Source organism: Aequorivita sp. IT1282 (assembly GCF_058068205.1).
Genome location: NZ_JBYRHR010000004.1, coordinates 288,034 through 345,704, shown reverse-complemented (window position 1 = coordinate 345,704; position 57,671 = coordinate 288,034). Strand labels below are relative to the sequence as shown.

The 57,671-nt window shown below is 36.7% G+C and carries 55 protein-coding genes (2 of these 55 only partly in view); 13 read left to right on the top strand and 42 right to left on the bottom strand.

From position 1 onward, the window contains the following. From AC3RVG_RS10965 to AC3RVG_RS10935, 7 genes are all read right to left on the bottom strand, one after another. On the bottom strand, positions 1–825 hold the start of the coding sequence (locus AC3RVG_RS10965) for an HYR domain-containing protein (protein WP_489691503.1). 2,979 nt of this gene lie to the left of the window's left edge; 825 of the gene's 3,804 nt are visible here — the first part of the coding sequence; its start codon is at positions 823–825; the stop codon falls past the left edge of the window. A 509-nt stretch (positions 826–1,334) separates the two neighbouring features. Beyond that, positions 1,335–1,994 carry a uracil-DNA glycosylase family protein gene (locus AC3RVG_RS10960; RefSeq protein WP_489691502.1) on the bottom strand — a complete coding sequence of 220 codons (660 nt, stop codon included), beginning with the start codon at positions 1,992–1,994 and terminating at the stop codon, positions 1,335–1,337. A gap of 66 nt (positions 1,995–2,060) precedes the next feature. Next, positions 2,061–2,822 (bottom strand): peroxide stress protein YaaA, encoded by a 762-nt coding sequence (yaaA, locus tag AC3RVG_RS10955; RefSeq protein ID WP_489691501.1) that lies wholly within the window; start codon positions 2,820–2,822, stop codon positions 2,061–2,063. A 243-nt stretch (positions 2,823–3,065) separates the two neighbouring features. Beyond that, positions 3,066–3,605, bottom strand: coding sequence for a DUF3124 domain-containing protein (locus AC3RVG_RS10950; protein ID WP_489691500.1), 540 nt, complete (start codon positions 3,603–3,605; stop codon positions 3,066–3,068). 32 nt (positions 3,606–3,637) lie between these two features. After that, positions 3,638–4,879, bottom strand: coding sequence for an alpha/beta hydrolase-fold protein (locus tag AC3RVG_RS10945; protein ID WP_489691499.1), 1,242 nt, complete (start codon positions 4,877–4,879; stop codon positions 3,638–3,640). A gap of 221 nt (positions 4,880–5,100) precedes the next feature. After that, complete coding sequence (locus AC3RVG_RS10940) at positions 5,101–5,841, bottom strand: putative signal transducing protein (protein WP_489691498.1); 741 nt, start codon at positions 5,839–5,841, stop codon at positions 5,101–5,103. Between the two features lie 44 nt (positions 5,842–5,885). After that, positions 5,886–7,364, bottom strand: coding sequence for a potassium/proton antiporter (locus tag AC3RVG_RS10935; RefSeq protein ID WP_489691497.1), 1,479 nt, complete (start codon positions 7,362–7,364; stop codon positions 5,886–5,888). A 146-nt stretch (positions 7,365–7,510) separates the two neighbouring features. Here AC3RVG_RS10935 and AC3RVG_RS10930 point away from each other — a divergent pair, with 146 nt between their 5' ends. Beyond that, positions 7,511–8,305, top strand: a complete 795-nt coding sequence (locus AC3RVG_RS10930; protein ID WP_489691602.1) for a HipA family kinase — start codon at positions 7,511–7,513, stop codon at positions 8,303–8,305. Next, entirely contained in the window at positions 8,283–8,666 is a 384-nt protein-coding gene (locus AC3RVG_RS10925) for a DUF3037 domain-containing protein (RefSeq protein ID WP_489691496.1), read from the top strand. The genes AC3RVG_RS10930 and AC3RVG_RS10925 overlap by 23 nt, the downstream gene beginning before the upstream one ends. Before the next feature lie 48 nt (positions 8,667–8,714). On the opposite strand, the gene AC3RVG_RS10920 is transcribed toward AC3RVG_RS10925, so the two are convergent. From AC3RVG_RS10920 to AC3RVG_RS10880, 9 genes are all read right to left on the bottom strand, one after another. Beyond that, on the bottom strand, positions 8,715–9,092 hold the full coding sequence (locus AC3RVG_RS10920) for a PH domain-containing protein (RefSeq protein ID WP_489691495.1): 378 nt from the start codon (positions 9,090–9,092) through the stop codon (positions 8,715–8,717). 55 nt (positions 9,093–9,147) lie between these two features. After that, positions 9,148–9,639, bottom strand: coding sequence for a DUF4251 domain-containing protein (locus AC3RVG_RS10915; protein WP_489691494.1), 492 nt, complete (start codon positions 9,637–9,639; stop codon positions 9,148–9,150). A 62-nt stretch (positions 9,640–9,701) separates the two neighbouring features. Continuing rightward, the gene (locus tag AC3RVG_RS10910; RefSeq protein WP_489691493.1) at positions 9,702–10,412 is read right to left on the bottom strand and encodes a flavodoxin family protein; all 711 of its coding nucleotides are present in this window, start codon (positions 10,410–10,412) and stop codon (positions 9,702–9,704) included. Positions 10,413–10,516: 104 nt separating this feature from the next. After that, positions 10,517–10,921 carry a DUF6789 family protein gene (locus AC3RVG_RS10905; protein ID WP_489691492.1) on the bottom strand — a complete coding sequence of 135 codons (405 nt, stop codon included), beginning with the start codon at positions 10,919–10,921 and terminating at the stop codon, positions 10,517–10,519. Between the two features lie 6 nt (positions 10,922–10,927). Beyond that, entirely contained in the window at positions 10,928–11,518 is a 591-nt protein-coding gene (locus AC3RVG_RS10900; RefSeq protein ID WP_489691491.1) for a YceI family protein, read from the bottom strand. Positions 11,519–11,606: 88 nt separating this feature from the next. Continuing rightward, positions 11,607–12,146 (bottom strand): RNA polymerase sigma factor, encoded by a 540-nt coding sequence (locus AC3RVG_RS10895; RefSeq protein ID WP_489691490.1) that lies wholly within the window; start codon positions 12,144–12,146, stop codon positions 11,607–11,609. Between the two features lie 225 nt (positions 12,147–12,371). Continuing rightward, positions 12,372–12,773: a response regulator gene (locus AC3RVG_RS10890; RefSeq protein ID WP_489691489.1), complete on the bottom strand. Its 402-nt coding sequence runs from the start codon at positions 12,771–12,773 to the stop codon at positions 12,372–12,374. Positions 12,774–12,912: 139 nt separating this feature from the next. Then, positions 12,913–16,515, bottom strand: a complete 3,603-nt coding sequence (locus AC3RVG_RS10885; protein WP_489691488.1) for a PAS domain S-box protein — start codon at positions 16,513–16,515, stop codon at positions 12,913–12,915. 193 nt (positions 16,516–16,708) lie between these two features. Further along, positions 16,709–18,346 carry an ABC-F family ATP-binding cassette domain-containing protein gene (locus AC3RVG_RS10880; protein ID WP_489691487.1) on the bottom strand — a complete coding sequence of 546 codons (1,638 nt, stop codon included), beginning with the start codon at positions 18,344–18,346 and terminating at the stop codon, positions 16,709–16,711. Positions 18,347–18,736: 390 nt separating this feature from the next. Between AC3RVG_RS10880 and AC3RVG_RS10875 the strand changes: the two genes are divergently transcribed. Continuing rightward, a complete protein-coding gene (locus AC3RVG_RS10875) occupies positions 18,737–19,045 on the top strand; it encodes an STAS domain-containing protein (RefSeq protein WP_489691486.1) in 309 nt (102 codons plus the stop codon). A 790-nt stretch (positions 19,046–19,835) separates the two neighbouring features. Here AC3RVG_RS10875 and AC3RVG_RS10870 read toward each other — a convergent pair. From AC3RVG_RS10870 to AC3RVG_RS10860, 3 genes are all read right to left on the bottom strand, one after another. Beyond that, positions 19,836–22,241: a TonB-dependent receptor gene (locus tag AC3RVG_RS10870; protein WP_489691485.1), complete on the bottom strand. Its 2,406-nt coding sequence runs from the start codon at positions 22,239–22,241 to the stop codon at positions 19,836–19,838. A 177-nt stretch (positions 22,242–22,418) separates the two neighbouring features. Beyond that, entirely contained in the window at positions 22,419–22,958 is a 540-nt protein-coding gene (locus AC3RVG_RS10865; protein ID WP_489691484.1) for a hypothetical protein, read from the bottom strand. A gap of 137 nt (positions 22,959–23,095) precedes the next feature. Further along, positions 23,096–23,977 (bottom strand): DUF808 domain-containing protein, encoded by an 882-nt coding sequence (locus tag AC3RVG_RS10860; protein WP_489691483.1) that lies wholly within the window; start codon positions 23,975–23,977, stop codon positions 23,096–23,098. A 145-nt stretch (positions 23,978–24,122) separates the two neighbouring features. On the opposite strand from AC3RVG_RS10860, the gene AC3RVG_RS10855 reads away from it, so the two are divergent. Beyond that, positions 24,123–25,016: a phospholipase A gene (locus AC3RVG_RS10855; protein WP_489691482.1), complete on the top strand. Its 894-nt coding sequence runs from the start codon at positions 24,123–24,125 to the stop codon at positions 25,014–25,016. Between the two features lie 149 nt (positions 25,017–25,165). Here AC3RVG_RS10855 and AC3RVG_RS10850 read toward each other — a convergent pair whose 3' ends face one another. Continuing rightward, positions 25,166–27,307, bottom strand: a complete 2,142-nt coding sequence (locus tag AC3RVG_RS10850; RefSeq protein WP_489691481.1) for a S46 family peptidase — start codon at positions 27,305–27,307, stop codon at positions 25,166–25,168. Between the two features lie 227 nt (positions 27,308–27,534). Then, a complete protein-coding gene (locus AC3RVG_RS10845) occupies positions 27,535–29,955 on the bottom strand; it encodes a DUF7619 domain-containing protein (RefSeq protein ID WP_489691480.1) in 2,421 nt (806 codons plus the stop codon). Between the two features lie 383 nt (positions 29,956–30,338). Between AC3RVG_RS10845 and AC3RVG_RS10840 the strand changes: the two genes are divergently transcribed. The 3 genes from AC3RVG_RS10840 to AC3RVG_RS10830 all read left to right on the top strand — a co-directional run bounded on the left by AC3RVG_RS10840 (position 30,339) and on the right by AC3RVG_RS10830 (position 32,741). Beyond that, positions 30,339–32,096 (top strand): T9SS type A sorting domain-containing protein, encoded by a 1,758-nt coding sequence (locus tag AC3RVG_RS10840; RefSeq protein ID WP_489691479.1) that lies wholly within the window; start codon positions 30,339–30,341, stop codon positions 32,094–32,096. 117 nt (positions 32,097–32,213) lie between these two features. Continuing rightward, a complete protein-coding gene (locus AC3RVG_RS10835) occupies positions 32,214–32,441 on the top strand; it encodes a hypothetical protein (RefSeq protein WP_489691478.1) in 228 nt (75 codons plus the stop codon). Next, positions 32,442–32,741: a type II toxin-antitoxin system RelE/ParE family toxin gene (locus AC3RVG_RS10830; RefSeq protein WP_489691477.1), complete on the top strand. Its 300-nt coding sequence runs from the start codon at positions 32,442–32,444 to the stop codon at positions 32,739–32,741. A gap of 2 nt (positions 32,742–32,743) precedes the next feature. On the opposite strand, the gene AC3RVG_RS10825 is transcribed toward AC3RVG_RS10830, so the two are convergent. Together AC3RVG_RS10825 and AC3RVG_RS10820 are read right to left on the bottom strand one after the other, a co-directional pair. After that, positions 32,744–33,790, bottom strand: coding sequence for an RluA family pseudouridine synthase (locus AC3RVG_RS10825; RefSeq protein WP_489691601.1), 1,047 nt, complete (start codon positions 33,788–33,790; stop codon positions 32,744–32,746). Next, positions 33,777–34,409 (bottom strand): PASTA domain-containing protein, encoded by a 633-nt coding sequence (locus tag AC3RVG_RS10820; RefSeq protein ID WP_489691476.1) that lies wholly within the window; start codon positions 34,407–34,409, stop codon positions 33,777–33,779. The genes AC3RVG_RS10825 and AC3RVG_RS10820 overlap by 14 nt, the downstream gene beginning before the upstream one ends. Before the next feature lie 236 nt (positions 34,410–34,645). Here AC3RVG_RS10820 and AC3RVG_RS10815 point away from each other — a divergent pair, with 236 nt between their 5' ends. The 6 genes from AC3RVG_RS10815 to AC3RVG_RS10790 are packed head-to-tail and all read left to right on the top strand — an operon-like array spanning position 34,646 to position 40,027. Beyond that, the gene (locus AC3RVG_RS10815) at positions 34,646–35,629 is read left to right on the top strand and encodes a D-alanine--D-alanine ligase (RefSeq protein ID WP_489691475.1); all 984 of its coding nucleotides are present in this window, start codon (positions 34,646–34,648) and stop codon (positions 35,627–35,629) included. A 20-nt stretch (positions 35,630–35,649) separates the two neighbouring features. Further along, positions 35,650–36,765: a lipid-A-disaccharide synthase gene (lpxB, locus tag AC3RVG_RS10810; protein ID WP_489691474.1), complete on the top strand. Its 1,116-nt coding sequence runs from the start codon at positions 35,650–35,652 to the stop codon at positions 36,763–36,765. Between the two features lie 45 nt (positions 36,766–36,810). Further along, on the top strand, positions 36,811–37,404 hold the full coding sequence (locus AC3RVG_RS10805; RefSeq protein ID WP_489691473.1) for a C40 family peptidase: 594 nt from the start codon (positions 36,811–36,813) through the stop codon (positions 37,402–37,404). Positions 37,405–37,440: 36 nt separating this feature from the next. Beyond that, a complete protein-coding gene (locus tag AC3RVG_RS10800; RefSeq protein ID WP_489691472.1) occupies positions 37,441–37,674 on the top strand; it encodes a hypothetical protein in 234 nt (77 codons plus the stop codon). After that, complete coding sequence (locus tag AC3RVG_RS10795; RefSeq protein ID WP_489691471.1) at positions 37,659–37,952, top strand: type II toxin-antitoxin system RelE/ParE family toxin; 294 nt, start codon at positions 37,659–37,661, stop codon at positions 37,950–37,952. Before AC3RVG_RS10800 ends, AC3RVG_RS10795 begins: the two co-directional genes overlap by 16 nt. A gap of 50 nt (positions 37,953–38,002) precedes the next feature. Further along, positions 38,003–40,027, top strand: a complete 2,025-nt coding sequence (locus AC3RVG_RS10790; RefSeq protein ID WP_489691470.1) for a ComEC/Rec2 family competence protein — start codon at positions 38,003–38,005, stop codon at positions 40,025–40,027. A 26-nt stretch (positions 40,028–40,053) separates the two neighbouring features. Here the strand turns inward: AC3RVG_RS10790 and AC3RVG_RS10785 are convergent, their stop codons facing one another. From AC3RVG_RS10785 to rpsE, 19 genes are all read right to left on the bottom strand, one after another. After that, the gene (locus AC3RVG_RS10785) at positions 40,054–40,587 is read right to left on the bottom strand and encodes a thioredoxin family protein (RefSeq protein WP_489691469.1); all 534 of its coding nucleotides are present in this window, start codon (positions 40,585–40,587) and stop codon (positions 40,054–40,056) included. An 84-nt stretch (positions 40,588–40,671) separates the two neighbouring features. Then, positions 40,672–42,462, bottom strand: coding sequence for a peptide MFS transporter (locus tag AC3RVG_RS10780; RefSeq protein ID WP_489691468.1), 1,791 nt, complete (start codon positions 42,460–42,462; stop codon positions 40,672–40,674). Positions 42,463–42,494: 32 nt separating this feature from the next. After that, positions 42,495–43,901, bottom strand: coding sequence for a peptide MFS transporter (locus AC3RVG_RS10775; RefSeq protein WP_489691467.1), 1,407 nt, complete (start codon positions 43,899–43,901; stop codon positions 42,495–42,497). A gap of 29 nt (positions 43,902–43,930) precedes the next feature. After that, positions 43,931–46,111, bottom strand: coding sequence for a S9 family peptidase (locus AC3RVG_RS10770; RefSeq protein WP_489691466.1), 2,181 nt, complete (start codon positions 46,109–46,111; stop codon positions 43,931–43,933). 294 nt (positions 46,112–46,405) lie between these two features. Next, complete coding sequence (locus AC3RVG_RS10765; protein WP_489691465.1) at positions 46,406–47,320, bottom strand: dimethylarginine dimethylaminohydrolase family protein; 915 nt, start codon at positions 47,318–47,320, stop codon at positions 46,406–46,408. A gap of 61 nt (positions 47,321–47,381) precedes the next feature. After that, positions 47,382–48,668, bottom strand: coding sequence for a citrate synthase (locus AC3RVG_RS10760; protein ID WP_489691464.1), 1,287 nt, complete (start codon positions 48,666–48,668; stop codon positions 47,382–47,384). A gap of 179 nt (positions 48,669–48,847) precedes the next feature. Next, positions 48,848–50,134 (bottom strand): phosphopyruvate hydratase, encoded by a 1,287-nt coding sequence (eno, locus tag AC3RVG_RS10755; RefSeq protein WP_489691463.1) that lies wholly within the window; start codon positions 50,132–50,134, stop codon positions 48,848–48,850. Between the two features lie 79 nt (positions 50,135–50,213). Beyond that, complete coding sequence (carA, locus tag AC3RVG_RS10750) at positions 50,214–51,335, bottom strand: glutamine-hydrolyzing carbamoyl-phosphate synthase small subunit (RefSeq protein ID WP_489691462.1); 1,122 nt, start codon at positions 51,333–51,335, stop codon at positions 50,214–50,216. A gap of 163 nt (positions 51,336–51,498) precedes the next feature. Next, positions 51,499–52,005: a 50S ribosomal protein L17 gene (gene rplQ, locus AC3RVG_RS10745; RefSeq protein WP_489691461.1), complete on the bottom strand. Its 507-nt coding sequence runs from the start codon at positions 52,003–52,005 to the stop codon at positions 51,499–51,501. A 155-nt stretch (positions 52,006–52,160) separates the two neighbouring features. After that, entirely contained in the window at positions 52,161–53,153 is a 993-nt protein-coding gene (locus AC3RVG_RS10740; protein WP_489691460.1) for a DNA-directed RNA polymerase subunit alpha, read from the bottom strand. Positions 53,154–53,174: 21 nt separating this feature from the next. Then, complete coding sequence (gene rpsD, locus AC3RVG_RS10735) at positions 53,175–53,780, bottom strand: 30S ribosomal protein S4 (RefSeq protein WP_489691459.1); 606 nt, start codon at positions 53,778–53,780, stop codon at positions 53,175–53,177. 145 nt (positions 53,781–53,925) lie between these two features. Then, entirely contained in the window at positions 53,926–54,327 is a 402-nt protein-coding gene (gene rpsK, locus AC3RVG_RS10730) for a 30S ribosomal protein S11 (protein WP_489691458.1), read from the bottom strand. 11 nt (positions 54,328–54,338) lie between these two features. Next, the gene (gene rpsM / locus AC3RVG_RS10725; protein ID WP_489691457.1) at positions 54,339–54,713 is read right to left on the bottom strand and encodes a 30S ribosomal protein S13; all 375 of its coding nucleotides are present in this window, start codon (positions 54,711–54,713) and stop codon (positions 54,339–54,341) included. Positions 54,714–54,716: 3 nt separating this feature from the next. Next, a complete protein-coding gene (ykgO, locus tag AC3RVG_RS10720; protein WP_009779203.1) occupies positions 54,717–54,833 on the bottom strand; it encodes a type B 50S ribosomal protein L36 in 117 nt (38 codons plus the stop codon). Positions 54,834–54,928: 95 nt separating this feature from the next. Beyond that, on the bottom strand, positions 54,929–55,144 hold the full coding sequence (infA, locus tag AC3RVG_RS10715) for a translation initiation factor IF-1 (protein WP_026452613.1): 216 nt from the start codon (positions 55,142–55,144) through the stop codon (positions 54,929–54,931). Between the two features lie 2 nt (positions 55,145–55,146). Further along, positions 55,147–56,490, bottom strand: a complete 1,344-nt coding sequence (secY, locus tag AC3RVG_RS10710) for a preprotein translocase subunit SecY (RefSeq protein WP_489691456.1) — start codon at positions 56,488–56,490, stop codon at positions 55,147–55,149. A gap of 12 nt (positions 56,491–56,502) precedes the next feature. Further along, entirely contained in the window at positions 56,503–56,955 is a 453-nt protein-coding gene (gene rplO / locus AC3RVG_RS10705) for a 50S ribosomal protein L15 (RefSeq protein ID WP_489691455.1), read from the bottom strand. Positions 56,956–56,969: 14 nt separating this feature from the next. Continuing rightward, positions 56,970–57,149, bottom strand: coding sequence for a 50S ribosomal protein L30 (gene rpmD / locus AC3RVG_RS10700; RefSeq protein ID WP_111880345.1), 180 nt, complete (start codon positions 57,147–57,149; stop codon positions 56,970–56,972). An 11-nt stretch (positions 57,150–57,160) separates the two neighbouring features. Next, positions 57,161–57,671, bottom strand: partial view of a 30S ribosomal protein S5 gene (gene rpsE / locus AC3RVG_RS10695; RefSeq protein ID WP_489691454.1) — the 3' portion only. 14 nt of this gene lie beyond the right edge of the window; 511 of the gene's 525 nt are visible here — the last part of the coding sequence; the start codon falls outside the window, past its right edge; its stop codon occupies positions 57,161–57,163.

The window sequence follows — 57,671 nt, the reverse complement described above, 5'->3', positions numbered from 1 at the left end:
TATAGTTGGAGGGTTACCAGTAGAAAGTACTGGGAAACCAGTAATATTAAGTTCAAAATTACCAGCATTAGAACCAAAACCGTGTACTAAAACGTAATATCTAGAAGAACCATCTGAAGTAAATGTTACTTCACTTCTAACGCCACTAGCAGCACAAAGGGCACCAGCATCATCATTTGCTCCTACGCAAGTAAGTGCTCCACAAGCACCAGTGTACACAGAAAGTTTAGTGTCATAACCAACGGCTGCACATGTATTAACAGTTACAGAAGAACCTGTACCGCTAACATCGTCAAAATAGTACCATACTCCGGCTGCAGTAATACTAACTCCCCCACAAGCCCCTGGTGTATCAACAGTAGCATTGGTAGTTGTACCAGGCACTGTACCATCAGCTGTTAACTCAATTGCACCTGCACAAAGATCATTTGCCGGTGGTGGTGGTGGTGTAAGATTTTGTAAAGTATTAGTGTAACAAGTAGCAGCAGTTCCACAACCTGGAGGAGGTGAAGAATGCGTATGAAACCTAATAGATGTAGAAGCAATGTTGTTCACAACTATGGGTGAAGTTCCAGATGCTATTACAACGTTGCTTGTATTTGTAATAGTTACATATGGAGCAGTAGAGGTGAATCGGTAATTACTACCTGCTATTAAACCATTAATGGTATTATAATCACCACCCCAACTACAGGTGGTTATGGTTTGCACTGCACCACTATTATTAGCAGTTACCGTCAGATACGGCGAAGTTCCAATGCATTGACTAAAAACGCTTCCGACCGTAAAAAATAACAGTAGAAGCGTGAGTGTAATTTTCTTCATAGATTGTAATTTAAATTAATAATTAATAATATTCTTAGTTAAAAGGTCGTTAAAAATAGCATAAAATATGACATAAGCCAAACAATTCCCAAAACAAAAATCGACTTCATCCCCAGAATATTTATGATTGCAAAGAAATAATTTTTTATGCATTTTTTAAAATATTGTCTATAAGAGAGTTAACGCCTTTGATTTTAAAACACCAGTCACAATACTTTTAAACTCAAAAATTTAACATTCAATTTACATTCAAAAAAAAAGGAATATCTGTAGACTATTTACCGCTAAAATCATAAAATATTGAATTTTGTATGAAACCTATGAATTATAAAATCACGCAACTCTATGCGCAGAAGAAGGTAAGAATGAGTAGAAAGACAGTAAAGATTTGGCTTAAAACACCACCGAATATTAGACTCTTTTTAGTACCGTGTAATAATCATTTATAGCGTGAAGGAATATTTAAAATAGAAGTATTAAAGCTCCCAAATCCAATGTGTTAAATGATATTAAAAAAAGAGTTTGTATTGAGCTACCCGAAAATCGATAGTAGTTTTTTCGGGAAATTCGGCCTTCATTTTTTTATACGCGGCAAGGCTGCCTACTGCCCTATTTGCTGCACCAGAAGGTGCAATTAGTGAGACGGTTTTAACTATCCGTTCGTTTTCGGGCATTTTAAATTGATGAATGCGCGGCACTTTGTTTGAAACTAATTCTAAGGAAATATTGTACGCCTTTAAATTTCTTCGGAAGAAATATTCAGGGCCATTCTTACTATTGCCTCCCGTGAAAAGCAAGGTGTCTATTTTAGGATTTTGCTGAAGTACAGAAATCAAATCGCGAAGCTCAACTTCCAACATTCCAATATCTGAAGCATCCACTTTTTCGCGCCTAGCGGAAGAAACCATATCGCAAATGCCAATACCTTTTTTTTTAAGAAAATACTCGCGCTGCTCGATGGCTTCTGCGGTGGTTTCAAACTTCAAATTTAGACCGAAAATCTTATCCAAAATCACCCACAACTGCCCGTCGCGACTTCCGTAACAAAAATCTACATCGCCATCTTTCAATTCGCCTGTGGTAAAACGCGGTGGCGGCAGGGTGCCAACAATCAACTTAGTTGCAGTTTCCGGAATGAATGGCGGATATGGATGAATGTGATGAAACAAATAAATTTACGATTGTAGATTGACGATTTAGTTTTCAGTTTTCGTTTTCGATTTCGATATCATAAACTACCTTATAAAAACAGGCTCATTTTCCTTCTCGGTATATTCTTCGCTATAGTTGTAACCGTCATAGTCGAAAGCTTTCAATTCATCTAAAGATTTCACATTGTTATCAATAGCAAAACGCGCCATGCTGCCGCGTGCTTTTTTGGCGAAAAAGGAAATTATTTTTAACTCCCCATTTTTGAAATCTTTGAAAACTGGTGAAATTACTAGCACCTTCAATTTCTTTTCGTCAATGGCGCTAAAGTATTCTACACTGGCGAGATTTAAGAAAAGTTCGTCATCTTCCAATTCGTCATTCAATGTTTCTGTAAGTGTTTTTTTCCAAAAAGCATATAAATCTTTTTTGCGGTTTATAGAAATCTTAGTGCCCATTTCCAAACGGTAGGCTTGCATCAAATCTAACGGTCGCAATATTCCGTACATTCCAGAGAGAATACGGAGCATATCCTGCAAAAGATCAATCTTTTCCGACGGAATTGTATAGGCATCTAAACCTGTATAAACATCGCCAGCAAAGGCGTAAACCGCTGGGCGAGCGTTTTCTTTTGTGAAAGGTGTATTAAATTTTTTATATCGCTGATAATTAAGCTGTGCCAGTTTATCGCTAATGTCCATCAATTGCGCGACTGCCTTTTTGCTTTTACGTTCTAGCTTGTTGTTTATCATTTCGGCTTCTTCCAAAAATTTGGGTTGAGTGCCGCGACTAGTGGGAAGTTTGGATTCAAAATCCAGCGTTTTTGCTGGGGAAACTACTATTTTCATTTCAATTCTTTTTCTTCAAAAATAACGAAAACAAATTGATTGAAGATTTAAAATTTAAGATTCAAAATTGGTGCTTCAGCTTCACAAAGCAACCCAGTTAAGTTTTTCTATTTGAACTGTGAAATTGGGTGATTGTGAAGAAATCCTTTTGTTTTCTGTGGCTCTGTGGCAATTTCATCAAAAAGAGCGCAAAAAAAAAATGTAATCTGGCAAGATTTATAACATGAAAATTTTTAATTGAATTCACTCAATTCTTCTTCCCTGTGTAGTAAAACTCAATCCTTGCGAGCCGCGAAGCGAAGTCATAATTGCTTCAAAAAACGGTTCGGGAGTTGAGGCTTTTGTGGTCCATTCAAAAATAAAATTGGCGCCGCTACCACCGTGATTGTCTACTTCATCAATCACAATTTCCACAGTTTCTAATGGTTTTAAGTAGATTGGTTTTTTGAAATAATGACGAATCAACTCGCCGTTAGTATTGTAGTAATCTGCTTTGGCAATGTAAATTGTATCTGTAATGCTAACATTTCTAAGGCTCACCATCGCAGTTAAACTGTGCGATTTTTCCATCGAAAAACTGTAGATATTTGAGTAAATACTCAAATAAGTTGTTCCCTTTTGCAGCGAATCATTTATTGGCTGTATAGCTTTAGCATCTACATAATGGTCTTCCCAATGATTTGGATGGTACGAGCCTATTTCTTTGGGTTCTTGGCAGCCTCCAACTATTCCCAAGAGAAATAGAAAAATCGTTATTTGCGATATTTTGAACAGTTTCTTCACAGATTTTTTACTGAATTATTTTCACAATAAAACTACAGCTTTTTATTGATTTCTGCCTTTGTTTCCAGCAGTTCATTGATTTGCCACTGTCTTGCTTGCTGTTTATTTGCTAAGTTTAATGCTTTGTCTATGCTTTCATTTGATTCGGCTGAATTACCATTTGCCGCTTTTATTTTCGCCAAAACATTGTAACTATCAAAATTGTTTGGGTTAATCGCCAAAGCATCATTTAAAAGTTTTTCTGCTTCCTCGTATTTTTTATCGGCAACGAGCTTTCCTGCGCGATAAGTATTAAAAAGCACAAATGCATTTGGGTTTAATTCTTTTAAAGCCTCCTGCACTTTAGCCAATTCCTTTTCATTCTTTTGAAGCGTATAATGTGTGTAACCGATAACACTGAAAGGAATATTGAAAATACTGCCGTACCCTTTTTGCACTTCGGAATAATGATTTTCTAAGGCTTCGGCAGTTGTGAAGTATTCTTCCTTCACAAACCAATTTTTAAAAATATCAGTCAATGCCCATTTGTAGGTTGGAAGCCCTACGGAGTTGTGGTTTTCATTGGGAAATTCCTGATACGTTATGTTTTTCTCCTTTATATTTTTAGGCACTTTTTTCAGAAATTTATCCACACCCATTCCTTCTTCATTTGCCAAAGAAATAAAGAGATTTGCCGTAGTGTTTTCTGTTTTCCCCCAAGTGTTTTCCATTATACCTTCCATCGCGTTTTTTCCCCACCAAAGTGCAGGGCTAATGGCGATGTAATCGTTAAAAAGTTCGGGATGATTTATGGCAGTATTAATTACGAAAACCCCACCAATAGAATGGCCAGCTAAAATTTTATAATCGGCTGCTTTGTAGTGTTGGTTTACGTAGGGAATTAATTCCAATTTAATAAAATTTGCCATTTCTTCAGCGTTGCCGCTATCTTCTACGCCATCAACTTTGGGCTTACAATTTTTACGATATTCGTTGGTTCCTTTTCCTGAGATTGCGACCAAGATCATTTCGGGAATAAGTTCACTAATTGCACCTTGGAGTTCCAAAAAGCCAGCTACGTACTGGAAATTATAATCGCCGTCCAAAATATACAACACGGGATATTTTTGGTTAACAGCAGTATTATATGAAGGCGGAAAATATACTGAGAACTCACGGTCTTGCTCAAATATTTCTGAATGAAGTTTATCTCCTTTCCCTATAGAAATATCTTGAGCGAAAATTAGCATCGAGCAAAACAATGCCAGAAATAATAGAACTGTTTTAGTATTCATAATGTTTTAAAGATATGATTATTACAAACAAAATTTACTGGTTAATGTCAGACTTTTTGAATTCGTTTCGGCAATCAAAACAAAAATACGTTTTACTCAGAAATGGTAAAGGAAAACCTAATAGTAATATTGAAATCGCAAGCTTCCGTGCGGAATACTTGGGTTTAGAAACCTCTGTTGATTTACAAAAAGGACAACTAATCTGTCGCTTTTCAACTGAATTAATAGGCGCCATAACAATATATTTTTGTTTTTTCTGACAGCAGATGAAGTTCAGAATTCCCTATATCAATACTATAAATTCCTTCAAAAGTATGTTGTAAAGTATCCATTTGATAGATTACTAATTTGTTATTGTCCAGCATCCATTTTCCGTAAAACCTATCTGTATTGAATCCAGGAAAGCTAATAGTATTATCTCGTCTAAAACTTATTTTTTCTGCGCATCCGTAGTTAATTCTAACCATAGCGGCATCTATCGTTTTGGGTGCGTAGTCATTTTCTAAATAATTAATATGGCCTAAACACCAAGAAGCATCAGTCAAAAAATTATATTGAGTTTGTTCAGACGTTTCCTTATTAATAAAACCAATAGCGACAACACTAATTAGTAAAACCGCTGCAATAATACCCGAGGCTGCGATAAGCCGTGGTTCTAATTGCATCTTATTTAGCAGCGGAATATTTTTAGTGCGCTCTTCAACAGATTCCCAAAATTTTGACGTTTGAGGCACTTCTTCTTCTAAAAATCCGATTTCGATTAATATTCGTTTCGCTCTTTCGAAATCACTTTCTTTTACCTCCATTCGTATTCCACCTATTGCGTTGGAATAGAAATTATATACTTGCACCGTAAGCTCATCTTTTACGAAACATTCAATGTCTTCAGATTCCAGTTTCGCTCGTGCCACAGCCATTTCGGAAGGGTACGTAAAAGTAGCTATGGTTACAAAATTATCCATTTTATAAAATTGTTTAAAGACATTTTACGAGGAATTAGTAAGCGTTAAGTTGCCGAAAACTCCTTAATCTTTAAAGTTTTGAAGACCTTCTTAATTCCCTTTTTTGTTTCAGAAAGCACGATAAGTACATCGTCTGCATGAATAATTGTGCTACCGTTTGGCGTAATATATTTATCGTCTCTTTTTATCATTGCAATAATTGCAGTGCTCGGAAATTCGATATCCACAATTTTCATTCCTACCACTATGTTTCCATTATCTATGCCTATCTCCCGCATTTCTGTTTTGGGGTGCTCCTCAAGAAATTTTTCCGAAGGAGTCAATTTTTTCTCTTCGCTCGGAATACTCACTTTTAACCATTTGGCGACTACAGAAAGTGTAGTTCCCTGAATTAAAATAGAGGTAAGTGATATAAAAAATACAATATTGAAAATCATATTAGCCTTTTCAATTCCAGCCAATAATGGATAGGTTGCAAATACAATGGGCACAGCCCCACGTAAACCCACCCACGAAATATAAAACCGCCTGCGCAATTTCATTTTAAAGGGAATAAGGCTTATAAAAACCGCCGCCGGACGCGCAACAAAAATTAGAAACAACGAGATTACAAGTCCGATGCCAATAACAGGGACAATCTGTGAAGGAAAAACTAAAAGTCCTAAGGTTAAGAAGAGCACGATTTGCATTAACCACGCCAAACCATCATACATTTTGAGAATGGTTTTTTTATGAATTAGATATTGATTTCCTAAATATACGGCGCAGATGTATATGGCTAAAAAGCCATTTCCACCAAAGAAATCTGTTACTGAAAAGGTGATGAACATTAAGGCGATAACCAGCACTGGGTATAAACCTTCAAAATCTAACTTAATTTTGTTAATTATAATCTTGCTCAGCTTCCCAAAGCCAAAACCAGCGATGGTTCCAATTATCATCTGCTGAAAAAACAACGGAATCATAGTTACTAAACCTTTATCCTGATTAATTACCAACCCCAAAAAGGCAATAGTTAACACATAAGCCATTGGGTCGTTACTACCGCTTTCCATTTCTAAAGTAGGACGTAAATTAGAGCGAAGTGCAAGATTTTTGGAACGTAAAATAGAAAACACGGCGGCTGCGTCTGTTGATGAAACTATGCTTCCTAAGAGCAAACTTTCATAAATGGTAAAATCGGTAACATAAAACACAAAAGTTCCTAAACCAACAGCAGTAAGTAAAACCCCCAATGTTGAAAGCATAAAACCTTCTTTCATAATAGGCTTTACTGTTTTCCAGTTAGTATCAAGCCCGCCAGAAAAAAGAATAAAGTTTAATGAAATTATGCCAATTAATTGCGCGAGTTGTGGATCGTTAAAACTGATGCCGCCAATTCCATCTTCGCCGGCAAGCATTCCTATTCCCAAGAAAAGAACTAAGGTGGGAACGCCAAATTTATAGGAAGTTTTACCCGCAATTATGCTTATAAAAAGCAATAACGAACCAACAAGTAAAATGTTTTCAATGGTTAAATTCAATAATTTTCAGTTTAATGTTTCACAATTGAGCAAAATACGAATTTATATTATTAAAAATAGCGGCAATTCATTTTTTGGAAGCAAAAAAACATCTTTAAATATTTCGGGTATCATATTCACAAATAAACCTAATTTTGCAATCAATGATAACCAACAAAATAGAACTCCGTACTGTAAACGTTACGCGTTACATTACCCCACTGCGGGAAGGAGGTTCCTTACCTGCTTTGGCCGAAGCGGATGACGATTTTAAATATGTTTTAAAATTTCGCGGTGCAGGTCATGGCGTAAAAGCATTGATTGCAGAATTGCTGGGTGGCGAGATTGCACGAACTTTAGGACTGAGAGTGCCCGAACTTGTTTTCGCAAACTTGGACGAAGCTTTCGGACGTAGTGAAGGTGATGAAGAAATACAGGATCTTTTAAAAGGTAGCCAAGGTCTTAACCTCGCTCTCCATTTTCTTTCGGGAGCGCTAACTTTTGATCCGATAGTTACTCAAGTTGAAGAAAAACTGGCCTCCAAAATTGTCTGGCTCGATGCGTTTACTACCAACATTGATCGTACGGTGAAAAACACAAATATGCTTATTTGGCATAAAGAACTTTGGCTTATTGATCACGGCGCCACTTTCTATTTTCATCACGCATGGGACAATTGGGAAAAAACAGCTATTAGTCCATTTATTTATATAAAAGATCACGTGCTGCTGCCACAAGCATCTTTAGTTGAAGAAATAAATGATGAAATGATTGCTTTGCTTCCAGATGAAAAGCTTCGGGAAATTACAAACCTCATCCCCGCAGATTGGTTAAACTGGGAAGGTTCAGAAATGAAAGCCGAAGAAATAAGCGAAGTGTATTTTCAGTTTTTAGTAAAGCGTAGAAATAATGCAAACAACTTTGTAAAACAGATTCAGGATGCCCGGGAAACACTTGTATGAATATGCGGTAATACGTTTGGTGCCACGTGTAGAACGCGAGGAATTCCTGAATGTGGGTATCATTCTTTTTAGCAAAGGAGCTAAATATTTGAACTGTAAATACCAAATAGACACAGAAAAACTAAAGTTATTTTCTTGCGAATTGGAAGAAACAGATTTTAATCAAAACCTAAACGCTTTCCAGAAAATTTGCTCTGGGTCAAAAGAAGGTGGTCTTGTGGCACAATGGGAAATCCCTGATCGCTTCAGATGGCTTACGGCACAACGCAGTTCGTCACTTCAAACGTCGCGCCCTCACAATGGATTTAGCGACGATTTAGACAAAACTTTAGAGCGACTCTTTACGGAATTGGTGCTTTAAAAAGTTTAGGAGTTTAAAGGCTTAGAGATTGAGATTTACCGGGAAATGCTACAATACCTTTCCTGCCAAATATTTCTGCACTTCATAGATATCTATGCTTTTATTGAATTTTTTACTTACCGTTGGCAAGTCTTCACTTGAAATCCAAATTTTTAGTTCGGCATCCAAGTCGAAAGTACCAGCGGTTTCCAACGAAAATCTTGAAATGTGCTTATAAGGCAAACATTTATATTCGGCTTTGCTGCCTGTTATTCCCTGCACGTCTATTAAAATTAGGCGTTTATTCGTGAACATAAATACATCTCGAAAAAGTTTGAAACCAAGTTCAACTACTTCGCCCTCAATTAAAAGTCGACCGTATTTTTCGTTTAATTTTTCAGCAGAAACCTCACTGGAGTTTCCTAATATTTTGTTGAATAGACTCATTGAAATAGTATAAAAGTTATGAAACTGAAGATATCTTTAAGTTAAACATTGAATATTATTTAACTTCACCCTGATAATTCACAGTATCTCGATTATTGGTATTAATAGAAAGTGTTGCAAAACCAGAGTCGCTTACTGTTAGCAGAAGCGTATAGGTATCGTTTTCATTTTTCACTGTAGCCTTTACTTCATAGCCCCTTTTCATTTCCGCAATGGTAAAATCTTCCGGCGCTCCTTTAAAGCGCATTCCTTTATCTTTTCCCGAAATCATAGCGCTATATGCGCGCCCATAAAACGGCATATTGCTGATAATCATTTCTGGCGAAAAGGTTACGGAATAACTACTACCCACTAAATTTTTTGGCGGTTGCCCCAACGGATACATGGTGTTTGCTACAAATTCAAAGTTTTTTGAATTCAACAAAATAGCCATCCTACTTTGGTCTGTTTTAGTGGCTAGTTGTGCTTTAGCGATTTTATCTTGCGCAGTTACGCCACCAAGAATAAAACAAAACAACGCTGCAAATAATATATTTCGTGTTTTCATAATTCATATTTTTCACAGAAGAAATCAAGCACTATGCCGAAATATTAAGAAAACCGATACTCTTAACGATATTCCGGGTTTTCAAAATTCCAGCGGGTGCCGTCGTCCCAAGCTTTTCGTGAATTACCATAAGCTGGATAACCACCTTGCTCTTTCAGCATTTTTGCCAAATGAAGCAAATTGTAAGTCATAAAGGTAGTATTCCTATTAGTGAAACCGTTATTCTTGGCATTGCTTTCTTCATCCAAATAACTCGGACCTGGCCCAGCTTCGCCTATCCAACCACAGTCTGCTTGCGGCGGAATACTGTAGCCCACATGTTGCATGGCATACAAAATACCCATTGAACAATGTTTTATTCCATCTTCATTACCCGTAATGATACAACCCCCTACTTTTCCGTAGAAATAATATTGTCCTTTTTCATTTTGCAAACTACTCATTGCGTAAAGACGTTCAATTAATTTTGTAGCAACCGAAGATTTTTCTCCCAACCAAATTGGGCTACCGATAATTAATATATCTGCTTCATCTACTTTTTTCCAAATTTCAGGCCAAGCATCTTCTTTCGCGCCATGCTCGGTCATATCTGGATATACTCCGTATGCAACGGGATGATCCACAAGGCGAATGTTTTCAAAAGAAACCCCTTCGGCTTCCAGAATATTTTGCGAAACATTCATTAATCCTTGCGTATGGCTAGTTTGCGGAGATTGCTTTAATGTGCAGTTAATGTAAAGAACTTTTAGTTTTGTAAAATCTGGTTTTCCCATAATATGTTGTGTTTGTTAAAACAAAACTATCATAAGTTCTGCTTTCTATAAATTATTTTAGACAAGCTTAACTTCTGACAATTCTGTTTACTAGTTAGTTATAATTATTTACGAGCAGTAAAAGCCACTCCCAATCCAAATACAAGGTGGCCAATTAATGTTGCCATCAATAGCATTACCATAGATCCTTCGCCTGGAGCCGCGCCCATAATTGTCATCATAATTTTCGCAAAAACAAATGCCAAAAAGCCAAATAGCAACCCAGATATTAAGGTATTTGCAATTTTTACTTTAGGATTAAATAGATAGACATAAACAAATGCATATACAATCCCTATCATAAAATGCATTATCCAGCCCACAAATAAGGGCATTCCTAACATTCCCGCTACCATTGCAGGAGGCGACATTTTTGGCATCCCCATATAAGGAGCCATTAAAATTACAATAGACATTACTATGGTACCAACGATACCCGCTACAATTGACTTAGATATATTTGATTTCATAATTGATTATCTTTTTTGATTTAACTCCATTGGAATATTGATTTGCACCTCATCGCCAACAACCATTGTTGTAGACCAGCTGCCCGTGCCCACTTTGTAATCTGTTCTATTAATGGTAGTGTTAAGTAACAACCCCATAATCATGGTTCCTTTCATCATTGGGTGCTCCATTTGCCCTGTGATTTTAAAAGGCAAAGAAACCTTTTTGGTCACACCTCTAATTGTTAAATCGCCGTGTGCGAGGAATTCATTTATTGATGTTGACTCCAGCTTTGTTGAAGAAAACGTTATTTCTGGATAGGTTTCGGCATCAAAGAAATCTGGAGATTGTAAATGTTTGTCTCTTTTTGCATTTTCAGTATTAACACTATGTGTTTTAACAGTGAAGCTTAATTTCCCATCAGCAATATTCTTAGGGTCTATCTGAAATTTGCCGTCAAAATCGGTGAAATTACCTTTAACTTCAGAAAAGAAGTGATTGATTGAAAAGTTGACCGAAGTGTGATCTTTGTCCAGCATCCACATACTGGAATCTTGCGCCTGCGCGGTGAAAGAAAATAAAATTGTCGCGAAAAAAGCGAATAATAGGGTTTTCATTTTTGATATCATCTGTAGTATATTTATTTGTTTATACTTATTAATACCAATAACTTCATAATATCACCCGTTGCATTAAATTATTTTTTCAATCTCTTTCTTGCTCCTTGATTTTTCGTATTTGGCTTATGCATTTATGTTTTTGATTTACGGCATTATGCCTTGTGGTATAACCGTATTCTGTCTGTATTTCGGCTAGTTCTTTACCGTTGTAAAAAAGATCGTTAATTAATCTACTGCAATGGTCAGTTATTTTCAACATATAACCTTTCATTTTATCTGCATAGGTTTTTTCTCGTTCTATATCAAGATTAATTTCTTCGAAAAGAGTATTATCGTGCATATTTTCGAACGCAATTTCGCGACCTGCATTTCTCAGTTTTTTAAACCAAATATTCTTACTTATTGCCACAACGTAGGTTTTTATTGAAGCAGTTAATACAAAATTATCCAACCGCAACTTTTCAACTAAAACAAGCATTGTATCTTGAAAAACATCATCGGCATCTGCTGTACTGCCGTTATTTTTCAGAACGAAATACTTTACAGTATCGAAGTGGTTTTTATAAAGAGTGCCAAAAGCAAAATTATTTTCGCCTTTTAAGTCGTCTAATAAAGAGTCTTTCATCGTTAAAATGTCGCTGGAATTACTATAAAATTACATTAAATAAAGTGATTTCTTATTGAATGTTTATAATCAAAGACTATAGGTTTTGGAAAACCTTCAACTAATTGAGGAGTAAACAGAAAGCTTAAGAAGTGAGTAAAGGAATTGAATTTGTTATTGCCTAAAGTAATTTACATTACCAAAACTGAAGTAACTAAAATAGACGGCGAGACAGCTATGAAAATACTACGCTTCATCAAAAAGGCCGCTTACCATTTTTGTAGATAGTGGTTTAGACAATAAATCTTTTACGTGCGGAATTGCATCAGCTTTTTCTAAGTCTTTTTGCTCAATAGAAGAAGTAAGTACATAAATAATAAACTGTTGCCGTATGTGCTGGGAAAAGTTATTGAAAATCTCTAAAAAATCCCAACCAGTAAAAACGGGCATATTGATATCAAGAAAAAGCATTGTCGGGGTACTTAATGTAGTATCTACATAATCTTCCTTTATAAATTGAAGGGCATCCTCAGGACTCACAAAAGTTTTAATCTCTGTAATGGGAGAAAATCTACGCAAAGAAAACTCGCAAATCATATTACTGGTTCGATCATCATCGACCACTATAAAACGTTCAGGTAATTTCATCGTTGACTTTTTAAACACGCAACGGTATTAGCGCATTCAATAATGGTTAGTATTATGCCTATCGGCATTCATATAGCTAAATATACTTAATTGTAGTAGTCACCCAAGTGCTTACTAAACATTTAACACTACGCAAATGTTATTTTCTATAATCAAATTCAATTGTAAATATAGCTCCTTTATTTACCTCGCTGGTTACCGAAATTTTTCCGCCCAATGTTTCTACTTGTGTTTTAACCATATACAAGCCCATTCCCTTTCCTTCAGTATCAGAATGAAATCTTTTGTAGAGCCCAAATATTTGTTCGCCTTCCTTCACTAAGTCAATACCCATTCCATTGTCTTTGAAAATTATGAACAGTTTATTTTTACTTATGTGCGAACTTATTTCAATAACTGGAATAAGCTCAGGCTGGCGATATTTAATACTATTCGAAATAAGGTTGTAAAATATACTCTGCATATAACTTTTAATAGTATTAAAAGTATCTGCAGCAGAAAAATCTGTTATAATCGTTACTTCTTCTTTCTGAATAAGATCGCTAATGCTCAGCTCGATATTGTTCGCCAACTCTGAGAGTATAACCTCTTCTTTGCGCTCAGTAATTTCCGTTTTTGTTTGAAGAATAGTGTTAAGATCGGCAATTACATTTTCAAGTCGATTAGCATCAGAACTTAGCGCTTCGCCCAGCATCAGTTTTACTTCTGCACTATGGGCTTCGTCTTTCAATTCTTCAGTTATACCAATAATATTTGCTACCGGCGAACGAAGGTTGTGCGAGATGATATAAGAAAATTGCTCAAGATCTTTATTGCGCTGTATAATGTCCGATATCATTTTAAGGCGTTCACTTTCTGCCTTTTTTTCTTTTGTCAAGTCTCTCATAATACCATAAACGTACAATGGGTTTCCAGAGCTATCAAATTCAAACTTCCATTCTGAGGATGCATAGCCCAATTCGCCATTTTGCCTAATAAAACGAAAATGAAATGATGAATCTTCCTGCATGGCGATAGCTTCATTCATAGTATTTGTGGCACGATCTCTATCTTCGGGATGTATAAATTTCAAAAATGAATCGCGAGATGGTTCTATATCTTCACTTATTCCTAAGATTCTATAAAACTCGTCGGACCAACTATATTGATTGGTAGCTACATCCAGTTCCCAACTTCCTACTTGGGCTATAAGTTGTGCTACATTTAACTTTGCTTCGCTTCGTAATACTTTATCTGCCGCATTTTTATGTTCAGTAATATCCTGAAAACTACCGTATATTTTGCTGCATTTTCCATTTGTAAAAACTGCTTCGCCAATGGTACGAACCCATTTCAGGTTTCCCTTAAAGGTGGTGAATTGTAGCTCCTCATCCCAAGGAATTCCGTTATCCATGCATTGCTGTACACGCTGCGTTATAATTTTATTATGTTCGCCCTCAGTAAAAAGACCCATGCCTGTTGAAAGATCTGGGATAAAATCAGGTCCTGCTTCACGAATTTCCTTTGTTATATCCGACCAAAATACGGTCCCTTCAGCAACATCAATCTCCCAGCTTCCAATTCTCGCAAGCCTGTTCGACTTTTCTAAAAGGTCTTCTAAATGTTTCTTTTCAGTAATATCTGAAACCATTCCCAGTGACCCTCTAAAAATTGCCTCATCGTCAAAAATAGGATTGGCAGACATTTTAGTGAGAACATTTTTTCCGTTTTTAGATATAAAGGTATATTCAAGATTTTCAGCTATTCCCTGTTTCCTTCGCTCCAAGGCAATCAAAGCATTAACCTTTCCTTCCTCATTCATAAAATGAAAATTCTCCTTACCTAGCATTTCTTCTTCCGTGTATTCAAGAATCTCGCACATCTTTTTGTTTACAAAAGTTGTTCTACTATATTCGTCGAGCAGCCATATACCCTCCTGCGCAGTTTCTAGAATTTGACGGTATTTATTCTCGCTTTTTTCAATATTTTTCCTCGACACCACTTGTTCGGTAGTATCGTTTATAAAAAAGAAAACACCTTCTATATTACCCTCAGTATTTCTATAGGCTTGGAAAACGAAGTCTATATATAGTTCGGTAATTTTACCATTTCCTTCTTTATCTATTTTAATCATTATCTCAGCGCCAGTGTGCGATTCGCCGGTCTGATAAACATGGTCTAACATGTCAATAAATCCTTGCTCAATTATTTCTGGAAACACATCTGCAATGTTTTTCCCTATCACATCTATTTTGCCTGTCAACTGTAAATAATTGGGGTTAACCATTTCAAAAACATGGTTTACGCCTTTTAACATACCAATTGCTGAGGGTGCTTTTAAGAAAATATTGTAAAACTGGTCCCTCTCATTTTCAATGATTTTCTCAAATTTCTTTTTTTCTGTTACATCCTTTGCTACGCAATACATTAACCCATGTTCTTCATCATAATTAACAGACCATAACAGCGGGACTACTCTACCGCTTTTGTGCAAATATCTATTTTCAAAACCAGGGGTATTAATGGCGTTAAAAATATTTTTAAATACATTATACGTGACATCGACATCCTTATCGTAAACAAAATTTATAAATTTTAAACCTATTAGTTCTTCAGGGCTATAACCTAGAACATTTTGCGACGCCTTATTTACATTAACAAACTCGCCATCTGCATTGATTGTACAAATAAGGTCTAAAGAAGAATGTAATATTTTATTGAGTTCAGAAAGTGTTTTTTTCAACTCAACCGAAGTATTTCTGAGGTTATTTTCGGCAATCTTTCTTTCTGTAAATTCTTTGAAAGAAAGACAAATCCCCGTTATTGCTTCTAGGTTATAAACAGGAGAAATTGTAAAATTAAACCACGAATCGCCATAAACATTATCGAAAATCACAGTTTCACCTGACAAAACTTTTGCGAAATACGATCTGTAGGCCTGCTTGCGAGAATTTGGCAGGAAATCGAAGGAGTTTTTTCCCGCGCTTAACGTTTCCTTTGAAATGTTATAAATAGTATTTTTAGCATTATTATTAAATTCAATAATAACACCTTTTGTATCCGTTAAAATAAATCCTTCTGAAGTACTATTAACAATGGCTTGTAGATTTGCCTCCGTTGTCTGCAAAGCTTCTACCCTTATCTTCTTTATTCTCAGCCTTTCTAAAATATCCAGCGCATTCGAAAGATCTGCTGTTGCTTCCTCTAGAAGTTGAATTTCTTCCGTTGTGAAAAAATTTAATTCAGATGCATATAAATTAAATGTGCCTATTACAGCACCCTGTTTTTTTAATGGCAATACTATATATGAACCGGAATCCATTTTAGCGGCTGCAGCACTATAATCTGGTATTTGTAACTTACATTCGTCAGAATTACAAACAAAGGTTTTGCCAGTATGCAACGCCTGACTTTGTGAATCTTTATATTGAAAAAATGCATCTGTGGAACTTACAGTAGCATCGGGATTTAAACCGGCTTGCTCAACAAGGTTTATTTGCCCAGTAGTTGAATCTATCATTCCAATCCAAGCAACTTTGAAATTCCCTGCTTCAATGGAAATGTTGCAGGCTTTTTTAAGAAATTCTTGTTCGTCAGAAGAATGAGCGATTGCTCGGTTTATTTGACTAATGAAAGTATATAAACGTGTTAGGCGATGAATTTTAAGTGTTCCGAAATTAAGTTCACTTTCGTTGAGATTTCTCTCATATATGTCCAGATCCTTGTCACTAACCATTCGGGAAATTTTTTCCTCTCTTTTCATTTTACCGTACATCAATTAAAAAAACACCTGCGTTAAATATAGGTAACATAATCTCAATGCTTCATTATTTCAAAGTCTTAGAGAATAAATGCAAACCATAAAGATTGAAAGGAATAACTTTTTTTTGAGTTGCGAAATTACGAAATTTTAAATTATCAATTATTTCTATGTTTTAGTTTTCTAATTAATACATCTAAACCTTCAAGTCAATATCTTTCAAATTTTCAATTCTATTTCGTTGAAGAAAATCGTCTATACTTTCAAAGTGTTCAATAACGCGTTTGTCTTTAAATTCGAATACTTTTTCAGAAAGCCCCTGCAAGAAATCGCGGTCGTGGGAAACAAGTATCAAGGTGCCATCAAACTGAAGCAATGCCTCTTTTAGCACATCTTTCGATTTTAAATCTAAATGGTTTGTAGGCTCATCGAGAATTAAAACGTTTACGGGTTCCAGTAATAGTTTTACCATAGCCAAACGCGTTTTTTCTCCCCCGGAAAGCAGACCCACTTTTTTGTCAATATCGTCGCCGCTAAACATAAAACGTCCGAGAATGTTTTTTATCTGGTTTCTAATTTCACCTTTGGCAACCTCATCTACGGTCTGAAAAACGGTGAGTTCTTTATCTAAAAGTGCCGCTTGATTTTGCGCAAAATAACCCACCTTGGTGTTGTGGCCTAAAGCGCAAGTTCCCTCAAAATCTATTTCGCCCATAATGGCTTTTATCATTGTAGATTTTCCTTCGCCATTTCTACCCACAAAACTCACTTTTTCACCGCGAGAAATACTCATATTGGCATCCTTAAAAACCACCAAATCGCCGTACTTTTTAGTGAGTCCTTCCGCAACCACCGGATAATCGCCACTGCGTTGTGAAGGCGGAAAACGAAGTGCTAAAGCTGAAGTATCTATTTCATCAATTTCAATTACCTGTAACTTTTCAAGCATCTTTTCGCGAGAATTCACTTGATTGGTTTTAGAATAAGTGCCTTTAAAACGATCTATAAATTGTTGGGTATCTGCAATAAATTTTTGTTGTTCTTCGTACGCTTTTATTTGGTGCGATCTTCTATCGGCGCGTAATTGCAAATAGTGACTGTAATTAGCTTTGTAATCGTAAATCCTTCCCATTGTTACTTCAATGGTGCGGTTTGTAATGTTATCGATAAATTTTCTGTCGTGCGAAATAACGATTACGGCTTTTGCTTTATTCAGCAAAAAATCTTCCAACCAGATTACAGATTCAATATCTACGTGATTAGTAGGCTCATCCAGCAAAATTAAATCCGGCTTTTGAAGTAACAATTTTGCCAATTCAATTCGCATACGCCATCCGCCACTAAATTCGGAAGTTGGACGGTGCAAATCGCTTCTTTTAAAACCAAGTCCGCGAAGTGCTTTTTCTACTTCGGCTTCGTAATTTATTTCTTCGAGTGCATAATACTTTTCGCCTACTTCTGCCACTTTGGTGATGATGTTCATATACGCATCACTTTCATAATCGGTTCGGGTTTCCAATTCTTTATTGAGGCGATCCATTTCGTCCCTCATTTCAAAAATCTGTTTAAACGCTTTCGAGGCTTCCTCAAAAACGGTGCAGCTATCATCTGTAAGCAAATGCTGCGGCAAGTATGCAATAACCGCATCTTTTGGCGCACGCACATGGCCACGCGTAGCTTTTTGTTCGCCGGCAATTATCTTCATCATCGTACTTTTTCCGGCGCCATTTTTACCCATTAGGGCTATTTTGTCGTTTTCGTTTACAACGAAAGTAACATCACTAAAAAGCGTATCTCCACTAAATTCAACCGCTAAATTATCTATTGAAATCATATATTAATGTGTTGTTTTTTATGACGTAGGACTTTAAGACGTAGGACGAATGACACTTTTCAAAATGATCAGCACGCTTTTTTTTCATTGCTACGTCTTAAGTCATTTTTAAAGGCTTTGCTCTGTCTTAAGTCTTAAATCCTTTTTTAAAAGCTGCAAAACTATTAAAAAGAAGTGGATTGACAGTTAACAGTTTAATGTTGTTATTTACTTTAAAAAAAATGAATTTGTTGATAAGTCATGCCATTAGTAGTCATATTCGCACAGTTAAAGGGCTTATAATCAGCTATTATTCTGTAAATTCACAGTTACTAAAATTTATCCCCAAGTTAAATTTGCCCTCAAATTCCTACGCAAACCTATGTGATCGTTAATTTTAAATCACTTAGTATGAAATTGCATAGTTTTTTAACTAATCGTTTTTTGAGTTTAGAGGGGAAATTATACAGCGGTAATCTCTCCGAAGTTCAATTCAAAATTGAAACTGCCCTCGATAAAACCTCCTCTTTAATTATAGATTTAGATCTATTAGAAAAGTTTGACGCCGCAGGTGCTTATATGCTATATATGACCAGTAAAAAAGCGCGTGAAAACAATAAAGAAATTATACTGTTTTGTAGAAAAAATGAAATGGTAAAAACTATCTTTCAATTTGTTGGGATTCCCTACTACAGCAAAATCCCGAGAGTTACCGTATAACCGTTTTTAATTTGTTTTCCTGCATAAAATTGAATATGTTTACTTCAAATTATTAACGTTTCCGCTATGCCCTGCTTAATTCAATTTACTAAGAGCATTTGTAACCAAACAGGTCTGCGGAAACCGTTATTTTTCTACTTTTTTAAACTGAAAATCATCTTCCCGAATTAAGGCGCACCCGCGAGTGTGCCGCAACGTTTTTCTTTTTCACTAAAATTACATCCGCCCATTATACTCCATAATTTATGGTGTTTAAAACTCGCCCTAACTATTTATTCTGAAAAGGAAAACTGGATGTTATGTTTCTAATTTTTAAAAATTATATCATGGCAAAAGGAAATAATCTTAGAACTTCCGCTAAAGATGCAAAAGCATTAAAGCAGGAAAAAATATTGAAAAAACTAGAAGATAAAAAAATGAAAAAACGCAAGTCGCGTGTTTAACTATTCTTTGGTTTGTATAGTTAGTTGATGAGTGAAAGGGTTCGTGTTAAGTTATTACTGACCGGCCCTTTCCTTTTTGCCCCACTATTTCCGAAAAACTAAGAACCCACTCCAAAACTGGAGTGGGTTCTTTCAAATTAAGTGGGGAGAATTAAGCCAAATAGGCTTGATTCAAATATAAGCAAGATTTGCTTGTTTAAGTGGCTTATTAGGTAATGATTAACTTTTTATTTTGCATACATTTTATTCACAACCTCAAGTATATTTCCTAAAAAAGCATAATTAGCTACACATTTTACGTAAATCTAAAACTTACTCAACTTTATTTCAACATACTATGTTGAAAATTAAAAATGCGCCGTCAATGCAAGAATAAAATTCCTGCCAGCGCCTGAAAGACCAGAGCTATATGGACGGTAACGTTGGTCTGTTAGATTTTCAATACCACCGCTTACATCAAAAGTATCTGTTAATTTGTATAGCGCTTTAAAGTTAAGCGTGTACCAAGACGGAGCATACGGATTTCCGTTTTCATCGAGCGCATATATTTCTGTTTTGCCTCTTTCTTCATCAGGAAGCTCGTCAAAATCATATTGGCCTTGATAGTTTACATTCACTTCCATACTTAGCTTCTTCGCCTTATAATTCAAACGGGAAACTGCAAAAAATGGAGCAGCATGGCGAGATGTACTTGTTTCACCATTATCTAATTCTTCTTCACCTTTTTGAAAATTAACATCGGTAGAAAAACCAAATCCTTTTGGCAATTTCACTTCAACGCCTGCCTGTAAACCATAAACATGGGCAACGGCAGCATTTTGAATTGCTTGCACCTGGCTCAATTCTCCCTGATACACGATGCTATCTTGACCGTTCAGCTTAAAATCTCTACGTACTAATGCATCTTTCAAAGAAGTGTAATAACCCGTAACATCTACTTTTAGAATATCACCAAAAACTTTTGCAATACTTAAATCTGCATTGTAAGCGTATTCGGGTTTTAAATCTGGATTGGGAATTACAACACTTCCAGGTTCCGAATCAAAAACTTTCCCCACATCATCAACGTTAGGCGCTCTAAAAGCCGAACCCAAATTGGAGCTTATCACCCAAGTATTGTTGGGACGATAAACGCCACCTATGCTGCCTGTGAGTGCGCCATTGTTTAAGTTGGCTTCAGTAAAAGGAAATGGATAAAACGTAGTGTCAAATTCAGAATCCAACAAAATATAATTGTAACGCGCTCCACCACTTAAGGTGAAATTATCTGTAACCTTAAACTCATCGGTAACATAAGCCGCAATAGATTGCCATTTGGACGCAGGATAACGTGCCGGGCCCGCTTCCGAAATACCTGTTAAAACATCTGTCAATAAACCTGTAGACTTTACATCATTCAACACATATTCAAGTCCGTAAAAAAGGGTGTTTCTTTCACCTGTCTCTTTTATAAAATCCAAATTGGCAGAATATGCGCTTACTTCTTCAGCTTGCGAATTGCGTTCGGTTTTGTTAAAAGTTCGATCAATTCTACTCTCCTCAAACCATTGGTGTGCCAAGCGAATGCTCATTTGGTCGAAAACAGCATTGTTTGCAGTATGGTTAATGTTTAGATTATTCATCATCCAAATTTGAGGACCGTAGTCCCATTCTGCATAACGCGGCAATTCATCGCGAACTCGTAAGTGTCTGTCGTATCTTCCATAGGGTGAGGTTTCAGAATAATGAAAACCATATTGAAAATCCCAAGCTTCGCTAGGATGAAAACGGACTTTCTGCATCATATTAATTTGTGAATATGCCGTCGGAATTTGGAGCAACTTATCTTCCTGCGTAATCACAACATCAGTACTATCCTGTCGTTGCACATAATAATCCTTTAAATAATCGTCCGGGCCATGGCTTCCCTGACGCAAATTATCATAATCCCAAGATGAAATACTGGTTACAAATGCCCACTTTTTAAAACCTAAATTCACATCAAAATGCCCCGTCTTTTCATTGTTTGCAGATGAATAGCGCAAATTTGCTTTTCCCGTTACTAAAGGAGAATCCGTTAATGAAAGTCGTGGAGTTAAAGTTTGAAAACTCATTACGCCACCAATGGCATCACTACCATAAATTACCGAACCCGGACCAAATAGCACTTCGGCTCCCTCCATTGCGAAAGGATCTAAACTAATAACATTTTGAAGGTTTCCAGATCGAAAAATGGCGGTGTTCATTCGAACGCCATCAACAGAGTAAAGTAATCTGCTCGTTGCAAAGCCACGAATCATGGGGCTTCCACCACCCTGCTGACTTTTCTGAACAAATACTTTCCCGGAAGAACTTAAAAGATCTGCCGCGGTCTGCGGATTCTGTAGCGCAATGTCCTTTGCTGAAATAGAGATTATTTTTGAAGGTACATCGTCGCTGCTTTGCCTCCAGCGCGAACCAGAAATAACAACCTCATCAAGACTTAAATTAGAAATCTCTAAAAGTATAGTGAACCCTTCGGTTTGTAGTTGGTCATAACTTTTTATCACAGTTTTATAACCCATTGTGCGTATTTCAATTTTTTCGGCATTTTTAAAAGCGGTGATGTCTGCTTGCCCTTTTGAATTTGTGGTGGCATAAATTTTAGCATGAGTGCTACTAAGCGTAACCAGCTCTATTGGCTCACTGCTTTCGGCATCTTTAATGGTTATGGTTTGGGCTAGGGAGGTTCCCACAAAACCCACCAATAACCACAGGGTAAATAATTTCTTCATTTTATAATTGGCTTGTTTTAAATTAACTGAAGTTTAAAAAGTAAAGATTGCAAATTGTTCAGAGTCCAAAGCTTAATTGCTCGGAATCTGAATTTTTAAGCGTTTACTTTTAAACACTATAAACAATTGTTGCCGCCATACTGAAATAACGACAATAATCTAAATGTATAAATGTTGTTAACTTAGTTGTGGAGGAGGTGTGGGCGGACTTAAACGTATTGAAAAGAAATTATTTACACATAAATTGTCCTGATATATTGCAGACAAAGCGAATGTTGGAACGGCTTGCCACTCAAAAAGTTCTGAGCAGAAAAAGGAGTGAAAATAATTATAAAGTTGTTTTTGGTTGTCGCGATTCTCGTTGTTTGAGTCAAAAGAATCTGCCACGAGTATTTGCAATTTCTTATTGAGGGCAGTTTCGTCGTGATCCCACCAGCAGCGGTAATAAATGGAATCTCCCTTTATTTCTTTGGAAACAACGTCGTACATCTGCCCGTTGTATTCAAATTCCTTTGAATGCTCCCAGCGTAGTTTAGTATTAATTTCTTCTTTTGAAAACTTTAAAAGAACCAATTCATCTTGTTCCATTCCAGCAATCATTTTCCACTTTATTTCGCGCTTAATACTCGCCTTTTGAAAGTGGAGATAGAAGAACATTGTCACCGCTGGAGCAAACAATACAAAGAGAAATGATATGGCTACTATACTTTTTTTCAATCTAGAAAATTATGGGGTTTCAAATGTCGTAAAATTGAAAGTATTTGTGCGATTTTTTGGAATTAATTGTTCTGGACTCCAATAACAAGCTATAAAGTTTACAAAATCACTAAAAAAAATATGCTTGTAATTTGAAGTTATTTATTGCCTTTAACCAATTTCCATATTTTTTTGAAACCCATAACTACAATCAAGCAGGCAAAACCCACCAAAAGGCCAACAACAAACTCAGTAATTAATGATGGAATAGCAGGAAATAAATGGTGAAAGAAATCAATATTATGCACGAAAATTCCACCTGCAACCAAAATAAGTGCGATGGTCCCGATTATGCTTAATGATTTAATAACCTTCGGGAGGGCTTGTACTAAAACCATTCCCAACTTTTTAGAAAAGCTATTTTCGCCTTTGCTGCGTTTTATCAATTTAAAGCCAGCTTCGTCCATACGCACTATTAGCGCAACAATACCGTAAACGCCTACTGTTGCCACAATTGCTATAATGCTCACCACCATAATTTGTGTAGTTAGCGTTTCTTCAACCACCGTTCCTAAAGCAATGATGACTATTTCTATGGAAAGGATAAAATCGGTTAAAATAGCCGATTTTACGCGTTCTTTTTCAATTGCTAATATTTCGCTCTCGGTAAGCCCTACTTCTGCTAAAGATTCATTTGAATGCGCGTGAGGAAAAAAGAATTCATATATTTTTTCTGCACCTTCGTAGGCTAAGTAAAGACCTCCCAATATTAAAATTAGCGTCACAGCCCAAGGCAAAAAAGCACTGAGTAAAAATGCAATGGGAAGGATAATAAGTTTATTTAAAAACGAACCTTTTGTAATTGCCCACAACACCGGAATTTCGCGAGAGGAAGCAAAACCAGAAGCCTTTTCTGCATTTACAGCTAAGTCGTCGCCCAAGATTCCCGCCGTCTTTTTAGCGGCTACCTTGCTCATCATTGCAACATCGTCCAACAATGCAGCTATATCATCTAATATTGCGAAAATTCCTGATGCCATTATAAATTGATATTTAAGTATTAAGAAAATTCTATTTCCGAAAAGGTATATTTTTCGAGAGGCTAAAATAATTGTTTAATATAAAAATATGCATTTGCATTTCATTTATATTTCAGAATATATCTTTACAATCTAAAATATCTTAATGAAGTATTCCCAGCACTTTTTCTTTACAATTTTAATATTGTGTTCTTTCCATTCTTTTGCTCAAGATGCAGAAAAATATCTGTCCCTCACAGAAAATTGGCAGCTAGATTCAATTTCTCGGTCCAAAAAAGTAGATCTTAAGCTACACTCGTATAAACCGCTTTATATTCTTTTTACAAATTATAGTACTGATGTAAATACAGCTCCTGCCAGCGCTAATCCTAATAATGTAGTTCCTGAGCCCATTGCTTACAATGCAACCGAATTGGTTTTTCAAATAAGTTTTAAAACCAAAATGCTTCAAGACGTTTTTGGTGACGAAATAGGCGGCGACATTTGGGGAGCTTATACACAAAGTTCGCGTTGGCAATTGTACAATAATGAGCTATCTAGACCTTTTAGAGAAACCAACTATCAACCAGAAGTTTTTATAATATTTGGAACACCATACAGAATTGGCAGCTTAGAAGGTGTTTTTGTTGGAATGGGATTAAACCACCAGAGCAACGGACGCTCCAATCCTTTAAGCCGAAGCTGGAACCGGATTATCTTTCAAGCGGGATGGGAAATTGAAAAACTACAAATTGTTTTTAGACCTTGGGTTCGCCTGCCTGAAGATGAAGAAAACGACGACAACCCTGATATTGATGAATTTATGGGGCGTGCAGAACTTAACTTGAATTATACTTTAGGTAAACACGATTTTGAATTAGCAACCCGACATTCCCTAAGAAAAGGCAATAATAGTCATGGAAGTGCAAGATTGGACTACTCGTACCGAGTTGTTAGAAACTTAAAAATTCACGCGCAAGTTTTTACAGGTTACGGTGAAAGCTTGATAGACTACAACCATAAACAAACAACTTTTGGCGTTGGTCTTTCATTGTATTAATATGAAACAAAACTTTTAGCTCTGACGCTTGCCCGTTGCAACGCCGAAGTAAATTTTTTTTTTCATCAACCTACCGCACAAAAAAACCACGAATCCAATTGAATGGATTCGTGGCTTTTTAATACAATAGCTTTTAAGCTACTAAAAAATTATTTCGATAAAGTTAACTCATCAATTATATGACTTGCTCCAGCGAATTTATCTATTAAGAAAAGTACGTAACGTATATCAACATTAATGGTACGTTGCAGCTGATCGTCAAAAATAACATCGCCTGCCATTGCTTCAATGTTTCCATCAAAAGCTAAACCAATTAACTCTCCTTTTGCGTTCAATACAGGTGAACCTGAGTTACCACCAGTAATGTCGTTATCTGTTAAAAAGTTTACTGGCAAATAGCCGTCTTTATCTGCATATTGACCAAAATCCTTCTTCTCATAAAGATCAATAAGCTCTTTTGGCATATCAAATTCAGCATCGCCGGGTTGATATTTTGCAACAGTTCCTTTTAACGTTGTGTAATAGTTTTTGTTAGCATCGTTACGCTTATCTGCCGGCAAAGAAATTACTTTTCCGTAGGTTAATCGTAGTGTGCTATTTGCATCCGGATAGTATTTTTCGTCTGGATTTTGAAGACGCATACCTTCAACTAACATTCTGTAAGCACGCTCATAATCGCTATCCAATTTCTTTTCCTCTTCTGTTTTGAAACGGTAACGAGTCAATAAATCTGTAGAAAGTTGAAATAACGGATCGTTCTTTAAAACTTCAGTATCTGGGTTAGCCATAAAAGCTTCCAATTTTTCTTTAGTTTCAAAAATGCTATTCGCAAATGCGGTATTCACATAATCATTCCAACCCGAATCACTTTTATTATTTGCTTCGGCAACACTAGCAACCATTGGCGCTATGTTTTGCGCTTTGGTAGAGTATAATTTTAATTGTGCTGCTAAAACATCTTTTTCTAAAGGAAGGTAAAGTCCCTCATAAAGATCATTTATTTCGGCATCTAACTTAGGTTTAACTTCTGCCTGTTTGGCTTCGTTTTGTTGCAAATAATAATCAAGAGCGTTGCCCAATCGATATGGAAGCGTAGCCATTTTAGTTCTAAGCAACAAGCCTATATAATTATTGTGGCGACTAACTTCATTGGTCTTTTCATAATAATTATTAATTACGGGCATCACTTCGGCAAACTTTTTATTGTCCTTTTTGTCTGCCCATTTCTGAAAAGCTTTTTCATCTTTACGTTTGCTTTCAGAAGTTTTATGCTGCTTTAACGCATCAATCATTCCTTGGCGGTTTTTCCAATAGTTGGCAGTAGACGCATAGCTAGAAGCATAATCAAGATTTACTTGCTGATCTTTGTTCATGTATGTTTTCATTACATCCATAGACGTTTTTGAAGCCTCCACCCAAGCTGGATACGCATACTCAACATTTTGCTCAATTCCGCCTGCAGGCATCCAACGGTTTGTTCTACCTGGATAACCCATAATCATAGCGAAGTCATTTTCTTCGAAACCTTTTATACTTGTGGTTAAGTGTTGTTTTGGCTTTAAAGGCACATTGTCTTCTGAATATTCAGCAGGGTTTCCGTCCTTATCTGCATACACTCTAAAAAGCGAAAAATCGCCAGTATGTCTTGGCCATTCCCAGTTGTCTGTATCGCCACCGAATTTTCCAATGCTCGCAGGAGGTGTTCCTACCAAACGCACATCGTTATAATCTTGGTAAACAAAGTAGTAAAACTCATTGCCTTGGTAAAAAGATTTTACCGAAACAGTATATTTTCCGCCTTCGTTATTTTCTTGTTCAATCTTAGCAATCTCTTTGTTTATCGTTGCTTCGCGTTCAGCTTCGGTCATTTTATCATTCACCAAGGCCAAAATACGTTTTGAAACATCGTCCATTCTAACAAAGAAACGCACGGAAAGACTTTTCGGTTTCAATTCCTCGCTTTTATTCCCTGCCCAAAATCCGTTGGTTAAATAATCATTTTCGGCGGTGGAAAGTTCAGCTATTTGGCTGTACCCACAGTGATGGTTGGTAAGCACCAAACCACTATCTGAAATAATTTCGGCAGTACATCCTCGGTTAAACTGTACAATAGCATCTTTCAGACTTGCATTGTTGATACTATAAATTTCTTCGGGCGTAAGTTGAAGGCCCATTTTTTGCATATCGCGGTAGTTTAAGCGTTCAATGTGCATTAAAAACCACATACCTTCGTTGGCCTGAACAGGCAGAACGAAAGCAGCAAGTAGGAAACAAATAATTAATTTTTTCATTAGAAAAAGAAGTTTTGATTATTAACAAATGTGAAAAATAAACGCCTTAATAAGGTTCTATTTATCGGTCGGTAAATATAGACGGATTCTCCACTTTTACTGCTTTTAGAATTCTAAAAAGAGTGAAAATATTTGAAATTTAACTTTTTGTTAAGAGAAGCTAGTTTAATAGGAAAGTGTTCTATACCGCGAAATGGAGAGTTGTACGTTTCAGGGTTACGAGTGTGTTACTTTTTCACAACCCGTAAAACTCGGCTCTCATCTCCAACAACAACCCGAACAAAATAATTTCCAGCACTTATCCCAGAAATATCTACTTGTTCACGATTACTGCTCCCTTTGGAAGTAAGCAAAGTCTGCCCAAGTACGTTCATTATTTCAATTGAAGAAATTGAAGCCTCAGCTTGAATATTCAGAATATCATTTGTGGGATTTGGATATGCAACAATCTTTAAAGTCTCAAATTCAGAAACGCCCAATTCATCAACAAACTTTGTGTAAACAGTATTGGTTACAATCGCCGCATTAAAATCAAAGTATATATCCGCAGCATTTGCCACTACATCGTCCAATTGAATAGAAGGAAGTGGTTTTACCTTAAAAGCCACAAAACCTTGGCTTCCCTCAGGATCTGAAGTTGCCGTTGGCAAATTGATATCGTCAAAAATGAAATCAATTGTTCCATTTACAAGCTGCGTTTCCATAGCGTGGCTTTCGTCCAAAACTTTCAGTGTTGTCCAATCCAGTTTTTCATCCAGCGCATCCTGAACGCGAACATTGATAGCACTTGCAGTTCCCATATTCTGAAAACGCACTACGTAATGCAGGTATTCATCGGCATCGTCAATCAGCACTTGATAACCCTCAAGCACTTGCTTATCGTTGGGGTCAAAACTGTTTACTGCTATTTGGTTTAGCTGAAAAACATTATCATCCGGAGCGGCATCGCCACTCATTGGGTTTACTCTTGCTATAAAGGCCAACACATCTCCTTCTTCAACTATCGGCGGTTGGGCTACCTCAAAAATCACTTCAATAGTTCGGGTTTCAAAAGGGTTTAGGTTGCTGTAATCCCAAAAAATAGTATTTCCGTTTACGGAAGTTTCCGTTGGGGTTGCTTCCACAAAAGTTACCAATGTTCCATCAAAATCAAGTTCCACGTTTCCACTTAGCTGCGTTGTACCTACATTTTCATAAACCAGTTTATAACGAGCCTCAAAACCGGGACGTGCAGCGTTTAATGGCACAAGCGTTATTGCAAGATCATTGGCAGTTGTGGTAGGTGCAATACAAAAATCTGCTATCTCTGTTTGGTTAAAGCCAACAAACGTATCAACCGCTTGCGCCGGACTTAATGTAAAATAAGGCGAAAGCCCCAAAACTGTTGTGGTATACGTATTTTCTGCAACGGTAAGGTTATAATCACCAGTATTTATGGTTGTAGTTGCAAAGTTGTTCGTTCCATCCGTTGTGTTTACAAGCAGACTGCCAACTCCAGCATCACCACCATCACAGCCGTTGTTTTCATCGTCGTATTTTACAGTGCCAGTTATATTGTTTAGGTCGCCGTTAGCGATTGAGCAATCCTCAACAAAGGTTGCCAAGGGTGGAATGTCTGTAAAATTTGCTGCGGCGTATTGGGCATCTTCTACGCAGATAAATTGGAGGTTGGGATTGTTTTGTAATGATAAGGTTGGGATTGAACAATTTCCACCAAAAACTTCGTTGTTGCCATTTTTAAGATTTACATACCTTAAGTTCAAATTATTTAACCCTTCTACTTTACATAAATTAACATTATTGCTCAAATCTATTTCTTGAATTAAGGAATTAGAGAATTTAATTTCTCTTAACGCTATGTTTGAAGAAACATCAATATTGGAAATAGGATTATTTGAAATATGAAACGTTGATAAATTAGAATTCTGTGAAACATCGATATTTGTAATATTATTTTTATCTGCCCATAAAGTTTGGAGATTTGTAATTAATGTAACATCTAATGATTCAATATCATTATCATAGCAGGCTAATATAGATATGTTTGGATGCTGACTCACGTCCAAACTTGATATGCTATTTCTATAACAAGCCAAATACTCTAATTGGGTATTTTGACTTACATCCAGAGCACTTAGATTAGCTTCATAACAATAAAGTAAATTAAGACTAGGGCATTGTGTTACATCTATAAAATTTAAAGGATTTCTTTCGCAACTTAACTGTAATAGGTTTATATTTTGTGATAAATCCAATTGTGTTATTTGATTATTAAAACAAGTAAGTTGCTCAAGAAGAACATTTTCTGAGAGGTCAAGTTCCGCAATTGAATTATTAGCACAACTTAAAGTTAGTAAATCTACATTTTGTGAAACATCTAATCCTGTCAATTGATTCCCCCCACAATACAATTCTTCTAATCCGATAAAAGCTTCAATCCCCGTAAGTTCCTGTATATCTTTATTTTGTACATCTAATAAAGTTATTCCCACCGCCTCACTAACCTGTATCTCCCCATCCCCATTGGTATCAATAGGTGGATTATAATTCAGCAGTGCATTTTTAAAATTGGCATCGGGTATGTTTACTATTTGCGCACTGGCAAAAAAAGAGGTAAGCAAGGTTAGGGTGAGTAGTAGATGTTTCATAGAAAAGACGGTTAGGGTATAAATTTAAAGACAAAAGTCACAGACTGTTGTTTATAAAGCACAATATATATATATATATATATATATCCAAAAAATATAAAAAACTTATTAAAAAATAACTTCTAAAAAGGTTCCCAATCCGTCTCAGCAGAAGCGGCGGCGACCAGTCGTAAAGCCAAAACCCCTTCTCCTACCTCCGATTCGTAAACTTTAATTATAATAAAAATTTAAACCTTCATCGCCATTTTCCCCGTAGAGGACTACCAAATTTTTATAAGCGAAAGAAACTCATAGTCAGCCAAAAGTAATTGCAATTCAATTTCACTCTTTGTAAACCCAACATTTATTAATAGCTTTATAAAAATTAACTTCAAAAAAACCAAATGAAAAAAACAACTACACTACTTTCCCTATTATTCTTAGGAATAATTGGCACAGCCACCGCCCAGCAACAGGGCAAAAAGGCCAGCCTAAATGAAGACGGCACCATTTCTGTTGAAACGGTTACCCTTCCTGAAAACTATTACGATGCCGAACGAACACTGGTATTCGATCGTGTTTGGCGCTTCGGTGAGCCAGCACATCCTAACTTAAAAAACAGTCGCGGTACTACCTTGGCAGATATTGACAACGACGGTGTGGACGAAGTACTCTACGGAATCTGGAACAAGTTATACGCCTTAAGTGGAGATGGATCTGTACTATGGGAAAAATCTGTGAGTGGAACTATTTTACTCCCTCCATCCGTTGCCGATTTGGATGGTGATGGCACACTTGAAATAATTCTAAACACAGGCGGCGTTCCAAATGCTGGCCGCGTTTATCTAATGGATCCCTTAGGAAACGATCTTCCTGGATGGCCATTAAATTTTGCAGACCACTGGATGATTAACGCTCCAGCCATTGCAGATGTGGATGGCGATGGCGTACTCGATATTGTTACTGGCGAACGAGTAGCAAGCGCACAAGGCTTTGTACACGCCATTAAAATGGACGGCACACCCATTAATGCCAATTGGCCAGTAGAAGTTCTGGCTACCCCTGCTTTCACACCTTCAATTGGAGATGTTGATAATGACGGTAGCCCAGATGTGGTTATTGCTGCATCTTCAGCAGGAATGTACATTTTTGATAACCAAGGGCAAGTATTCCCTGGTTTTCCGGTCTTCGATGCGAACGTAAATTACTCCTACCAATCCCCAATGCTTGCAGATCTTGACGGTGATGGCGATTTAGAAATTATAGGAAGTAATCACGGCAACGCCCCAGGTTTTTACGTAATGGAGCACGATGGCTCCTACAAAGCTGGCTGGCCTATTGCTACAAATGGGTGGACCTATTCTCCTTCTACAGTTTGGGATGTGGATAATGACGGTACATTTGAAATATTTATGTCAGACAGAATTACTAGCAGCACCCAAGGTGAAGAACTTCCTGTTCTTTACGGGCTTGATCCAAATGGCAATAACTTACCCAACTTTCCAATTGAAAAATACGGCGGAACTGAAGGTGTAATTTCCATAGCAGATGTGAATAATGATGGGGAATTAGATTTAATCTTTCCAAGCATCATGACTGATGCTAATGGTTTTGGATATATACACGCATATTCTATGGACGGAAGTGGTGAAATAGCAGGATTCCCGCTACGTACGCGCGGTTTTACATTTTTAAATGGCGCAGTTCTTGGCGATGTGGATGATGATGGCCTGTTAGATTTAACAGCCAACAGCTACACTTTAAACTTTGGTGCGGGCGTTGACTCTACATTCGTAAACGTTTATAATCTTAATGTGCCATACAACCCAAATACTATTAAGCGAAACGGCTACAAAGGCAACAATACGCGTGATGGTTTGGTTGAATTAGGACCCATTGCTGGTGTAACAGACTTTAATGCAATTTCCATGATTAACATTTATCCGAATCCTTCGGAAGGAATGTTGACTTTTAAAATTCCTGCAGCAATTCAAAATGCAAAGGTGAGAATTTATAGCGTTGACGGAAAAGTGGTGTTTTCGGAAGAAAAAAACTTAGAAACAAATTCTAGTTATAACCTGAAACATCTAAAAGGCGGCTTATATTTCGTTTCCATTTCTGACGGGAAGAATACATTTACTGCCAAGTGGGTGAAGAATTAGATAGATTTAAATTATTTTAAAACCATAAGTCCCTTTTCCTTTGTTTGGAAAAGGGACTTATTTTTTAATAAAAACTACATTTTTAAATTTCTTATATTTGAATAAAACCACTTTGCCATGACCACAATCCACATTGAAGAAGAACTGAACTTGGATAAAACCCATTTTAAAACAATTGAGGAGTTTCAGCTGTATTTAATGATGCGTGAAAAAGACCAACCCGAGAATTATTCACTAAGCGATGCGCATAAAAAGTTACTTGATGATCGTGTTGCAGAAGCTGATGAAAATCCGGATGGTTATGTTTCTCTTCAAGAGTTTAAAAACTCTTTTAAAGGGAAGTAAATGTATCAATTGCGAATTCGAAATATTGCTCATGAAGATGCTAATAAAATCTTTGATTACTACGGCAACATAGAATCTACTTTAGCCATACGTTTTTTAAACTCGCTATATTCTGAACTTGATGCAATTGCTGAAAATCCAGAACTATTTCAGTATAAATATAAAAATATACGAGTCCGCTATTTACAAAAATTCCCTTTTGGCATTCATTATAGAATAGTTGACAAAGAAATAATTGAAATATTATCCTTTATTCACACCAGCCGAGACCCAAAAATTTGGAAAAAAAGAAATAGCTAATGCTACTCAATAACGTGCTGCGAATACTTTCGCCATTTTTCAATACAAGCCTCCATATCTTCTGGAATAGGGCTCTCAAAACGCATAAATTTATTTGTAACAGGGTGTACAAAACCTAAAGTGCGCGCGTGCAAAGCTTGACGCGGCAATACTTTAAAACAGTTATCTACAAACTGCTTGTACTTAGAAAAAGTTGTTCCTTTTAAAATTCTCTCACCACCGTAACGCTCATCGTTGAAAAGTGTGTGACCTATGTATTTCATATGCACACGGATTTGGTGCGTGCGGCCGGTTTCTAAACGGCAAGAAACCAAAGTTACATAGCCTAAACGCTCTATAATTTTATAGTGAGTAACCGCAGGTTTTCCTTTTTCCTCAACATCGTTTTCATAAACGGTATTTTGTAAACGGTTTTTGGGGTGACGTCCAATATTGCCCTCAACGGTTCCTTCTTCCTCTTCTACATTTCCCCAAACTATAGCTACGTATTCGCGCTCCGTGCTTTTGTCGAAAAACTGTTTGGCGAGATGCGTCATTGCTTCCTCTGTCTTCGCAACTACTAATAAACCGCTAGTGTCTTTATCTATTCTGTGAACAAGACCCGGACGATTACTACTGTTATTTGGAAGATTTTCGAAGTGATAGGTTAACGCATTTATTAATGTTCCGCTGTAATTACCGTGGCCAGGATGCACAACCATTCCCGGCTCTTTGTTCACTACAAGTACGGCATCATCTTCATAAACAATATCAATCGGAATATTTTCGGGCACCAATAAAAACTCATACGGTGGATGCTCAAAAAGCACCGTAACCACATCATTGCCTTTTACTTTGTAATTGCTTTTTACAGCTACGCCATTAACGTGTATATTTCCGGCAACGGCGGCCTTTTGTATTTTATTTCGAGTAGCCTTTTCAATAAGGTTCATCAGGTATTTGTCTACCCTAAGTGCACCTTGTCCTTTATCTGCTGTAAAGCGAAAATGTTCATAAAGTTCATCATTACCGTCAGTATCCTCTACTTCTTCTTCTTTAAAATTCGTCATTGTTGTCTTCTTCATTATTAGTGGGAGCCTCTAGGTTATCTTCTAAGGGGTCGTCTTCTGTTTGTATTCTATTTTGTGACTCGTCGCCCACAATTAAATCTATTACCGAAGTCTTTTGAAGCGGTGTACCAGGATCGAGCTTGTCGCCTTTGTAACGCATTTCTAAAACATTATCGCTTATGTGCGGACGGTAACTTATTTTACCAATTTTAAAGCCCATTGCTAAAAGTGTTGGCTCCGCTTGGCGGCGTGTACGGCCTAAAACATCCGGCACCTCAATTTTTCGGTAGCCAGACGGATTTAAGGTTAAGTAAAGCTTTCTATCTTCCTTTACAAATTTGCCCGGTTTTGGAATTTGCTCAATCACAGAATATCTGGGGTATTCGGGATTGTAATTTGCAGAATCTAAAATTTCATAGCGAAGATCCATTTCATCCAACTTCTCCTCGACTTTGTCTAAAGAAAATTTCGCCAAATTGGGTACTTCTATTTTTTCATTGTGATTAGTACTGTAGCGTAACCACCATAAAATCAAAAATCCCAAAACTAGTAATGCTACTATAGCCAAAAGCAATTGCTTCAAAAATGCTTTGGAAAACACGAAATGGAAAAAAGTCATACGTTTCTTTGTTTATGCACAAAAATATAAAGTCCAAAGGTAGTATCTTTTGTTGAAAGTCGCCCTAATCCCCAAAGCCGTAATTCAAAATTCTATACTACTTTTTCGAAATATGCTATAAATCGCCGCTACTGTTGCTAAATACTGCAACTCCCCACTTTGCACACTTATAACTTTAAAAAATTTAGCGCACTTATTTTTAATACTTTTGTAAACGTAGATTCTAATCAATTGTTATGGATAAAAAACATATCGCAGTGGCTATGGGTGGCTATTCCAGCGAATTTAAAATTTCAATAAACAGTGGCGGAGTAGTTTGCAATGCCCTTGACAAAAACAAATACGAAGTTTATCCGGTTCATATTCTGAAAGATAACTGGAGTTTTGTGAGCGAAAATGGCACAAAATATCCTGTAAATAGAGCAGATTTTAGCTTTAGCAACGGTACGGAAATCATAAAACCAGATGCTATTTTCAATACAATTCACGGCACACCCGGCGAAGACGGCTATCTACAAGCCTATTGGGAACTGCTCGGTATTCCACATACCAGCACAGATTATTATTCGGCAGCATTGAGTTTTAATAAGCGTGATTGTCTTTCAGTTTTAAAAAACTTTGGCGTACGCGCAGCAAATTCATATTATGTGAATAAAGGCTCCCAAATAAATGTGGAAGAAATTGTTATGAAAACAGGACTGCCTTGTTTTGTAAAACCAAATCGTTCCGGTTCCAGTTTTGGAATTAGTAAAGTGAACGATATGAGTGAAATGATGACCGCTATCGAAAAGGCTTTTACTGAAGATTCCGAAATAATAATTGAAAGGGCATTGGTGGGTACAGAAGTTTCCGTTGGTGTTTATAATAACGGCAAAGAGATAATTGCACTTCCAGTAACTGAGATTGTTTCGGAAAATGAATTCTTTGATTATGAGGCAAAATACCTTGGAAAATCACAGGAAATAACTCCTGCAAGAATATCTGAAGAAGAAACGGAAATGGTGAAAAAAGAAGCCGTTCGTATCTACAAATTACTGAATATGAAAGGCATCTCTCGTAGTGAATTCATAATTGAAAAAGGAAAACCATATTTCTTAGAAATAAATACAAATCCCGGTCTTTCTGCAGAAAGTATTATACCCAAGCAAGCGCGTGAAGCAGGAATGACACTCACCGAATTTTTTGATATAATGATTCAGAATGTACTGAAAACAGAATAGCGAATTTTTAAATTTAATTAATGAAATATTACCTCATAGCTGGAGAAGCTTCTGGCGATTTGCACGGAGCCAATTTAATGAAAGCCTTAAAAAAGGAAGACGCTGAAGCCGATTTCCGTTTTTGGGGTGGCGATTTAATGAAGGCTACTGGAGGAACAGAAGTAAAACATTACCGCGATTTGGCTTTTATGGGTTTCGCCGAAGTAATAATGAATCTTGGCACTATTTTAAAAAACATCAAATTCTGCAAGAAAGATATTGAAGATTATAATCCAGATGTAATAATTTTTATTGACTACCCTGGTTTCAACCTTCGCATCGCGAAATGGGCGCGGCACAAAGGTTATAAAACACATTATTATATTTCACCACAAATCTGGGCTTGGAAAGAAGGTAGAATAAAAGAAATAAAAAGTGACGTGGATGAAATGTATGTAATCCTCCCTTTTGAAAAAGAATTCTACGAAGAAAAACACAACTTCCCTGTGCACTTTGTGGGTCATCCATTGATTGATGCTATTTATAATAGAAAGCAAGCTATACCTGCTACCTTCAAAAAAGAAAATGGGCTGGACGATCGGCCAATTGTTGCGCTGTTACCTGGCAGCCGCAAGCAGGAAATCACGAAAATGCTGGAAATAATGATTTCCGTGGCAAAAGATTTTAAGGATTATCAGTTTGTAATTGCTGGTGCGCCGAGCCAAGAAAAATCGTTTTACGAAACTTTTCTGAGCACAAAAAACGTGCATTTTGTAACCAACAAAACGTACGATTTGCTAAGCATTTCGGAAGCCGCTTTAGTTACTTCGGGTACTGCTACATTGGAAACTGCTCTTTTTAAAGTGCCACAGGTGGTATGTTATAAAGGCAACAGAATTAGCTATGAAATCGCGAAGCGTGTTATTAAATTGGAGTACATTTCGTTGGTGAATTTAATTCTAAATAAAACCGTTGTAACGGAACTTATTCAAGCCGATTTCAATAAAAAAAGGTTAAAAGAAGAATTGACAAACATTTTGGATCCGTACAAACGTGCGGCCATGTTTTTAGACTATTACGAACTAGAAAAGAAACTCGGTGGTCGCGGTGCAAGTGAAAGCACGGCCAAACTAATATATTCAGCTATCAAGAAGTAAAATAAATTTCATAATTTTAAACAATTAATCCGCTACTCGCTATTTATGAAAAACCTGCTGTTACTTACTTTTTTCGCATTATTTCTGATTTCCTGCGGAAGCACGAAAAATACAGGCGAAGTACCTGAAATAATTATTGCTAAAAACGAGCCATCAACAAAAAAGGCAAAACTGCATAAAAACAACAAGATTATTTCAAAAAGTAAAGATCAAACTCCAGAAACTTCAGAACCGGAAGCAGATGAAGAAAGTCCGAAGGAAATTAAGAAAGAAATTATTGCCTACGCAAAAACCTTTGAAGGCACACGCTATAAATATGGCGGAACAACGGAAGCAGGAATGGACTGCTCTGGTTTAGTGAGCACGGCTTTTATGAAGGAAAACATTACGCTTCCCAGAATTTCTCGCGATATGGCAACTAAAGGAATCCTTATTTCCTTTAAAGATATTGAAGAAGGCGATCTGGTATTCTTTAAAACCAGTAGCAGAAACACCATTACGCACGTAGGCTTAGTAGTTGAAACAAAGCGAGGCGAAGTGAAGTTTATCCATTCTACAACCAGTGCAGGTGTTATCATCTCATCACTCGAAGAAACCTATTGGAAAAAGGCTTTTGTGGAAGTGAGACGGGTTATTTAAAACTGAATTTTTGTATCTTAGAATAAATTTTAAGCAATGGAAACTGCGGCATTGAAAAAAAAGTTGATTGCAAAAATAAACGACACCCAAAATAATGAAGTTCTTGAAAGCGTGATGCGCTTGTTGGAAATTCACGATGAAAATGATGTGTATGTTTTAAACGAGGCACAAATAGCAGCTATTGAAGAAGCTCGCGAACAATACAGAAATGGTCAATATTCCACACATGAAGACGTGCAAAAGGAAATAAAGGAATGGCTAAAGAAGTAATATGGTCAGACCGTGCTAAATTCGAATTATACGATATTCTTGAATATTGGTTGCAAAGAAACAAATCTGAAGAATATAGTATAAAACTCAATGTGCTATTTAATGAGGCAATAGAACAAATTAGAAAATATCCAGAATCTGGTAAGTTTTCTAGTGATAGAAAAAGTAGAATCAAAATAGTACGAGATTACCTTATTCTATATGAAGAAAAAAATGTTGAAATATATATTTTAGCAATCTGGGACAGCAGACAAAACCCAGCTTCCCTCAAATTATAGCCAATTTTCTCCCCAATAAATTTTAAGTATTCAACTTAAAGTCTCGGGGTATGAAATTCATAAACTTTGCTGTAGTTAAGTTTTCAATTTTTCTTGTGCTTGGTATTCTCACTGCACACTTCTTCCCTATTTCTACTTTTCTATTGTATTATGTTTTAGCATTCCTTTTAGCCGTTTTTGGTCTTTGGTTTTGGGCGAGAAATCAATTAATTCAAAACGTTTACTTCGGAATTGCAACCTATTTGTGCTTTTTTGCAATTGGGTATTTTAGTTATCAAATTCGATTGCCGCAGTTTCAACCGAAACACTTTTCGCATTTAATTGCTGATGATAATGCTGAACTAATTCAGATTAAAATCATCCAAACTTTAAAGCCCGATAAATTCAATTTAAAATATTTTGCAGAATTAAACGCCATAAATGGAGTAAATGCGAATGGAAAAATACTGCTAAACATTTCCAAAGATTCTCTGATACAATCGTTTTCAGCCAATGAAGTTTTATTGGTTTACACTACTATTTCCGAAATTCCAAAACCGCTGAATCCACACCAATTTGATTATTCAGCATATATGAAATCGTTGGGAGTTTACGGACAATTACGATTTTCAGAAAAGGAAATTTTAAAAACTACAAACGGTAAAACAACGCTTTTCGGAAGATCGCAAAACTTCCGCGCAAAACTTATAGAGAAACTACAGCGCACCAAACTAAAATCGGATGAACGCGCAATAATACAAGCTCTTGTTTTAGGCGAAAAGAAGGATATTGAAAAAAATCTTTACAATGCCTACGCAGCAGCCGGAGCTGTTCATATTTTAGCAGTTTCAGGTCTCCACGTGGGGATTTTATACCTTATCCTCGCCTTCCTTTTCAAACCACTAATACGATGGAAATACGGCGCATTCATTCAAGCAATTGTAATTGTATTACTACTTTGGGGCTTTGCACTACTTTCTGGACTTTCACCTTCGGTAACCCGTGCGGTTACAATGTTTAGCTTTTTTGCAGTTGCTAGACTCTTTAATCGGGAAACAAATAGCATTAATACTTTGTTTCTTTCTTTTCTGACGCTTTTAATTATCAATCCTTTGTGGCTTTTTCAAGTAGGATTTCAACTTAGTTATTTAGCGGTTTTCTTTATAGTTTGGCTACAACCTATTTTCTATAAAGCAGGCTATTCTAAATATCGAATTGTACGCAAAATTTGGGCAATAGTAACGGTTACCATTTGTGCGCAGATTGGCGTTTTACCACTAAGCTTGTATTATTTTCATCAGTTTCCTGGGTTGTTTTTGCTGACGAATATTGTAGTGCTTCCCTTTTTAACCTTGCTGATGTGCGGAGGAATATTGATTGTAATTTTAACTGCTTTCCAGCTTTTACCCCACTGGCTAGCCGAAGCATATAATTTTCTAATTGAAGGGCTAAACAGCTTTATAAATTGGGTTGCGGTACAAGATGAATTTCTATTCCGAAATATTCACTTTTCGGCACTGAAGGTATTAGCAGCTTATCTATTAATAGTTTCACTAGTTTTATTTCTAAAGAAAAGGAATTACAGAAATTTGATGGTTTCACTCGTCACAATTTCTATTTTTCTATCGGTTTACATTTATGATGAATTCAGAACTTCGGGAAATTTGCTTGTGGTTTTTCAGAAAAGCAAACACACACTAATTGGTTATAAAAATGGTAAAGAATTGAAGATTTTAAAAAATGATTCACTTGAAAATATTTCAGAATTATTTCCTATAAAATCATTCAAAACGGCTATAAATATCAACAACTATTCTGAAGAAAAACTACCGAAGCTGTTTCGCTATAATAACAAAAACATCCTCGTTTTAGATAGTTTAGGCATTTTTCCGAAGCATTTAAACGTGCATACAATTTTGTTAACTAGCAGTCCAAAATTAAATCTGAACAGACTTATCGATAGTTTAAAACCGCACCAAATTATTGCAGATGGCAGCAATTACTTTTCTTATGTAGCGCGCTGGGAAAAAACTTGTAAGCTAAAAAAGCTCCCGTTTTGCCATACTGCAAAACAAGGAGCTTTCCCAATAGAATAGCCTGAATATGAAACCGAAAGGCTAGACTAAAATGTAGGTTTAAAATTTTTCTGATAGGTTTCCCAAGCCTCAGTAGTTGTAACTTTTAAATAATCGTCTGTATGAATCATTCTTAGAAAAATTTCAAGTTGTGGCGGTGTTCTATATCCTGGTACGGCTTGAATTAGATCTCCTTTTTCTGTAAAGAAAACTACACTTGGGTATGCATTCACTTTTAAAGCGTGTGCAAACAAATGCTGTGCATTTCTACCTTTGCGTGCAGCATCATAATTTGGGTTTGTATAGGTGAAATTATTATAATTTACTTCCTCTGTTCCTTCGGCATTAAACTTCACCGCATAATAGTTTTTGTTTACATACTCTATTACGTCTGCATCGCTAAAAGTATTTTTATCCAACATTTTACACGGACCGCACCAAGTAGTGTACACATCCATAAAAATCTTTTTGGGCTCCTTTTTTTGTGCGGCGAGTGCTTCATTCATCGTCATCCAATTAATTTTTTGAGCGTTGATAGTACCTGCGGAAACAATAAGAAAAAGTAGTAATAAATATTTCATGCTAATATGTTTAAAAATTTATTCTGAATGAAACAAAAAGCGTTCCATAATAGGGAACGCTTTTTTAATATAAACTATTGTGTATTAACGAATACCGTGCATTAATTTTTTTAAGACTGGATTTAACAACATTGAAACTATACCAACCGCAATGGGAATTAAGGTAAATATTAAAAAGAACGTACCCATAGAATATTCTGCCGAAATTTTATCGATCATTCCACCCATAGTGTTTGCAGCTTTTTGCCCCACGGCGATGGCAAGATACCAAACCCCAAACATAAACCCAATCATACGCGCTGGCACCAATTTACTTAAATAAGAAAGTCCTAACGGAGAAAGACAAAGCTCGCCCATAGTATGCATTAAATACGCTAGAATAAGGAAGATCATACTCACTTTTGCTGTCATTGCTCCCGGAGGAATATCTGACGCACCATACGAAAGAATTGCAAAACCTAAACCTAACATAATTAATCCTATTCCGTATTTTACGGCAGCACTTGGGTTGTATTTGCTTTCCCACCATTTTGAAAATATAGGGGCCAATGTAATAATGAAAAATGAATTTAAAATCCCGAACCAAGTGGCATCCACTTCTAATTCTGTCTGTGAAAACTTATCTACTAATCTATAGATAACCAATCCCCAAATACCGATAAAGGCAATTACAAGGGCAACATTTGATAATGCTATTCTAGTATGGGTTTTCTTGACCAATAAGTATATAACCCACGTAATAATAATTAATGGAGCCGTGGTTAAAAGCGCATCCACAATTTTGAAAATAAATGCAGAATCACCCGTTAAACTTCGCTCGGTATAATCCTGCGCAAAAAGCGTCATGGAACCCAATGATTGTTCAAAAAAGGCAAAGAAGAAAACGGTGAAAAGTCCAAAAATTGAAACCGCGATTAACCTATCACGAACAATTGGCAAGTAACGAGCAATTCGGGTAACTAATAAAACTAGGAACATTGCCAAAGCAGCAAGCACCACAATATTAGTTCCACTCATTCCACCAATTTCAAAAGGCACTAAAGATTTTGAATAAATAGTCTCCAGAGGATCATTAAAAAGATAGAGTAAACCACCAACAGATGACAACACAATCAGCACATAATCAAACATTGTGAAAGGATTCAACTTGATGGGTGCTTCTTCTATTTCATCACTTCTTAATTCAGGTCTTTCTTCGTTTATATTTTGAGGTATTTCTACTTCGTGTTTTTTAGAAGGTTTTGCTCCAATGTCTCCAAATATTTTATGAGCCAATAAAAATTGAAGCATTCCTAAAAACATAAAAATTCCAGCAAGACCGAAGCCCCAAGCCCATCCTTTATTTTCGGCTAAATAACCGCAAAGCATCATTCCGAAGAAAGCCCCTGCATTTACACCCATATAGAAAATAGTATAAGCGCCGTCTTTTTTGGATTCTTTACCCTTATACATTTCAGAAATGATAGAAGTAATATTCGGCTTAAAGAAACCCGTACCAATAACTAAAAGAGCAAGACCTAAATAAAATGAAGGTGTAGTTTCCAATGCCATTGAAGCGTGGCCTAAAGTCATAATAATACAACCAATAACCACAGCCATTCTATAACCTGTAATTTTATCTGCAACCCAACCACCAATAATTGGTGTTAGATATAACAGCGAAGCATACGTACCAATAAGTGCTAACGCGTGCTCTCTTGGCCAATCCCAACCAGGATTGTCGCTCATAAGCGGTGCCGTTAAAAACAACACTAAAAGAATACGCATTCCATAAAAGGAAAAACGCTCCCACATTTCGGTAAAGAAAAGTATGAAAAGTCCCGCGGGATGTCCTAAAACTTTGTCTTTAAACAGATTTTCAATATCGGTATTCATCGGTTTATGTTTAGATTAATGTATCTCTGAAATTAATTAACTTTATTGAAATCTGGATCGGCCAGTTCATAAGGTTCGTTGTCGTCATTAATTTCACGTTCATTATCTTCAGCTCCGTGAGTAAGTTTTTCTAATTTATTTCTAATTAACAGTACCAATAATCCGAAGACTACACAGAAAATCGCAATTCCCGTAAAGACTGTGTATTCCCCTAAATCTGAGGCAGATTCACCCAAAAGTCCAGCAACTTTATTTCCTAAACCTGTCATTGCAAAATACACACCCATCATAAGTGATGCGTATTTTAGAGGTGCTAATTTTGTAATATATGAAAGTGCAACCGGCGATAAACACAATTCTCCAACTGTGTGGAATAGATATGCCGCAACTAACCAATACATAGCTGATGAACCATCTGCGTTATATTGAGCTGTTGCTCCCGTCATAAAGAAGAAACCGACACCCATTATTATCAAACCAAGACACATTTTAAAAAGTGAAGTTGAAATTTTTCCTTTCAGTTTTCTATGTGCCCAAAAAGCAGCAACACTTGTTCCTAAAATAATAATGAAAAGTGCATTTAAAGATTGGAACCAAGAAGCAGGTACCTCCCAGCCCATTAGCATTCTGTTAGTCTTTTCTGAAGCATAGATGTTCATTAAACCTCCTGCTTGCTCAAAAGCACCCCAGAATACAATTACCAAAATGAAAGAGATGAACAGAACAACCATTCTGTCTTTTTCAATTTTGTTAAGTGGTCGCTTCATTGCAGCTTTTTCTTCTTCATTTTGAGAATTATTGGTGTTATTACCCACATATTTAAGATGCTTTTGTCCAATCACATATTGAATCAAACCTAAAAGCATTCCTATTGCTGCAAGTCCAAAACCATAGTGCCATCCATAAACTTCACCTACATAACCTACAATTATACTTGACAGAAATGCACCTACGTTTATACCTATATAAAATATTGTAAAACCTTTATCTCTTCTAATATCGCCAGCTTTGTAAAGACCACCAACCATTGTTGAAATATTCGGTTTTAGCATTCCAACACCAGCTATAATTAGTCCAAGTCCAGTATAGAATGCCCACATTTGTTCAATGGACAAAATACCGTGACCTGCAACAAGTAAGATTCCGCCAATTAGCACAGATTGTTTTTGACCTAAAAATTTATCGGCAATCCAACCTCCGGGAATGGAAGCTACATAAACTAACATTGTGTATGTTCCGTAAAGTGAAAGGGCATCGCCATTGGTCCAACCTAAACCTGGATTCCCACTACCAGCTTCTGCAACTAAATAAAGTACCAATATGGCACGCATTCCGTAATAGGAAAAACGTTCCCACATTTCGGTAAAAAACAGTATGTAAAGGCCTACGGGGTGGCCAAACAATTCTTTTTGCTTTTGATATTGAAGTGCTTCTGACATAAAATTAATTATTAGTTAGTGTTGATTTTTTATAAGTTTTTCTTGATGTAATCGGTCATTAATGTATAAAGATGTAATCGTGTATTACCACCGTAAATACCGTGGTTTTTGTCTGGATAAATTCTCCAATCAAATTGTTTGTTGGCTTGCACTAAAGCTTCAATTAAACGCATGCTATTTTGAACATGAACGTTATCATCTGCACTTCCGTGTACCAATAAAAATTTTCCTTTCAGACCAGCAACATGCGAAAGTGGCGAGTTTTCATCGTATCCCGAAGCATTTTCTTGCGGAGTCTGCATATAGCGTTCAGTGTAAATACTGTCGTAAAATCTCCAGCTTGTAACTGGCGCAACAGCAATAGCCATTTCAAAAGTATCGGGTGCTTGGAATAATGCGTTTGAAGACATAAACCCACCATAGCTCCATCCCCAAATACCTGTTCGGGACTCATCAATATATGGTAATTCGCTTAATTTTTTAGCAACGGCTATTTGGTCTTCAACTTCAAATTTACCCAATTCTTTTTGGGTCATTTTTTTGAAATCTCTTCCTTTAAAACCTGTTCCGCGACCGTCAACACAGGCTATGATAATATCTTGTTCGTTCGCAAGCATTTCGTGCCAGTAGTCATTAGTGCCCATCCAACTGTTTGAAACATTTTGAGAACCTGGACCTGAATATTGATACAGAAACAATGGGTATTGCTTATTCTCATCAAAATCCAAAGGCTTAATCATATACATATTTAAATCTTCACCATTAATATTTATAGTTGAAAATTCTTTAGGTGAAATATTATACGTAGCCAATCCGCTTTTTAGATCGTTATTGTTTTTTATTTCGCGAAGCAATTTACCTGTTTTCGCCTCGTGAAGCGTGAATAAATAAGGAGTAGTAGCACTAGAATAAGTATTTATGAAATACGAATAATCCGCACTAAAATCCGCTGCGTTGGTTCCCGTTTGTTGGGTTAAACGAGCTTTATTTTTCCCAGAAGGAAGAATAGAATACACATCGCGATTGATGCTTCCGTTTTCAGTACTTTGGAAATACACACGTCCCGTATTCTGATCAAAACCATAATAAGCGGTTACTTCCCAAGGACCTTTAGTTACTTGATTAAGTAGTTTCCCGTTTTTATCATATTGATAAATATGGTTCCAGCCGTCTTTTTCGCTCGTCCAGAAAAAACTATTGTTATTTAAAAAAGTAAGATTGTCTGTAACATCTACATATGCATCGTCCTTTTCTGCTAAAATCAATTTTGAAGTATTATTTGAAGCATCAACAAAAACCAAATCGATTACATTTTGATGGCGATTGGTAAGTTGAACACTCAAAATATTATTGTCCTTTGTCCAAAGTAATCTCGGAATGTAGTAACTGTTATATTTTGAAAGATCTACTTCAGTAGACTTTGCGCTGCCAAGATCATAAAAATGCAATGAAACCTTTGAATTTGCCTCGCCCGCTTTTGGATATTTAAAGGTGTCTGCTGAAGGATATAGCTCGCTGCCATAAAGATCCATATTAAATTGCGGCACCTCGGTTTCATCAAATTTTATATAGGCTAGTCTATCACCATTTGTGCTCCATTCAAAAGCGCGTACAAATGCGAATTCCTCTTCATAAACCCAATCTGTTAAACCATTAATAAGGCTATTCTTTTTACCGTCGCTGGTAATTTGTTTTGTCTCTCCCGAGTTTAAATCTTTTATATAAAGATTATTTTCAAAACCGAATGCTATTTTGCTGCCGTCATTACTAAAAGTTGGTTCCTGAATTTTTTTAGTGGAAACGAGACTGAATTGCTTCGAAGCTACATCATAAACATAAAATGTCCCACAAGAGGAACGACGATAGATTTGCTGCAGTTCTGTAGTGAAAAGAATTTTAGATTCATCTTTACTAAACTCATAAGAAATAACGTATTCTATTCCTTTTAAGTCGGTCGTGTTTAAAAGCGTTCGCGCCTTTTCACCACTTTTATAGTCATAGACATCTACTGTAGATACTTTATTTTGCCTGTCGTAATTTAAAACGGCGTATTCTTTACCGTTATTCATTGAATGTAGGGCGTCTAAACCTTGGGTTCGGAAAGCGCCACCCCAAATTTCTTCAAGGCTTATATTTCTTTGTTGGGCATTAATTGTTGTAATTGCTGTTAGAAACAGCAACAAAAATGGAAGGGAGTTAATTCTTTTCAAACTGTTAAAATTTTAATATGCCAAGTTTACTAATTTTTTGTGAAAGAGGGGTTGGTTTTTTTGTTAAATAAGCCTTTAAGACGTTATTTTATGCGAATAGCAGATTGATGTAAAGCCTAAAATTTGTAGATATCTGATAGTGTTGATGAAACCCTATAAAATTATTAATTCCTTTTTCCAATTGCCAAAAAAAACCCTACTCGTACCGAAAGGAGTTTACACCTTTTGAAACCTTAATCTATTCTTTAATAATTTTTTAATGCTTTGGGTTCCAAAAATTTAAAGACTATTAGATTAATCTCTTACTAATGGCATCGTTGAGCAACGAAGCAGACCTTCTTGTTTTGAAATTTCGGCATACGGCACTTCTTCTACCGTAAAGCCTTGTTCACGCAGCCAAGTATTGAGTCTTGTAAAGTTTTTTTCTGAAATAACAACGTCTGGCGAAATAGAGAAAATGTTGCTATTCATATTATACATTTCCTGCTTTGTAATATGAAAACAGTTTTCTTTTCCGAAGAAATTCACTAACCATTCATATTCTTCTTCAATCAAAAAACCTTCCTTATGAATAATTGCTTTTCCGTTACCCAAAGGTTGAAAACAGCAATCTAAGTGCAGCGCATTTTCATCTGCAACTGTATTACTTTTTTTAAGGTTGAAAGACTTCACTTTTTTATGCGGAAACAGCTTTTGAAGATGTTTTACAGCGTTCATATTCGTGCGAGCCGTTATAAAACTCGGGTAGTCTTCGCCGTAATACGTTCCCACAAAAATGTAATTACCCCAAGGCATTACATCGCCGCCTTCAATATGTGCGTTTTCGGGGAATTCAATAACTTTTGAAGGATCAATTTGATTAATTACATGCTCAATAGCTTCAATTTCCATAGAGCGGTCATCGAGTATGTTTGCTATTATAAATTTATCTTCAATAACAAATGCTATGTCTCGCGAGAAAATTTGATTGTAATCTTTTATAGAGTGGGGTCTGTAAACCTTTACATCGTATTTTTCAAAAATAGCTGCAACCGCCTCCATTTCCTTCGCCATATCCTCATCTTTAGGATATGTTCCAGCTTTAATATGTTCAGCAGATTTGGGGTCGTAAGCATCTTCTAACCTTGGCACAGGTCCATTACTATCTGCGCGGCCCAATACCACGGCACGAAGTTGAGAAGTTTCGTCGTTAATATTTAAATTGATCATACGGCAAATATAAAAAAAGCACCTCGATTCCGAGGTGCTTTCAAATGTATTAAAATAAAAGTTATCTTTTCTCCACTGGCACGAAATCGCGGTGGGTTTCGCCAGTATAAATCTGACGTGGGCGACCTATTGGTTCTTTGTTAAGACGCATTTCTCTCCACTGTGCGATCCAACCCGGTAAACGGCCTAAAGCGAACATTGGTGTAAACATTTCAACTGGAATACCTAAGGCTCTATATATTATACCTGAGTAGAAATCTACGTTTGGATATAATTTTCTTTCAACGAAATATGGATCCTCTAAAGCTTCTTTCTCAAGTGCTTTTGCAATAACTAGAATTTCATCTTCTATTCCTAAATTATCTAAAAGGCTATCGGCAGCTTTTTTAATGATTTTAGCGCGTGGATCAAAATTCTTATAAACTCTGTGTCCAAAGCCCATTAAACGGAACGGATCGTCTTTGTCTTTCGCCTTAGCCATAAATTTTTTGGTGTCGCCACCATCTTCTTTTATAGCCTCTAGCATTTCAATAACAGCTTGGTTTGCCCCTCCGTGAAGTGGTCCCCAAAGTGCTGCAATTCCTGCAGAAATAGAAACGAAAAGACCAGCATGCGATGAACCTACAATTCTAACTGTAGATGTAGAGCAGTTTTGCTCGTGATCTGCATGAAGAATCAATAACTTGTCCAAAGCCTCTAATACAGTATCATTGGTAGTATAATCCCCACTAGGTTTTTTGAACATCATTTTTAAGAAGTTGTCCACATATCCTAGAGAATCTCCGCCGTAATCTAACGGAAGTCCCATGCGTTTTCTGTATGTCCAAGCGGTTAAAACTGGGAATTTCCCGAGAATTTTTACAATGGCTTTGTACATATCCTCCTCACTATCTACATTTACTGAAGAAGGATTAAACGCTACTAAGGCAGATGTTAGTGAAGATAGCACTCCCATTGGGTGTGCAGCCTTTGGAAAACCATCCAAAATACGTTTTACATCTTCGTCAACATGTGACTGTGCTTTTATATCTGTGTGAAATTTTTTGAGTTGTTCATCGGTAGGCAATTCACCAAAAATAAGAAGGTAACAAACCTCTAAGAAATGAGCTTTTTCCGCAAGTTCTTCAATTGAATAACCACGGTAACGCAGAACTCCTTTTTCTCCATCTAAAAAAGTAATTGCACTTTCGCAAGAACCTGTATTTTTATATCCTGGATCCAAAGTAACAACACCACCAGTGCTGGCACGAAGGCTCTTTATATCTATTCCTAATTCATTCTCAGTTCCCTCAACAATGGGGAATTCATACTTTTTACCATCTATCTCGAGGGTCGCCATCTTTGCCATAAAATATTGTGTGTTTTTTAATTTATTCAGAAATGCTAAATTACAAAATCTAAAGTGATTTTTTTAACAATTGTGAGTTATGTTAGGTTAAATAAACCTTAAATAATCGGTTATGAAGCTAATTATTGAAGAAAAAAAACCTCGCCATAAGCGAGGTTTTTATAAAGAATCGTAATAAGTTATATTTTGAAGGCATTTTGTTGCGGAAAATAAGCAACTTCTCCCAATTGTTCTTCTATTCTTAGAAGTTGGTTATACTTCGCCATTCTATCACTTCGCGATGCCGAACCAGTTTTTATTTGACCACAGTTTAGCGCGACTGCTAAATCTGCAATAGTATTGTCTTCAGTTTCTCCACTTCGGTGACTCATTACTGAAGTATAACCAGCGTTATGCGCCATATTTACAGCAGCGATTGTTTCGGTAAGTGTACCAATTTGATTCACTTTTATTAAAATTGAATTTGCAATTTTCTCAGAAATACCTTTTGAAAGTCTTTCCACATTTGTTACGAATAAATCGTCGCCAACTAATTGCACTTTATGTCCAATTTTTTCGGTTAAATATTTCCAGCCATCCCAGTCGTTTTCATCCATCCCGTCTTCAACAGAAATAATAGGGTATTTTTCACATAATTCAGCAAGATAATCTGCTTGTTCTTTTGAAGTGCGAACTTTTCCTTTCTCGCCTTCAAACTTTGTGTAGTCGTATTTTTTATTCACATAAAATTCTGCTGCTGCACAATCTAAAGCAATCATTACATCGTCGCCCAATTTGTAGCCAGCTTTCTTAGTTGCTTTTGCGATAGTATCCAAAGCATCTTCGGTACCATCTAAAGTTGGTGCAAAGCCGCCTTCGTCACCCACAGCCGTACTTAAACCGCGGTCGTGCAATACTATTTTAAGGTTGTGAAAAATTTCGGAACCCATTTGCATTGCGTGCGTAAAGGTTTTTGCCTTAACAGGTATAATCATAAACTCCTGAAAGGCAATAGGCGCATCGCTGTGCGACCCTCCATTGATAATATTCATCATTGGCACCGGAAGTGTTTTCGCACTCACACCACCCACGTAACGATACAATGGCATGCCCAACTCATTGGCTGCTGCTTTCGCGCAGGCTAATGAAACACCAAGAATTGCGTTGGCACCAAGTTTCGATTTATTAGGCGTTCCGTCTAACTCGATCATCGTTTTGTCGATAAGCTCCTGCTCAAAAACAGAGATTCCGAGAAGTGTACCAGCAATTTTTCCTCTTACATTTTCAACAGCTTTCATTACGCCTTTGCCCATATATGCTTTACCGCCATCGCGAAGTTCAACAGCTTCGTGTTCACCCGTAGATGCTCCCGAAGGTACTGCGGCACGACCCATAAAACCGTGTTCAGTGATTACGTCTACTTCAATTGTTGGATTTCCTCTTGAATCGAAAATTTGTCTGGCAATAATGTCTATTATGATGCTCATTAGATTTTAAACTTTGGTTATTGTTTCTTATATATACAAAGACCTCAAAGGTTTTGGAAACCTTTGAGGTCTAAAAATTTTAGGCATTTTGTAAATTATGATTTTCAATACTCTCGATAAATTGATCGAAAAGATATGAAGCATCGTGCGGACCAGGGCTAGCTTCGGGATGATATTGCACCGAGAAAGCTGGTTTGTTTTTTAAACGAATACCAGCGGCAGTATGATCGTTAAGATGTTCGTGGGTTATTTCTATATTTGGATTGGCTTCCGCCTCTTCTCTACTTATCGCGAACCCATGGTTTTGTGAAGTAATTTCACCTTTTCCAGTAACAAGATTCATTACAGGATGATTTATCCCTCTGTGACCATTGTGCATTTTATAGGTTGAAACTCCATTTGCCAAGGCCAACATTTGATGCCCCAAACAAATTCCAAACATTGGTCTTTCTTTGTCTAAAATGGTTTTTACAACTTCAATAGCGCTGTGAAGTGGCTCTGGATCGCCAGGACCGTTGGATATAAAATAACCATCTGGATTAAAAGATTCCATTTCTGTAAAACTGGCATTATAAGGAAAAACTTTTATGTAGCAATCGCGCTCTGCAAGTCTGCGAAGGATGTTCTTTTTGATCCCTAAATCTAAAGCTGAAATTTTGTATTTAGCGTTTTCATCTCCATATAAATATGGTTCTTTTGTGGAAACTTTTGAAGCGAGCTCCAGTCCGTGCATATCTGGAACATCTGCCAATTGTTTTTTAAGGCCTTCAATATTGTCAACCTCTGTAGATATTACGGCATTCATTGCGCCATTATCACGAATATAGCTTACCAGAGCGCGCGTATCTACATCGCTAATTGCTAGTAAATTATTTCTGTTTAAAAATTCTTCTAAAGAATCATCTGCTGCAGGTCGGGAATAGTGGTAACTAAAATTACGCACTACCAATCCTGCGATTTTTATCCCTTCAGATTCTATTTCATCTTTATTAACACCATAATTCCCAATATGGGCATTTGTGGCTACCATAATTTGCCCAAAATAAGAAGGATCTGTAAATATTTCTTGGTATCCGGTCATTCCAGTGTTGAAACAAACTTCACCAAAGGCCGAGCCTTCTTTGTTTCCAACAGCTTTACCGTGGAAAATTGTTCCATCTGCCAATAATATAATTGCTTTTTTTCGTGTTTGGTATTTCATTATTGAAGGGTTTCTAGTCTTGGGTTTCTAGTTATGAGTTTTACAAACATTCGTTATCTTTCTTCAAGCATAAAGCTTGACCAAAATCTTTGCAAAAATAGTATAAAAAAAAGGGATAAACGAAAACGCTTATCCCTTTGTTATTTAATGAATTCAAATTCATTTATTCTTCTTCTTTCTTTGCTTCTTTGTCAGCTTTTGCTGGAGCAGCTTTTGCAGCAGGTGCAGCAGCAGCTTCAGTTCCAGTTCCTGCTCCACGACGACTTCTACGAGTAGACTTCTTCTTAGTAGCTTTTCCTGCGTTATAGATTTCGTTAAAATCTACAAGCTCTATCATTGCCATATCAGCATTATCACCTAAACGATTACCTAATTTAATAATACGAGTGTAACCACCTGGACGGTCACCAACTTTTGGTGCAACAGTTCTAAAAAGTTCAGCAACTGCTTCTTTTTGACGCAATTTAGCAAAAACCAAACGACGGTTATGCGTAGTGTCTTCCTTAGATTTTGTTACTAATGGCTCAACAAATTGTTTCAACGCTTTTGCTTTTGCAACAGTAGTGTTGATTCTTTTGTGTTCTATTAAAGAATTAGCCATGTTTGCCAACATTGAATGTCTGTGGGCTTTTTTTCTACCTAAGTGATTTATTTTTTTTCCGTGTCTCATGACATTTTTATTTTCATCATCTTGCTACTGGACCAGCTTTGGCTGGGAGCAAATTATGACGGGTTAAATTGATTAACGATTGTTGATTGGTGAATATTGACTTCAGATTTATAACTTCAGAAATCTGAAATCATAAATCTGAAATCGTTAGTTCTCTAATCTTTATCTAATTTATATTTTGCAAGATCCATCCCGAAGTTAAGGCCTTTCACGTTTACAAGCTCTTCAAGCTCTGTAAGCGATTTTTTACCGAAGTTGCGGAATTTCATCAAGTCATTTTTGTTGTAAGATACAAGGTCGCCCAATGTATCAACCTCTGCAGCTTTCAAACAGTTTAGTGCACGAACCGAAAGATCCATATCTACTAATTTTGTTTTAAGCAACTGACGCATATGAAGGGATTCCTCATCATAAGTTTCAGTTTGTGCAATCTCGTCAGCCTCCAATGTTATGCGCTCATCGCTGAACAACATAAAGTGGTGAATTAACGTTTTTGCAGCTTCGGTTAAAGCATCTTTTGGGTGAATTGATCCGTCAGTTTGGATTTCGAAAACCAATTTTTCGTAATCTGTTTTCTGCTCTACACGGAAGTTTTCAATACTGTACTTCACATTTTTTATTGGAGTGTAGATAGAATCTGTAAAGATTGTTCCCAAAGGAGCGTTCGCTTTTTTGTTCTCTTCTGCAGGAACATAACCGCGACCTTTTTCGATAGTGATTTCCATATTAAGGTTCACTTTCTTCTCCATATTGCAAATAACCAATTCTGGATTCAATACTTGAAAACCTGAAATGAATTTTTGGAAATCACCAGCTTTCAACTGCTCGTTTCCAGAAACTGAAATAGTAACGGTTTCGTTATCTATCTCGTCAATCTGTCTTTTGAAACGAACCTGTTTAAGGTTCAAAATAATTTCGGTAACATCTTCCACTACTCCAGCAATGGTAGAAAACTCGTGATCCACGCCTTCCATGCGAACCGAAGTGATGGCGAATCCTTCCAATGAGGAAAGTAATACGCGTCTTAATGCGTTACCAACGGTAAGTCCGTAACCTGGTTCCAAAGGACGAAATTCAAATTTCCCCTCGAAATCGGTGGAGTTCACCATTATAACTTTATCAGGCTTCTGAAAACTAAATACTGCCATAATTGACTTTCTGTGTTTTAATTATTTAGAATATAATTCGACGATCAATTGCTCATTGATGTTTTCTGGGATTTGGAGACGATCAGGTATAGAAACAAAAGTTCCTTCCTTTTTTTCTTCGTTCCAAGTAATCCACTCATAAACGCGACTTGCATTTGCCAACGAATTGTTGATTGCCTCAAGAGATTTTGATTTCTCTCTAACGGCCACTACATCTCCAGCCTTTAACTGGTAAGATGGAATGTTTACTTTTTCACCATTAACGGTGATATGACGGTGAGAAACTAGTTGTCTGGCACCAGAGCGACTTGGAGAAATCCCCATTCTGTACACTACGTTATCCAAACGAGACTCACACAATTGTAGCAATACTGCACCAGTAATACCTGGAGCTGCTGTTGCTTTTTTGAACATATTTCTGAACTGACGCTCCAAAATACCATAAGTGTATTTTGTTTTTTGCTTCTCCATTAATTGGATTGCGTACTCAGATTTTTTACCACGGCGACGTGTGTTACCGTGTTGCCCTGGAGGGTAGTTTCTTTTTTCGAAAGATTTATCATCTCCGAAAATTGCTTCTCCGAACTTACGGGCTATTTTAGTTTTTGGACCAGTATATCTTGCCATTTCTTGGTTTTAATTATGAAGGAAAACTAAATTAAGGTCTTATTCTTATCCTTTAGTTTCTAAATACCTTCAGTTGATATTATTTTTGATGTACAATATTAGATATACGATTAAATTTAACCGTATATCTAACTATTGAAAATTATTATACTCTTCTTCTTTTTGGAGGACGACATCCGTTGTGCGGCATTGGAGTAACATCGATAATTTCGGTTACTTCAATTCCTGCATTGTGAATAGCACGTATAGCAGATTCTCTACCATTTCCTGGACCTTTTACGTAAACTTTTACTTTACGTAAACCAGCGTCGTGAGCAACTTTTGCGCAATCTTCTGATGCCAATTGAGCTGCATACGGCGTGTTTTTCTTAGATCCACGGAAGCCCATTTTACCGGCTGAGGACCAAGAGATAACATCTCCATTCTTATTTGTCAACGAAACAATAATGTTGTTGAATGATGCTGTAATATGCGCTTCACCCACTGATTCAACATTAACCTTGCGTTTTTTAACTGTTTTTGACGTCTTTTGACTTGTCTTTGCCATAACTCTAGGTTTTATTTAGTTGCTTTTTTCTTGTTAGCAACTGTTTTACGTTTTCCTTTTCTTGTACGAGAGTTATTCTTAGTTCGCTGTCCTCTTAAAGGAAGACCCGATCTGTGACGAATACCTCTGTAACAACCAATATCCATTAAGCGTTTAATACTTAATTGAACTTCACTACGTAATTCACCTTCGATTTTGAAAGACCCTACAGCTTCACGAATAGCACCGATTTCATCATCGTTCCATTCACTTACCTTTTTGTCTTCGTCAACTCCGGCTTTGTTCAGAATATCTTCAGCACGGCTTTTGCCGATTCCGAAGATATACGTTAACGCGATTACACCCCTTTTGTGCTTCGGGATATCTACACCTGCGATTCTTGCCATAACTTATCCTTGTCTTTGTTTGAACTTTGGGTTCTTTTTGTTAATTACATATAATCTGCCTTTTCTGCGAACAATCTTGCAGTCGGCACTTCTTTTCTTTACGGATGCTCTAACTTTCATCTGTCTTTAGTATTTAATTTTTAAAGGTCAGATGGAACCATCCGGTTTCATCTGTTTCTGTTTATATAGTCCAACAAACTGTGAGGTTTGTTGTATTAGTATCTGTATGTTATTCTTGCCTTAGTTAAATCGTACGGGCTCATTTCCAGTTTCACTTTATCTCCTGGCAACAACTTAATGTAGTGCATTCGCATTTTACCGGAAATATGTGCGGTTACAATGTGACCGTTTTCCAATTCTACACGGAACATGGCATTTGATAGTGCTTCCACTATACTTCCATCTTGTTCAATTGCGCTTTGTTTTGCCATAATTATGCTACTGCTTTTCTATTTTTGCCACTTTTCATTAAACCATCGTAATGACGATTCAATAAGTACGAGTTTACTTGTTGCATTGTATCGATTGCTACTCCCACCATAATTAGTAGTGATGTACCACCGTAGAATAATGCCCAACCTTGCTGGATTCCTAACAACTTAACAACGAACGCTGGGAAAATAGCGATCAAAGCCAAGAATACAGAACCTGGAAGTGTTATTTGAGACATAATTCGATCTAAATATTCTGCGGTTTGTGACCCTGGTTTAATACCTGGAATAAAACCACCGCTACGTTTAAGGTCGTCTGCCATTTTGTTAGTAGGCACCGTGATAGCAGTATAGAAATATGTAAATACTATAATCAATAAGGCGAATACAACATTGTACCAGAGTCCGAAAATATCACTGAATGTAGCTTGAACTCCTTGAGCGAAATCGCTTTCAGAAAGACTTGCTACCGCAGAAGGCACAAACATAATTGCCTGAGCAAAGATAATTGGCATAACTCCAGATGCATTCAACTTTAACGGAATAAACTGTCGTGCTCCAAAAATATTCTTTTCGTAACCACCAGTTGCGGTTCTTCTTGCATATTGTACTGGTATCTTACGTACAGCCATTACCAACATAATTGATAGGAGGATAATAACAAACCAGATAACCAATTCAATAAGTATCATAATCAAACCACCGTTTGATTCCATTACTCTTGAAACAAATTCCTGAGCAAATGACTGTGGTAAACGTGCAATAATACCCACCATAATTAATATGGAGATACCGTTACCAATACCTTTATCAGTAATTTTTTCACCCAGCCACATTGCAAATATAGTACCAGTAACCAAGATTATAACCGAGGAAACATAGAACATTAAGCTCTGCCCCATTATAAAAGCTTCTGCTGGCACTCCCATTGCTGGAAGACCTGCAAGATAACTTGGTGCTTGTACCAAACAGATACCGATTGTTAACCAACGGGTAATCTGATTGATTTTCTTACGGCCACTCTCGCCTTCCTTCTGTAATTTTTGAAGGTATGGTACTGCAATTTGCATTAACTGCACAACAATCGAGGCAGAGATGTATGGCATAATTCCCAATGCAAAAACAGAAGCGTTAGCAAAAGCCCCTCCTGTAAATGCGTTTAGTAATCCTCCAATACCACCTGCATCAAATTGACCTGCAAACTGTCCTAACATATCTGCATCAATTCCTGGAAGCACTACTTGTGCACCAAAACGGTACACTAATAACATTCCAAGAGTGAGGAAGATGCGGTTACGCAACTCCTCTATTTTCCAAACATTCTTTAAGGTTTCGATAAATTTCATCCGTATCTTATGTTACAATGTTACTACTTCGCCTCCGGCAGCTTCGATAGCTTCTTTTGCCGAGGCAGTAAACTTGTGTGCAGATACTTTTAATTTTGCCTTTAACTCTCCTCTTCCTAAAATCTTAACCATTTCGTTTTTTCCAGCAAGACCTAAACCAAATATAGTTTCAAAGTCAACGGTATCTTTTATTTTCTTGTCGTCAACCAATTGTTGTAAAGTATCAATGTTGATGCCTTTATACTCCTTACGGTTGATGTTTGTAAATCCAAACTTAGGAACACGACGTTGTAGGGGCATCTGTCCACCTTCAAATCCAATTTTCTTGGAATAACCTGAACGTGATTTTGCACCTTTATGTCCGCGGGTGGCAGTACCACCTTTACCGGAACCTTGTCCGCGACCTACTCGCTTGCCTTTGTTTTTCGCCGATCCTGCGGCGGGTTGTAAGTTACTTAACTCCATTTTTCGTATTTACTTTATTTAGTTTCAACAGAAACCAAGTGATTAACTTTATTGATCATACCAAGAATATTTGGCGTGTCTTCATGTTCCACAGTTTGGTTCATCTTATGAAGACCTAACGATTCCATGATTCTCTTTTGGTTTTTTGGACGCTTTATAACGCTTCTAACCTTTGTTACTTTAATTTTTGCCATCGTTCTGATATTTATCCTTTGAATACTTTATCAAGTGAAATCCCTCTTTGGTTAGCAATAGTTTGTGCACTTCGCATTTGCAAAAGGGCATCAAAAGTTGCTTTTACCACGTTGTGTGGGTTGGAAGATCCTTGTGATTTTGACAATACATCGTGAACTCCTACTGCTTCCAATACGGCACGTACGGCACCACCAGCAATAACTCCGGTACCAGGCGCTGCTGGAAGAAGGTTAACACGGGCTCCGCCATATTTTCCTTTTTGTTCGTGTGGAAGTGTTACCTTGTTTAGTGGAATGCGAATCAAGTTTTTCTTGGCATCCTCAATAGCTTTCGCTATTGCACTAGCTACATCCTTGGATTTCCCAAGTCCGTGGCCTACCACTCCTTTTTCGTCACCAACAACTACAATAGCTGAAAATCCGAAGGCACGACCACCTTTGGTCACCTTGGTTACACGTTGTACACCTACCAATCGGTCTTTCAATTCAAGACCTCCTGGTTTTACTAATTCTACGTTTTTA

Excerpts from the sequence above, each read along its gene's own strand:
- AC3RVG_RS10915 (WP_489691494.1), bottom strand. The coding sequence starts at position 9,639 with ATGAAAACACGAAATATATTATTTGCAGCGTTGTTTTGTTTTATTCTT.
- rpsK (WP_489691458.1), bottom strand. The coding sequence starts at position 54,327 with ATGGCAAAGACAAGTCAAAAGACGTCAAAAACAGTTAAAAAACGCAAG.
- rplO (WP_489691455.1), bottom strand. The coding sequence starts at position 56,955 with ATGGAGTTAAGTAACTTACAACCCGCCGCAGGATCGGCGAAAAACAAA.
- AC3RVG_RS10790 (WP_489691470.1), top strand. The coding sequence starts at position 38,003 with ATGAAATTCATAAACTTTGCTGTAGTTAAGTTTTCAATTTTTCTTGTG.
- AC3RVG_RS10925 (WP_489691496.1), top strand. The coding sequence starts at position 8,283 with ATGCCCGGGAAACACTTGTATGAATATGCGGTAATACGTTTGGTGCCA.
- AC3RVG_RS10740 (WP_489691460.1), bottom strand. The coding sequence starts at position 53,153 with ATGGCAGTATTTAGTTTTCAGAAGCCTGATAAAGTTATAATGGTGAAC.
- rpsM (WP_489691457.1), bottom strand. The coding sequence starts at position 54,713 with ATGGCAAGAATCGCAGGTGTAGATATCCCGAAGCACAAAAGGGGTGTA.
- AC3RVG_RS10850 (WP_489691481.1), bottom strand. The coding sequence starts at position 27,307 with ATGAAAAAATTAATTATTTGTTTCCTACTTGCTGCTTTCGTTCTGCCT.
- AC3RVG_RS10940 (WP_489691498.1), bottom strand. The coding sequence starts at position 5,841 with ATGGATAATTTTGTAACCATAGCTACTTTTACGTACCCTTCCGAAATG.
- AC3RVG_RS10835 (WP_489691478.1), top strand. The coding sequence starts at position 32,214 with ATGACCACAATCCACATTGAAGAAGAACTGAACTTGGATAAAACCCAT.
- rpsD (WP_489691459.1), bottom strand. The coding sequence starts at position 53,780 with ATGGCAAGATATACTGGTCCAAAAACTAAAATAGCCCGTAAGTTCGGA.
- AC3RVG_RS10900 (WP_489691491.1), bottom strand. The coding sequence starts at position 11,518 with ATGAAAACCCTATTATTCGCTTTTTTCGCGACAATTTTATTTTCTTTC.
- AC3RVG_RS10845 (WP_489691480.1), bottom strand. The coding sequence starts at position 29,955 with ATGAAACATCTACTACTCACCCTAACCTTGCTTACCTCTTTTTTTGCC.
- AC3RVG_RS10905 (WP_489691492.1), bottom strand. The coding sequence starts at position 10,921 with ATGAAATCAAATATATCTAAGTCAATTGTAGCGGGTATCGTTGGTACC.
- AC3RVG_RS10880 (WP_489691487.1), bottom strand. The coding sequence starts at position 18,346 with ATGATTTCAATAGATAATTTAGCGGTTGAATTTAGTGGAGATACGCTT.
- AC3RVG_RS10855 (WP_489691482.1), top strand. The coding sequence starts at position 24,123 with ATGAAGTATTCCCAGCACTTTTTCTTTACAATTTTAATATTGTGTTCT.
- carA (WP_489691462.1), bottom strand. The coding sequence starts at position 51,335 with ATGAAATACCAAACACGAAAAAAAGCAATTATATTATTGGCAGATGGA.
- AC3RVG_RS10795 (WP_489691471.1), top strand. The coding sequence starts at position 37,659 with ATGGCTAAAGAAGTAATATGGTCAGACCGTGCTAAATTCGAATTATAC.
- AC3RVG_RS10815 (WP_489691475.1), top strand. The coding sequence starts at position 34,646 with ATGGATAAAAAACATATCGCAGTGGCTATGGGTGGCTATTCCAGCGAA.
- AC3RVG_RS10860 (WP_489691483.1), bottom strand. The coding sequence starts at position 23,977 with ATGGCATCAGGAATTTTCGCAATATTAGATGATATAGCTGCATTGTTG.
- AC3RVG_RS10920 (WP_489691495.1), bottom strand. The coding sequence starts at position 9,092 with ATGAGTCTATTCAACAAAATATTAGGAAACTCCAGTGAGGTTTCTGCT.
- AC3RVG_RS10830 (WP_489691477.1), top strand. The coding sequence starts at position 32,442 with ATGTATCAATTGCGAATTCGAAATATTGCTCATGAAGATGCTAATAAA.
- AC3RVG_RS10800 (WP_489691472.1), top strand. The coding sequence starts at position 37,441 with ATGGAAACTGCGGCATTGAAAAAAAAGTTGATTGCAAAAATAAACGAC.
- rplQ (WP_489691461.1), bottom strand. The coding sequence starts at position 52,005 with ATGAGACACGGAAAAAAAATAAATCACTTAGGTAGAAAAAAAGCCCAC.
- lpxB (WP_489691474.1), top strand. The coding sequence starts at position 35,650 with ATGAAATATTACCTCATAGCTGGAGAAGCTTCTGGCGATTTGCACGGA.
- AC3RVG_RS10870 (WP_489691485.1), bottom strand. The coding sequence starts at position 22,241 with ATGAAGAAATTATTTACCCTGTGGTTATTGGTGGGTTTTGTGGGAACC.
- eno (WP_489691463.1), bottom strand. The coding sequence starts at position 50,134 with ATGAGCATCATAATAGACATTATTGCCAGACAAATTTTCGATTCAAGA.
- AC3RVG_RS10805 (WP_489691473.1), top strand. The coding sequence starts at position 36,811 with ATGAAAAACCTGCTGTTACTTACTTTTTTCGCATTATTTCTGATTTCC.
- AC3RVG_RS10820 (WP_489691476.1), bottom strand. The coding sequence starts at position 34,409 with ATGACTTTTTTCCATTTCGTGTTTTCCAAAGCATTTTTGAAGCAATTG.
- ykgO (WP_009779203.1), bottom strand. The coding sequence starts at position 54,833 with ATGAAAGTTAGAGCATCCGTAAAGAAAAGAAGTGCCGACTGCAAGATT.
- AC3RVG_RS10760 (WP_489691464.1), bottom strand. The coding sequence starts at position 48,668 with ATGGCAAAGATGGCGACCCTCGAGATAGATGGTAAAAAGTATGAATTC.
- rpmD (WP_111880345.1), bottom strand. The coding sequence starts at position 57,149 with ATGGCAAAAATTAAAGTAACAAAGGTTAGAAGCGTTATAAAGCGTCCA.
- infA (WP_026452613.1), bottom strand. The coding sequence starts at position 55,144 with ATGGCAAAACAAAGCGCAATTGAACAAGATGGAAGTATAGTGGAAGCA.
- AC3RVG_RS10885 (WP_489691488.1), bottom strand. The coding sequence starts at position 16,515 with ATGAAAAGAGAGGAAAAAATTTCCCGAATGGTTAGTGACAAGGATCTG.
- AC3RVG_RS10895 (WP_489691490.1), bottom strand. The coding sequence starts at position 12,146 with ATGAAAGACTCTTTATTAGACGACTTAAAAGGCGAAAATAATTTTGCT.
- secY (WP_489691456.1), bottom strand. The coding sequence starts at position 56,490 with ATGAAATTTATCGAAACCTTAAAGAATGTTTGGAAAATAGAGGAGTTG.
- AC3RVG_RS10785 (WP_489691469.1), bottom strand. The coding sequence starts at position 40,587 with ATGAAATATTTATTACTACTTTTTCTTATTGTTTCCGCAGGTACTATC.
- AC3RVG_RS10875 (WP_489691486.1), top strand. The coding sequence starts at position 18,737 with ATGAAATTGCATAGTTTTTTAACTAATCGTTTTTTGAGTTTAGAGGGG.
- yaaA (WP_489691501.1), bottom strand. The coding sequence starts at position 2,822 with ATGAAAATAGTAGTTTCCCCAGCAAAAACGCTGGATTTTGAATCCAAA.
- AC3RVG_RS10890 (WP_489691489.1), bottom strand. The coding sequence starts at position 12,773 with ATGAAATTACCTGAACGTTTTATAGTGGTCGATGATGATCGAACCAGT.
- AC3RVG_RS10945 (WP_489691499.1), bottom strand. The coding sequence starts at position 4,879 with ATGAATACTAAAACAGTTCTATTATTTCTGGCATTGTTTTGCTCGATG.
- AC3RVG_RS10840 (WP_489691479.1), top strand. The coding sequence starts at position 30,339 with ATGAAAAAAACAACTACACTACTTTCCCTATTATTCTTAGGAATAATT.
- AC3RVG_RS10825 (WP_489691601.1), bottom strand. The coding sequence starts at position 33,790 with ATGACGAATTTTAAAGAAGAAGAAGTAGAGGATACTGACGGTAATGAT.
- AC3RVG_RS10780 (WP_489691468.1), bottom strand. The coding sequence starts at position 42,462 with ATGAATACCGATATTGAAAATCTGTTTAAAGACAAAGTTTTAGGACAT.
- AC3RVG_RS10765 (WP_489691465.1), bottom strand. The coding sequence starts at position 47,320 with ATGATCAATTTAAATATTAACGACGAAACTTCTCAACTTCGTGCCGTG.
- AC3RVG_RS10775 (WP_489691467.1), bottom strand. The coding sequence starts at position 43,901 with ATGTCAGAAGCACTTCAATATCAAAAGCAAAAAGAATTGTTTGGCCAC.
- AC3RVG_RS10910 (WP_489691493.1), bottom strand. The coding sequence starts at position 10,412 with ATGGGAAAACCAGATTTTACAAAACTAAAAGTTCTTTACATTAACTGC.